At 43.6% G+C, this 57,671-nt stretch carries 52 protein-coding genes (2 of these 52 only partly in view); 29 read left to right on the top strand and 23 right to left on the bottom strand.

All coding sequences use genetic code 11. The annotated features are described in order from the left end of the window. The 10 genes from HYN43_RS28570 to HYN43_RS28525 form a co-directional block, all read left to right on the top strand. On the top strand, window positions 1–668 hold the 3' portion of the coding sequence (locus HYN43_RS28570) for a helix-turn-helix domain-containing protein (protein WP_119407232.1). Its footprint begins 184 nt before the window's first position; 668 of the gene's 852 nt are visible here — the last part of the coding sequence; the start codon falls outside the window, past its left edge; its stop codon occupies window positions 666–668. Between the two features lie 77 nt (window positions 669–745). After that, window positions 746–1,459, top strand: coding sequence for a siderophore-interacting protein (locus tag HYN43_RS28565; protein ID WP_119407231.1), 714 nt, complete (start codon window positions 746–748; stop codon window positions 1,457–1,459). A gap of 656 nt (window positions 1,460–2,115) precedes the next feature. Next, complete coding sequence (locus tag HYN43_RS28560) at window positions 2,116–2,328, top strand: hypervirulence associated TUDOR domain-containing protein (RefSeq protein ID WP_119407230.1); 213 nt, start codon at window positions 2,116–2,118, stop codon at window positions 2,326–2,328. 260 nt (window positions 2,329–2,588) lie between these two features. Further along, complete coding sequence (locus HYN43_RS28555) at window positions 2,589–3,353, top strand: ABC transporter ATP-binding protein (RefSeq protein WP_119407229.1); 765 nt, start codon at window positions 2,589–2,591, stop codon at window positions 3,351–3,353. Window positions 3,354–3,445: 92 nt separating this feature from the next. Next, on the top strand, window positions 3,446–4,570 hold the full coding sequence (locus HYN43_RS28550) for an ABC transporter permease (protein WP_119407228.1): 1,125 nt from the start codon (window positions 3,446–3,448) through the stop codon (window positions 4,568–4,570). 130 nt (window positions 4,571–4,700) lie between these two features. Further along, a complete protein-coding gene (locus tag HYN43_RS28545; protein ID WP_119407227.1) occupies window positions 4,701–5,423 on the top strand; it encodes a DUF2490 domain-containing protein in 723 nt (240 codons plus the stop codon). Window positions 5,424–5,824: 401 nt separating this feature from the next. After that, the gene (gene eno / locus HYN43_RS28540) at window positions 5,825–7,120 is read left to right on the top strand and encodes a phosphopyruvate hydratase (RefSeq protein ID WP_119407226.1); all 1,296 of its coding nucleotides are present in this window, start codon (window positions 5,825–5,827) and stop codon (window positions 7,118–7,120) included. A 268-nt stretch (window positions 7,121–7,388) separates the two neighbouring features. After that, window positions 7,389–7,928, top strand: a complete 540-nt coding sequence (lspA, locus tag HYN43_RS28535; protein ID WP_245447063.1) for a signal peptidase II — start codon at window positions 7,389–7,391, stop codon at window positions 7,926–7,928. A 262-nt stretch (window positions 7,929–8,190) separates the two neighbouring features. Continuing rightward, complete coding sequence (locus tag HYN43_RS28530; RefSeq protein ID WP_119407225.1) at window positions 8,191–9,558, top strand: DEAD/DEAH box helicase; 1,368 nt, start codon at window positions 8,191–8,193, stop codon at window positions 9,556–9,558. Window positions 9,559–9,761: 203 nt separating this feature from the next. After that, on the top strand, window positions 9,762–10,064 hold the full coding sequence (locus tag HYN43_RS28525) for an FtsB family cell division protein (protein WP_119409170.1): 303 nt from the start codon (window positions 9,762–9,764) through the stop codon (window positions 10,062–10,064). A 199-nt stretch (window positions 10,065–10,263) separates the two neighbouring features. Here HYN43_RS28525 and HYN43_RS28520 read toward each other — a convergent pair whose 3' ends face one another. The 5 genes from HYN43_RS28520 to HYN43_RS28500 all read right to left on the bottom strand — a co-directional run bounded on the left by HYN43_RS28520 (window position 10,264) and on the right by HYN43_RS28500 (window position 15,987). After that, window positions 10,264–11,454, bottom strand: a complete 1,191-nt coding sequence (locus HYN43_RS28520) for an IS256 family transposase (RefSeq protein ID WP_245447287.1) — start codon at window positions 11,452–11,454, stop codon at window positions 10,264–10,266. Between the two features lie 111 nt (window positions 11,455–11,565). Further along, a complete protein-coding gene (locus tag HYN43_RS28515) occupies window positions 11,566–11,988 on the bottom strand; it encodes an endonuclease domain-containing protein (RefSeq protein WP_119407224.1) in 423 nt (140 codons plus the stop codon). A 204-nt stretch (window positions 11,989–12,192) separates the two neighbouring features. Further along, window positions 12,193–14,274, bottom strand: coding sequence for a hypothetical protein (locus HYN43_RS28510; protein WP_119407223.1), 2,082 nt, complete (start codon window positions 14,272–14,274; stop codon window positions 12,193–12,195). Window positions 14,275–14,538: 264 nt separating this feature from the next. Then, window positions 14,539–15,282 (bottom strand): 3-oxoacyl-[acyl-carrier-protein] reductase, encoded by a 744-nt coding sequence (gene fabG / locus HYN43_RS28505; RefSeq protein WP_119409169.1) that lies wholly within the window; start codon window positions 15,280–15,282, stop codon window positions 14,539–14,541. Window positions 15,283–15,459: 177 nt separating this feature from the next. Then, complete coding sequence (locus tag HYN43_RS28500) at window positions 15,460–15,987, bottom strand: hypothetical protein (protein WP_119407222.1); 528 nt, start codon at window positions 15,985–15,987, stop codon at window positions 15,460–15,462. Between the two features lie 258 nt (window positions 15,988–16,245). Between HYN43_RS28500 and HYN43_RS28495 the strand changes: the two genes are divergently transcribed. Both HYN43_RS28495 and HYN43_RS28490 read left to right on the top strand, forming a co-directional pair. Further along, on the top strand, window positions 16,246–17,427 hold the full coding sequence (locus HYN43_RS28495) for an asparagine synthetase B (RefSeq protein ID WP_205589997.1): 1,182 nt from the start codon (window positions 16,246–16,248) through the stop codon (window positions 17,425–17,427). 309 nt (window positions 17,428–17,736) lie between these two features. Beyond that, a complete protein-coding gene (locus tag HYN43_RS28490) occupies window positions 17,737–20,265 on the top strand; it encodes a TonB-dependent receptor (RefSeq protein ID WP_119407221.1) in 2,529 nt (842 codons plus the stop codon). A gap of 267 nt (window positions 20,266–20,532) precedes the next feature. On the opposite strand, the gene HYN43_RS28485 is transcribed toward HYN43_RS28490, so the two are convergent. Further along, the gene (locus HYN43_RS28485) at window positions 20,533–22,344 is read right to left on the bottom strand and encodes a MutS-related protein (RefSeq protein WP_119407220.1); all 1,812 of its coding nucleotides are present in this window, start codon (window positions 22,342–22,344) and stop codon (window positions 20,533–20,535) included. A gap of 64 nt (window positions 22,345–22,408) precedes the next feature. Between HYN43_RS28485 and rlmH the strand changes: the two genes are divergently transcribed. The 5 genes from rlmH (at window position 22,409) to HYN43_RS28460 (ending at window position 25,617) form a co-directional block, all read left to right on the top strand. After that, window positions 22,409–22,882 (top strand): 23S rRNA (pseudouridine(1915)-N(3))-methyltransferase RlmH, encoded by a 474-nt coding sequence (gene rlmH / locus HYN43_RS28480; protein ID WP_119407219.1) that lies wholly within the window; start codon window positions 22,409–22,411, stop codon window positions 22,880–22,882. A gap of 177 nt (window positions 22,883–23,059) precedes the next feature. Further along, the gene (locus HYN43_RS28475; protein ID WP_119407218.1) at window positions 23,060–23,998 is read left to right on the top strand and encodes a cation diffusion facilitator family transporter; all 939 of its coding nucleotides are present in this window, start codon (window positions 23,060–23,062) and stop codon (window positions 23,996–23,998) included. A gap of 58 nt (window positions 23,999–24,056) precedes the next feature. Beyond that, window positions 24,057–24,347: a hypothetical protein gene (locus tag HYN43_RS28470; protein ID WP_119407217.1), complete on the top strand. Its 291-nt coding sequence runs from the start codon at window positions 24,057–24,059 to the stop codon at window positions 24,345–24,347. A 62-nt stretch (window positions 24,348–24,409) separates the two neighbouring features. Then, window positions 24,410–24,817, top strand: coding sequence for a Dabb family protein (locus HYN43_RS28465; protein ID WP_119407216.1), 408 nt, complete (start codon window positions 24,410–24,412; stop codon window positions 24,815–24,817). Window positions 24,818–24,903: 86 nt separating this feature from the next. Then, window positions 24,904–25,617 (top strand): hypothetical protein, encoded by a 714-nt coding sequence (locus tag HYN43_RS28460; RefSeq protein WP_119407215.1) that lies wholly within the window; start codon window positions 24,904–24,906, stop codon window positions 25,615–25,617. Window positions 25,618–25,795: 178 nt separating this feature from the next. Here the strand turns inward: HYN43_RS28460 and HYN43_RS28455 are convergent, their stop codons facing one another. From HYN43_RS28455 to HYN43_RS28440, 4 genes are all read right to left on the bottom strand, one after another. Beyond that, entirely contained in the window at window positions 25,796–26,302 is a 507-nt protein-coding gene (locus tag HYN43_RS28455; protein ID WP_119407214.1) for a DUF5606 family protein, read from the bottom strand. Window positions 26,303–26,381: 79 nt separating this feature from the next. Then, the gene (locus tag HYN43_RS28450; RefSeq protein WP_119407213.1) at window positions 26,382–26,819 is read right to left on the bottom strand and encodes a peptidylprolyl isomerase; all 438 of its coding nucleotides are present in this window, start codon (window positions 26,817–26,819) and stop codon (window positions 26,382–26,384) included. Between the two features lie 168 nt (window positions 26,820–26,987). Then, window positions 26,988–29,351, bottom strand: a complete 2,364-nt coding sequence (locus tag HYN43_RS28445; RefSeq protein WP_162996667.1) for a TonB-dependent receptor — start codon at window positions 29,349–29,351, stop codon at window positions 26,988–26,990. 150 nt (window positions 29,352–29,501) lie between these two features. Beyond that, window positions 29,502–30,413: a serine hydrolase gene (locus tag HYN43_RS28440; protein WP_119409167.1), complete on the bottom strand. Its 912-nt coding sequence runs from the start codon at window positions 30,411–30,413 to the stop codon at window positions 29,502–29,504. 106 nt (window positions 30,414–30,519) lie between these two features. On the opposite strand from HYN43_RS28440, the gene HYN43_RS28435 reads away from it, so the two are divergent. The 7 genes from HYN43_RS28435 to HYN43_RS28410 are packed head-to-tail and all read left to right on the top strand — an operon-like array spanning window position 30,520 to window position 35,689. After that, on the top strand, window positions 30,520–30,975 hold the full coding sequence (locus HYN43_RS28435; protein ID WP_119407211.1) for a hypothetical protein: 456 nt from the start codon (window positions 30,520–30,522) through the stop codon (window positions 30,973–30,975). A 33-nt stretch (window positions 30,976–31,008) separates the two neighbouring features. Next, entirely contained in the window at window positions 31,009–31,158 is a 150-nt protein-coding gene (locus HYN43_RS30555; RefSeq protein WP_162996666.1) for a hypothetical protein, read from the top strand. Between the two features lie 18 nt (window positions 31,159–31,176). Continuing rightward, the gene (locus HYN43_RS28430; protein ID WP_119407210.1) at window positions 31,177–31,416 is read left to right on the top strand and encodes a DUF433 domain-containing protein; all 240 of its coding nucleotides are present in this window, start codon (window positions 31,177–31,179) and stop codon (window positions 31,414–31,416) included. Continuing rightward, window positions 31,400–31,723: a DUF5615 family PIN-like protein gene (locus HYN43_RS28425; RefSeq protein ID WP_119407209.1), complete on the top strand. Its 324-nt coding sequence runs from the start codon at window positions 31,400–31,402 to the stop codon at window positions 31,721–31,723. Before HYN43_RS28430 ends, HYN43_RS28425 begins: the two co-directional genes overlap by 17 nt. Window positions 31,724–31,747: 24 nt before the next feature. Then, the gene (gene lpxK, locus HYN43_RS28420; protein ID WP_119407208.1) at window positions 31,748–32,791 is read left to right on the top strand and encodes a tetraacyldisaccharide 4'-kinase; all 1,044 of its coding nucleotides are present in this window, start codon (window positions 31,748–31,750) and stop codon (window positions 32,789–32,791) included. Next, window positions 32,775–33,590: a purine-nucleoside phosphorylase gene (locus HYN43_RS28415; protein ID WP_119407207.1), complete on the top strand. Its 816-nt coding sequence runs from the start codon at window positions 32,775–32,777 to the stop codon at window positions 33,588–33,590. The genes lpxK and HYN43_RS28415 overlap by 17 nt, the downstream gene beginning before the upstream one ends. After that, the gene (locus HYN43_RS28410; protein WP_245447062.1) at window positions 33,590–35,689 is read left to right on the top strand and encodes a putative porin; all 2,100 of its coding nucleotides are present in this window, start codon (window positions 33,590–33,592) and stop codon (window positions 35,687–35,689) included. The genes HYN43_RS28415 and HYN43_RS28410 overlap by 1 nt, the downstream gene beginning before the upstream one ends. Before the next feature lie 374 nt (window positions 35,690–36,063). Here the strand turns inward: HYN43_RS28410 and HYN43_RS28405 are convergent, their stop codons facing one another. The 4 genes from HYN43_RS28405 to HYN43_RS28390 form a co-directional block, all read right to left on the bottom strand. Continuing rightward, entirely contained in the window at window positions 36,064–36,882 is an 819-nt protein-coding gene (locus tag HYN43_RS28405; protein ID WP_119407206.1) for a DUF4249 domain-containing protein, read from the bottom strand. Then, window positions 36,873–39,692, bottom strand: coding sequence for a TonB-dependent receptor (locus tag HYN43_RS28400; protein WP_119407205.1), 2,820 nt, complete (start codon window positions 39,690–39,692; stop codon window positions 36,873–36,875). Before HYN43_RS28400 ends, HYN43_RS28405 begins: the two co-directional genes overlap by 10 nt. A 280-nt stretch (window positions 39,693–39,972) precedes the next feature. Then, complete coding sequence (locus HYN43_RS28395; protein WP_245447060.1) at window positions 39,973–40,677, bottom strand: LytR/AlgR family response regulator transcription factor; 705 nt, start codon at window positions 40,675–40,677, stop codon at window positions 39,973–39,975. Next, the gene (locus HYN43_RS28390; RefSeq protein ID WP_119407203.1) at window positions 40,674–41,705 is read right to left on the bottom strand and encodes a sensor histidine kinase; all 1,032 of its coding nucleotides are present in this window, start codon (window positions 41,703–41,705) and stop codon (window positions 40,674–40,676) included. Before HYN43_RS28390 ends, HYN43_RS28395 begins: the two co-directional genes overlap by 4 nt. A gap of 229 nt (window positions 41,706–41,934) precedes the next feature. On the opposite strand from HYN43_RS28390, the gene HYN43_RS28385 reads away from it, so the two are divergent. Beyond that, window positions 41,935–42,303, top strand: a complete 369-nt coding sequence (locus HYN43_RS28385) for a glyoxalase superfamily protein (protein ID WP_205589840.1) — start codon at window positions 41,935–41,937, stop codon at window positions 42,301–42,303. 213 nt (window positions 42,304–42,516) lie between these two features. Here the strand turns inward: HYN43_RS28385 and sucD are convergent, their stop codons facing one another. The 4 genes from sucD to HYN43_RS28365 all read right to left on the bottom strand — a co-directional run bounded on the left by sucD (window position 42,517) and on the right by HYN43_RS28365 (window position 47,177). Beyond that, entirely contained in the window at window positions 42,517–43,395 is an 879-nt protein-coding gene (sucD, locus tag HYN43_RS28380; protein ID WP_119407202.1) for a succinate--CoA ligase subunit alpha, read from the bottom strand. A gap of 378 nt (window positions 43,396–43,773) precedes the next feature. Continuing rightward, on the bottom strand, window positions 43,774–45,000 hold the full coding sequence (gene dctA, locus HYN43_RS28375; RefSeq protein WP_119407201.1) for a C4-dicarboxylate transporter DctA: 1,227 nt from the start codon (window positions 44,998–45,000) through the stop codon (window positions 43,774–43,776). A gap of 151 nt (window positions 45,001–45,151) precedes the next feature. Beyond that, window positions 45,152–45,931, bottom strand: a complete 780-nt coding sequence (locus HYN43_RS28370; RefSeq protein ID WP_119407200.1) for a hypothetical protein — start codon at window positions 45,929–45,931, stop codon at window positions 45,152–45,154. A gap of 445 nt (window positions 45,932–46,376) precedes the next feature. After that, window positions 46,377–47,177 carry a hypothetical protein gene (locus tag HYN43_RS28365; RefSeq protein WP_119407199.1) on the bottom strand — a complete coding sequence of 267 codons (801 nt, stop codon included), beginning with the start codon at window positions 47,175–47,177 and terminating at the stop codon, window positions 46,377–46,379. A gap of 260 nt (window positions 47,178–47,437) precedes the next feature. Between HYN43_RS28365 and leuS the strand changes: the two genes are divergently transcribed. Both leuS and HYN43_RS28355 read left to right on the top strand, forming a co-directional pair. Continuing rightward, entirely contained in the window at window positions 47,438–50,242 is a 2,805-nt protein-coding gene (gene leuS / locus HYN43_RS28360; protein WP_119407198.1) for a leucine--tRNA ligase, read from the top strand. A gap of 294 nt (window positions 50,243–50,536) precedes the next feature. Continuing rightward, a complete protein-coding gene (locus HYN43_RS28355) occupies window positions 50,537–51,937 on the top strand; it encodes an IS4 family transposase (RefSeq protein ID WP_119407197.1) in 1,401 nt (466 codons plus the stop codon). A gap of 120 nt (window positions 51,938–52,057) precedes the next feature. On the opposite strand, the gene HYN43_RS28350 is transcribed toward HYN43_RS28355, so the two are convergent. The 3 genes from HYN43_RS28350 to HYN43_RS28340 are packed head-to-tail and all read right to left on the bottom strand — an operon-like array spanning window position 52,058 to window position 53,865. Next, entirely contained in the window at window positions 52,058–52,405 is a 348-nt protein-coding gene (locus tag HYN43_RS28350; protein WP_119407196.1) for a VOC family protein, read from the bottom strand. 11 nt (window positions 52,406–52,416) lie between these two features. Then, complete coding sequence (locus HYN43_RS28345; RefSeq protein ID WP_119407195.1) at window positions 52,417–52,797, bottom strand: DUF1801 domain-containing protein; 381 nt, start codon at window positions 52,795–52,797, stop codon at window positions 52,417–52,419. A 12-nt stretch (window positions 52,798–52,809) separates the two neighbouring features. Next, window positions 52,810–53,865 (bottom strand): restriction endonuclease, encoded by a 1,056-nt coding sequence (locus HYN43_RS28340; RefSeq protein WP_119407194.1) that lies wholly within the window; start codon window positions 53,863–53,865, stop codon window positions 52,810–52,812. A gap of 141 nt (window positions 53,866–54,006) precedes the next feature. Here HYN43_RS28340 and pruA point away from each other — a divergent pair, with 141 nt between their 5' ends. Then, a complete protein-coding gene (pruA, locus tag HYN43_RS28335; RefSeq protein WP_119407193.1) occupies window positions 54,007–55,644 on the top strand; it encodes an L-glutamate gamma-semialdehyde dehydrogenase in 1,638 nt (545 codons plus the stop codon). A 115-nt stretch (window positions 55,645–55,759) separates the two neighbouring features. Here pruA and can read toward each other — a convergent pair whose 3' ends face one another. Both can and HYN43_RS28325 read right to left on the bottom strand, forming a co-directional pair. After that, the gene (gene can / locus HYN43_RS28330; RefSeq protein WP_119407192.1) at window positions 55,760–56,416 is read right to left on the bottom strand and encodes a carbonate dehydratase; all 657 of its coding nucleotides are present in this window, start codon (window positions 56,414–56,416) and stop codon (window positions 55,760–55,762) included. A gap of 18 nt (window positions 56,417–56,434) precedes the next feature. Continuing rightward, entirely contained in the window at window positions 56,435–57,184 is a 750-nt protein-coding gene (locus HYN43_RS28325) for a YoaK family protein (RefSeq protein WP_119407191.1), read from the bottom strand. Window positions 57,185–57,452: 268 nt separating this feature from the next. Between HYN43_RS28325 and HYN43_RS28320 the strand changes: the two genes are divergently transcribed. After that, window positions 57,453–57,671 carry the 5' portion of a hypothetical protein gene (locus HYN43_RS28320; protein ID WP_119407190.1) on the top strand. Its footprint extends 690 nt past the window's final position, so only the first 219 of its 909 coding nucleotides appear in the window; its start codon is at window positions 57,453–57,455; its stop codon lies beyond the right edge, outside the window.

Raw genomic sequence — 57,671 nt, 5'->3', positions numbered from 1 at the left:
AATTCTGTGAAAACTCATTATATTATATTTTGCCGGGGCAGGTACACCATCGCATCCGTAATGAGGTTGCCGGCGGATGGTTTGCGGCTATTGATACCCAGCATATCCCACCGGGTTATCGTGCCATATTCGAGAACCAGCTTTTGCTTCAACAACCCTATCAGCTAAGTAATTACGAAATGAAACAATACCGGCAGGTACTTTCCCTGTTGCATGAAAAACATGCCGAAGATGCCCAGAGTCCTTTTTATATTCCCATACTGCAATCGCTGATACAATCGTTTACCGGCATGGTGGCTGCCAACTTCAGTAAAACCCGCAATCCCGAAAAACAATTGTCGCGCCCGGGGCAAATTTCGCTGATGTTTAAAAAGCTATTGCTCGAGCAGATCCGCATAACCAAAAGTCCCTCGGCTTATGCTGCCTTGCTTAATGTATCCGAATCGTACCTGAACGAGGTTTTGAAAAAAACAACCGGCTTCCCGGTAAGTTACTGGATAACCCAGGAAGTGATGCTGGAGGCCAAGCGCCTGTTATTTTACAGTGATTTAAATGTAAAGGAAATAGCACATACCCTGGGCTATGATGATCATACTTACTTTTCGCGCCTGTTTAAAAAATCCGCCGCAATCACCCCACTCGAGTTTAGGGATAAAAGCCGCAAATAGTACAATCATTACCGCAAACAATCTATTTTAATACTATCAAATACGCTGTTGCTTTGTGTTATCAAATTTAACACAACATGGAAACATCCACTCTTCATAAATTAAAAAGAAAGGCGGGCAACCTGTTCGAAAACCAGCTTTTGCAAAGCGGCCGGGTGCTGGAAGTAAGGCATTGGCAACCCTCAACCATGATTGAGGTAGACCTGCACCTGCCCCAGGCCGATATGCAAACCTGGCACGAGATACCTTATATAAAGGTAAAGGTAGATAACCTCACTTACCGCGATTACACCCCCGCCGGCTGGGATGCCGAAACCAGTACCTGTACACTTTATATAGATGCAGCACACAAAGGCCCCGGCAGCAACTGGGCCCGGCAGTTAAAAAACGGTGACACCATCCGCTATCTCAAAATCCGTTCAACAAAGCATGCGCCGGCAAGTACGCCGGCCATCATAGGCCTTGGCGATGAAAGCAGCATGGGGCACCTGCTTGCCCTGCAGCAAATGGTTTTGCCGCTCACCCGGTTTTCGGGCGCTATAATTATGGCCAATGATGATCACCGCGATTTGTTTGGCCAATATTTTAAATCGCCCATTAAACCTATCCAACGCCGGGATGCGTTTGGGCATCACAGCCTGATCTGTTGGGTAATGGAGCAACATTATAACCTGGAGCAATCGGTATTTTACCTGGCTGGTAACCATACCATGGTAATTGAGCTCAGAAAACTGCTGAGGCAGCAGGGCTATACATCGGGGCAGATCCGCACGCAGGGTTTTTGGTCGTAAAAACCGATTCTACAACTTGCAACCTGCTGTGCAGCGCCATTCACCGACATTTTGTGCCGTTTCGCCTAAAATATCTGTTTAACAATTGGGTAACAGCACATCTTTGCGGCAAATAACATTATCATGAAAACATTTTACAACCCGCTAATAGCAATCATCATCACCCTACAGGAGCATAGTACAGCGGTTATCCAGTCGCTGGTTAACCTTGTTAGTTAATATTTGCCCGCCTGCGAAAAACAGAAAAACCGCTTTAACCTAACGTTAAAGCGGTTTTTTTTGCTTTTAAACTTTCGTCATTACAATAAACTTCTTCTGCAAAGTTTCACCGACGCTAACCCTTTTTAACGGTATTTCTCCGATGTTTTAGCCCCGTTTACCGGAAGTTGGGCCTGCTTTACCTAATAACGCTAACGGCAGGGTGCCATTTGTATGCAATTTTGGATCACTAAACAACAACAATTAAATGCCATGAAAACTCTACTTGCAGTACAAATAATCCATTTGATAGTAAAAGCCGCCGAGCATGCGGTTGCTATAGCCCATTCAATTGGTCATCTTATCAAATAACTCCGGCACCCCGATGGAGTGGTTAGTTCATCTTTGTTAAATCAATAAACCACAACATGCGTTATCCTTAAAAAGGGGGAGACAGAATGAAAAAGGGAGATGAAGTAACCTGGAAATGGGGAAAATCAGAAGCTGAAGGCACGGTTGTTAAAAAACACACCGAACCGGTAAGCAAAACTATAAAAGGCGCAAAGGTAAAACGAAACGCCGGCAAACAGGAGCCAGCTTACGAAATTGAACAGAAAAACGGCAACAAAGTGCTGAAATCTGAAAGCGAAGTAAGCCCCCTAACCCCCTAAAGGGGGAATGTTTGTAAAGTATTAGAGCCTGGATGTTATACATGCGGGCTTTTTCTTTATTTTTTTGTCATGTTGAGCGATAGCGAAACATCTTCTTCGCCTTGTAAACCGCTAAGCAGAGCGGCCATACCTGGCGTAGAAGATCCTTCACTTCGTTCAGGATGACAAAACAGCTGCTACCAACGCACATTCACCGTAAAAATTATGCAACTCACCGAAAAACTCATGGTTATTTCATTAATGAAATGCATTTTTACCCTATGGCAAAACAACCCATTATCACTGTAAATAACCTGGTAAAAAACTACGGCGATTTTGCAGCCGTAAAAGGCATCAGTTTTGAAGTTTATGAGGGTGAGATCTTCGGCCTGCTTGGCCCTAACGGCGCAGGCAAAACCACAACGCTCGAAATTATCGAGACACTCAGAGACAAAACATCGGGCAGTATTATTGTTGATGGTTTTGATATTGAAACCGATGCAGATAATATCAAAAAACGCATCGGCGTACAGTTACAGGCTGCGGGTTATTATCCAAACCTCAACCTTTCGGAACTGATCGTACTTTTTTCGGGCTTATATGGCATTGATAAAACGCCTATGGAAATGCTTGAAAAAGTAGCCCTTACCGATAAGGCCAAGGCGAAGTACAAAGATCTTTCGGGCGGCCAAAAACAGCGTTTCTCTATCGCCACCACACTCATCAACAACCCAAGAATTATCTTTTTAGATGAGCCAACTACCGGCCTCGACCCACAAGCCCGCCGCAATCTCTGGGACCTGATCCGCCAGATTCGCGACCAGGGAACAACCGTAGTAATCACCACCCACTACATGGACGAAGCCGAAGTACTGTGCGACCGCGTAGCCTTTGTTGATGGCGGCCATATTATAGGTATAGATACCCCCGATCATTTTATTGACGAACTGGTAGCCTCAGGCTTCGAGCGCAAGAAACAGGTAAAGCTCGCCAACCTTGAGGATGTGTTTATCAACCTTACCGGCAAGGAATGGAGGGAAGGATAATTGCAGTTGGCAGTTTTTAGTTGGCAGTTAGCAGCAAAAAACGCCATTGAATTAATCTCCAGGTACCAATGAACTAATGAACCACTGAACTAATGAACCAAAAATACAGCAATACAAAAGCAACCCTGGCTATTGCCAAAGCCAGTTTCCGGTCGATATTACGGAGCCCTTCGGCGGTGGTGTTTACGCTGGCATTCCCGTTAATATTTATTATCGTTTTTGCCAATATTGGCGGGGGCGGCATGTCGATAGATGTGGGTTTGGCCAAAGGCAGCGACACTTCGGCCAATAACCCTGTTTATATGGCTTTGAAAAAAAATAAGATCATGCACCTCATTACCGATCAAACGGCCGATGAGATGAACAAAAACCTGGCAAAGGGTAATATTGATGCTATCCTTGATCTTAAACCTTTTGCCCCTCCTGCTGCCATGACGGTACATGTTCAGTACAGCTCGGCTTCGGGCGATAAAGGCAGTGTACTAAAATCGGCGCTGAATAATATTTTTTACAGGATCCAATCGGAAGAGTTGAACCGAATAAAGTCTTATACTACTGTTCAGGTTCCAAACCTTATCGATCTGAAAGAAGAAACTATAACCGGCCGGCCTTATAAATACATCGATTTTATATTGCCCGGGCAGCTTGGTTTTTCGCTTTTAAGCAGTGGCGTTTTTGGTACGGCATTCGTATTTCTAAGCCTGCGTTTAACGTTGGTTATCAAACGCTTTTTTGCCACACCGGTTAAACGTTACAGTATTGTTTTGGGCGAGGCCATTGCAAGGCTGGCTTTCTCCCTTTTAGGCTCGTTGTTTATTATTTTAGTTGGGCATTATATGTTCGGCTTTACGTTAATACACGGTGCTACAACGGTATTGAACATGCTGGTACTCTCGGCCATAGGTCTTATTATATTCATGGGGTTTGGCTTTACCGTATCGGGCATTGCTAAAAACGAAAGTTCGGTGCCGCCGCTATCAAATATCATTACCCTGCCACAGTTTTTATTGTCGGGAACCTTCTTTTCTATTACTGCTTTTCCCACCTGGTTGCAATACATCAGCAAGGTATTACCCCTTACCCATTTAAATGATGCAATGCGTAAGGTAGCTTTTGAAGGAGCCGGTTTAGGCGATGTAACGCATCAATTGCTTATCCTGCTTGCCTGGTTTGTAGGTATTTACGCGGTAGCCGTTAAAACTTTTAAATGGGAATAGCCCGGTGATTAGAGGTTAGAGACCAGAGATTAGTTTCACCCAATCATTTTATCCGGTTTAAATTATTGTACATAACTTTAAATTAATGTTAAATAAATGCATTTTTGCAGTTTGTTAACATTAATTTAAGATGTTCCGATTTTTCCGTTTCTTTTTTCTGTTACTAATTATTTCATCGACGGCCAAAGCCCAGGACTCAAAAGTAGGCACCTGGGGCATTGCTACCCTCGTTTTACCGGGCGACAGCCTACACAAATGGGGTGGTTATACCGAGTTTCAAACCCGAACCAATAATGTTTTCAGCCAGTTTCAATACTTTGAGATAAAAGGAGGTGTAAGCTATGATATTGATAAAAACTTTACTGCACTTTTAGGCACCGGCCGCTATACCACTTATGATTATATGGATGTTGGCAAGGGCCCAACCATTACCGAAACCCGTTTTTGGGAACAGATCACAAGCAACCAGTTCCTTTACCGTTTAAAACTGGAGCACCGTTACCGTGTAGAGCAGCGCTGGGTTAATGGCGATTATCGCAACCGCTTCCGTTACAGACTTAACGTGTTCATCCCCTTTAACAATACCAAAATTGTGGCCAAAACCTGGTTTCTTTCTGTTTTTGATGAGGTTTTCCTGAATAACAAAGTGCCCAACTTTGAGCGCAACCGTGTTTCGGCAGCTTTGGGTTACCAGTTTGATAAATCGCTGATTTTGCAGGCGGGCTGGATAAATCAATACAATTATTCCACTACGGCTAAAAGCGATAAAAATAATATCATGTTGATTTTGATGTACCGGATACATCGTAAAAACGCGGTGCAGCGTGAGCATGTGCCTACTACGAGTGATTGATGACCGTTGATTGGGGAGATGATTACGTTGATTTCGCTGATTGTCTGAACCGGGATTTGGGGAGATTTTTAGGATTTACTGGATTTTACCCCACCGGTTGTCGTGTCTCCACGACAACCAATCTATTTAATTTGCATGAATGTTGTCGTGGAGACACGACAACCGGGGTGAGGAAATAGCAGAAAAATCCAACTAATCAAAATAATCCCCCCAAATCCCGGTTCAGACATTCTTGTTCATAAAAAAATAGCCTATTCTATATTAAATTCATGTTAAATAACATACTTCAACGCTAATAATCGTTACAAATACAAAATTTCAATTGCGTTTTCCTGTTTTGAACGTTAACTTAGCCGCCGTTATTAATAGTATTCATTCAAACCACACTCTGACAATTCATTATGAGCATAATAATTGATGTGCATGCCCGCCAGATTTTAGATTCGCGCGGTAACCCTACTATTGAAGTAGAAGTTTTAACCGAGAATGGCGCATTTGGTCGCGCTGCTGTACCTTCTGGTGCATCAACCGGCGTTCACGAGGCTGTTGAGCTTCGCGACAACGACAAATCAAAATACATGGGCAAAGGCGTTTTAAAGGCCGTTGAAAATGTAAACGAAATTTTAGCTCCTGAATTAAAAGGTATCGACGTGTTTGAACAAAACGCTATCGACGCTTTAATGATCGAGATTGACGGTACCGAAAACAAAGGTAAAATTGGTGCCAACGCTATATTAGGTGTTTCATTAGCTGTAGCTAAAGCTGCTGCGCAGGAAAGCCGCCAGCCTTTATACCGCTACATTGGCGGTGTAAACGCCAACACGTTGCCTATCCCGATGATGAACATCGTTAACGGTGGTTCACACTCTGATGCTCCTATCGCTTTCCAGGAATTTATGATCATGCCGGTTGGCGCTCCTTCATTCTCTGAAGCTTTACGTTGGGGTACTGAAGTATTCCACAACCTGAAAAAAATTCTTCACGACCGTGGTTTATCAACCGCAGTAGGCGACGAAGGCGGTTTCGCTCCTACTTTTGAAGGTACTGAAGATGGTGTTGAAACCATTTTAAAAGCTATCGAAAAAGCAGGTTACAAAGCGGGTGAAGATATTTTCATCGCGTTTGACTGTGCTGCATCTGAGTTTTACAAAGACGGTAAATACGATTACACTAAATTTGAAGGCGAAAAAGGTGCTATCCGCACCAGCGCTGAGCAGGCTGATTACCTTGCCGAATTAGTAGCTAAATACCCTGTTATCTCTATCGAAGACGGTATGGCCGAAGACGATTGGGAAGGCTGGAAAATCCTGACCGATAAAATTGGTAAAAAAGTACAGTTGGTGGGTGATGATTTATTTGTAACCAACACCAAACGTTTACAAAGAGGTGTTAGCGAAGGTATTGCTAACTCAATCCTGGTAAAAGTTAACCAGATTGGTTCATTAACCGAAACCATCAACGCGGTTACTTTAGCACAAACCAACGGCTTTACCTCGGTAATGAGCCACCGTTCGGGCGAAACTGAAGATTCGACCATTGCCGATCTTGCTGTAGCATTAAACTGCGGCCAGATCAAAACCGGTTCGGCTTCACGTTCAGACAGGATCGCTAAATACAACCAGTTATTACGTATCGAAGAAGAATTAGGCGCTAACGCTAAATTTATCGGTAAAGATTTCAAATACTTTAAAAAGTAATCTCTTTTTGATGATATTGAAGGCCATCTGCTTGCAGGTGGCCTTTTTTGTTATGTCATCCTGAGCATAGCGAAGAATCTTCTTCGCCATGCAGGACGGCTGTACAGGGCGAAGAAGATGCTTCGTTCCTCAGCATGACAAACGTTTTTAAGGTATTGAGCACCTTATTTTCATTCGTCTATCAATAGGTATTTTTATACCTTTGCCTCCCGGCAACCGGATAATTAAACCTCGGCAGCCACGTTATAAATTTGTTACTGTAGTACTGATGAACAAAAAAGGGATTTTGAGGATACTGGCCATTGTGCTGATATTTATTGCAAGCGTAGGGTTAGATAGGGTTACCAAACTTTATATCCGCGATCATGTTCATATCAGTGATAACATTTTTGTGATCAAAAACTTTTTCACCATACTGCACGCCGAAAACACCGGCGCCTTTTTAAGCCTCGGCGATTCGTTGCAAAACCCGTGGCGTTTTATTTTGCTTTCGTTACTTCCTTTAATTGCGTTAGCTTTTGGTATAGGCTATGTAATGCTGAAACCATCAATCGGAAAATTAACAACCATAGGCATAGTACTGGTAATAGCCGGCGGCGCAGGTAACCTGTACGACAGGATGATGTACGGCAGCGTAACCGATTTTATGCACATGAACTTCCATATTTTTCAAACCGGTGTATTCAATGTGGCCGATGTATCTATCATGATTGGCATGGGGCTGATCTTGTTGGAGTCGTGGAAAAAAGATAAAGCGGCTAAAAAGAAACAGCAGGAGGAAGCCGATGCGGAGACAACACCAGCATAACTCTATATAATAACAATACCGTCATTGCGAGGAACGAAGCAATCGCGAACTCTACAGGGCAGACCTGCCTACGTGCGATTGCTTCGTTCCTCGCAATGACGATCTTTTATAATTTCTCTCACCAACCCCCTTAAAATCTTCTTAACAATAAAAAGCGTATCTTTGCGGGCAATTACCCGTTTGCTTACGGCTTTGAGTTCTCTAAACTTTTCAGATCCGCTTATGCCTTCGCGTGAGCACATTATATATTACACACGATCAAATGTCATTCGAAAATTTAAATTTAATTGAGCCTATCCTCAAGGCTTTAAAAACTGAGGGCTATACTACACCTACCCCAATCCAGGCGCAAGCCATACCTATTATATTACAGCGCCGGGATTTGCTTGGCTGTGCCCAAACCGGTACCGGCAAAACCGCGGCATTCGCTATCCCTACCCTGCAACTTCTACACCAGGACAGGATAGCCCACAAAGAGCAAAAAACCATTAAAGCGTTGGTTTTAACCCCAACGCGCGAACTGGCCCTACAAATTGGCGAAAGCTTTACTAATTACGGCAAACACACCGGCCTTAAAAATCTGGTAATTTTTGGTGGCGTATCGCAAAATCCACAAGTTGATGCATTGCGCCGGGGCGTTGATATCCTGGTTGCAACGCCGGGCCGTTTGCTTGATTTAATGAACCAGCGTTATGTTCACCTGGATCATGTTAAATTCCTGATATTGGATGAGGCAGACCGCATGCTGGATATGGGCTTTGTTAACGATGTTAAAAAGATCATTGCCAAAGTACCGGCAAAAAGACAAACGTTGTTCTTTTCGGCCACCATGCCAAAAGAAATCCAGGGCCTGGCCGATAGCATCCTGAACAACCCTGAAAAAGTGGAAGTTACCCCGGTATCATCTACTGCCGAAACCATACAGCAAGCTATCTATTATGTGGATAAAGGCGATAAAAAAAACCTGCTTATCCATATCCTGAAAGATAAAACCATCAAAACCGTACTGGTATTTACCCGCACCAAACACGGTGCCGATAAAGTGGTGAAAGATTTGAACCGCGTAGGCATCACTGCCGAAGCCATTCACGGCAATAAATCGCAAAACGCAAGGCAACGTGCGTTAACCAACTTTAAAAACCGTACTACCCGCGTGTTGATAGCAACAGATATTGCCGCCCGCGGTATTGATATTGATGAGTTAACCCACGTTATTAACTACGAGCTACCTAACGTACCCGAAACTTATGTACACCGCATAGGCCGTACAGGCCGTGCCGGGGCAAATGGTATAGCATTTTCGTTTTGCGATGCCGAAGAACTGGAGTTTTTGAAAGATATCCATAAGCTGATAGCCAAGCAGATCCCGGTAGAGGAAGGTCACCCTTACCCGCTTAGTCCGGCGGCTATGGCTGCCAAAATAAACGAGGCACCTAAAAAAGGTGGTTCGGGCGGTGGTCAGCGTGGTGGTGGTCGTGGTGGTAACAATCGCAAGTCTGGCGGCGGCGGTGGCAATAGCCGCTCTGCTGGCAATGGCCGCTCTGGTGGCAACAAAAAATCAGGCGGGAGCCGTTCAGAGGCTGGTCGCCCGGGTGGTGCAAGCGGGATGAGTGGATCGAGAAGGGGATAATTTAGGTTGATTAGGTGAATGGTTTATTGGGTGAGTGGTTGATTAGGTGAGTGGTTTTAATTCACCTCGAACCCAACCACTCACCTAATCAACCCAATCACTACTCACCAGCAATAAATTTCCCTGTTAATAAGTTAATAACCATATTTGCGCCAGTAGAAAAAATCAAATAGCTTTAAATGAAATTTACGCAGCCAATATCAATGAAACGCCTTATTGACCTTTTCAAGAATAAATTCTTCCTGGTTACGCTGGCTTTTGTGGTATGGATGATATTTTTCGACAGGAACGACCTTTTCTCGCAATACCAATATCACCAACAGGTTAAAAAGCTCCGCGTTGAGCGCGATTTCTATAAAGCCCAAACCGACCAGGTAAACAAGGAGCTCAACGAATTAACCACCAACCCCCAGCAACTGGAAAAGTTCGCCCGCGAAAAATACCTCATGAAAAAAGCGAATGAGGATGTGTATGTGGTGGTGCCGGATTCGACGGAGAAGAAGTAAAAGCATCTTTTCTCCGAAGCGGCCGCTAAAAAAGCGGGGTCATGTGCGATTCCCTCCCAAGGGAGGGTGTAGGGAGGGGTTTATACGCCTTGCTACTCTAACAAACTCATATAAAAACCCTTAGGCAGTTTAATCGAGCGGGTCTGTAAAATAAACTGTGTCAGCCCCTGCCGGCCCATGGGCCGGCAGGGGCTGATTGCTACATCAAATCTAATATCATTCTCCCAGGAAACCAAATGGCCAGCTTCTGGGCCGTTGTCGCCCAATTAGAAAGTGGCATCGTCCATTTTTGTTTAATGTTGTTATGAGCCAGATAGATCAGTTTTAACAGAGCCATATCGGATGTGAAACCACCCTTGGTTTTGGTTACTTTTCTGATTTGCCGGTGAAACCCTTCGATGGTATTGGTGGTATAGATCAGTTTACGAATAGTGGTATCATACTGAAAATACGTGGTCAGCTTCGACCAGTTATTACGCCATGATTCCAATACCTTTTCATATTTCTTACCCCACTTTTCTTCTAATTGCTCTAAACGAAGTTCTGCCAGTTCGAGGGTTTCTGCCTGGTACACCGGCTTAAGATCTTTCATAAATACTTTTTGATCTTTAGAAGCCACGTACTTCAGGCTGTTGCGTATCTGGTGGACGATACAGGTCTGGATTTCTGTTTGAGGGAATACTGTATTTATGGCCTGTGGGAATCCATTGAGGTTATCAATGCAAGCAATCAGGATGTCTTTTACACCTCTGTTTTGAAGGTCGGTCAATACACTTAACCAAAAATTAGCGCCTTCGCTTTGAGATACATACATTCCTAACAACTCCTTGTGACCGTGACGGTCAATACCAAGAATGTTATAAACAGCATGCGCTACCATGCGGTGTTCCTCTTTAACCTTGTAATGCATCGCATCCAGCCAAACAATGGTGTAAAGTTCATCCAGCGGCCTTGATTGCCATTCTTTTACTTCAGGAATGATCTTATCTGTTATAGCAGATAAGGTACTGTGACTGATATCTGTATCATACATGTCTTTGATATGCTTTGATATATCGCGGAAACTCATGCCCAGTCCATACATGCCGATGATCTTGGATTCAAGACTTTCTGCTAATATCGTTTCCCGTTTGCGGATCAGTTCGGGTTCAAAACTGGAATTGCGATCACGAGGGGTACTAATAGATATGGTGCCATCAGAGGTTCGGATATTCTTACTGGTCTTACCGTTCCTGCGATTGCCTGAACTGCGTTCTGCTTCATCTAAATGGCTTTCCAATTCCGCCTCAAGGGCGGCATCAAGGAAACTTTTTAGCAACGGTGCAAAGGCTCCATCCTTGCCATAAAGCGATTTGCCCGAGCGGAGTTGCTCAAGGGCTTTCTTTTTCATTTGCTCGTATTCGAGCGATTCTTCTTCTCTCTTCATCTTAAACTGTGTTTTAAGTTAACATTTAACGCTTGACACAGTTTATTTTACACTCTCAGGGGTTTATACACCCTACTACTCCAACAAGTTCATATCAAACCCTTTAGGCAGCTTAATAGAATTATCCTCTTTAATAATTTCTGTCATCTTCCCTTCAATAGCCCTTAGTACATTATCAAGATCATCTTTCAATTCAGCTTCTGTAAACCGTAAAAACCGAACACCAAAACTTTCCAACTTTGCCTGTCGCGCATTATCTTTAATTAGAATATCTTCATGATCGTGATATCGGCCATCAACCTCAATTGCCAGCATTAACTCTTTGCAGTAAAAATCAACGATGTAATCATCTATACATCGCTGGCGGTCAAAGTCGAAGCCTAAAAGCTTGTCTTCTTTTAATTCATTCCACAGGAGTATCTCTCCGAATGTCATGTCCTTTCGAAGTTTCCTTGCGAGGGGTTTTAGTTTCGGGTTGTATGGGATGATTTTTGTCATTCTGTTTAATCGCTTTGAGAAACCCCTCCCTACACCCTCCCGAGGGAGGGAATCGCGCGTAGCCCCTGCTTTTTCAAGTTTTGCTCATTTCAATCCGAGCTATATGGGATGATTTTTACCATTGTTGTTTAATCGTTTTTAGAAACCCCTCCCTACACCCTCCCGGGGGAGTGAATCGCACAAGGCCCTTGCTTTTTCTTTCCTCTATATCTCCCCCTCCCTCTTCCTCAAAAACCACTCAACAGATAGCAACACTAAAATCAACCCAAACAACCATTTCACATCCACCAAGTCGCTGTAGTGTTTATCTTCATAAACAACCGTTTTAACATTCTCATTTTTACGGATCAGATCGGCCAGTTTGCTTACATCTGATGGTTTGATCATTTGCCCACCGCTTTGCTTAGCAAGCGTGTTTAATAACACATGGTTAGCCGCGCTTTGTCGCGTTTCGAGGTTTAATGCTTTTATGGTGAATTGGCCGCTTGCTTTAAAATCCTGCTTACCGTTTTGGGTAGACGCGCTGTAAGTGTACTCTCCAACAGGTAACGCACCCGCGTCAAGCTGATAACTTTGCCCGGTACGGGTAAACAGGTAGCTGTAATTTTTACCTGCCGTGTTTTTCAGCTCTATCTTCACATCGGGCGTATTAACCAGTTCGAGGGCATCGTTATATAACTCGGCATTCAATATCACGTTCTCTCCCTCGTCAAACACATTACGGGCAGGGTAAACACGGAAGCGCTGGCGGTTGGCGTTGGCGGTTAGATATTGTACTGTTTGGCTCAATAGCTCATTGGTAGCGTTTTGGTTTTCATAATTTTGATACTCCGATAACTGCCAGCGCCAGATGCCTTCGCCGGTTAATACCGCCGTGCGGCGACCGACTTCATCGCCAAAGGCTAATAATGGATAAGTAGTAGCCACCGCCCCAATTTTTTGTCGTAATAAAACCGAAGTACCGGTTGATGTACCGTAACTGCCAAACGGAGCCAATAAGGGGGGCAGCGCGCTGATCTTTCTTCTTGCCGAATCAGACAAATTAAATGCTGTGAAATCGTTAGCAGGCAAGGCCAGCACTTCCTGTGTTTCGGCACGCCCGGCGCTGATTTTTACGGTGCTTTGTTCGCTATTTACAGCCTGTAAATTACTTTGCGAACCGATGATGTACCAAACCGGCGTTTTACTTTTAGCAATAAAACTTTTTATTGGCGGATAATCAGCCGCGCTGATCTGGTAAAAAACAACCAGACTATAATCTGCCGGTTTAATATCTGCTGCATTGTTTATCGAAGCAGCTTTAACCTCATAGTTTTTATTGGTTTCTATAGCTTGCTTAATAACCGTTATATCCGGGTGCGGACCGTTATACAGCAGCAATACTTTCTGGCGGGCATCCAACACTTCCACATAAATAGTTTCGGTATTGTTTTGGATGGATAGCTCGTTTTTAATTGGCGCTATGCTGATGGTATATTTTCGCAAACCTTTTTTTGAGGCGTTTAATTTTATGGGGATGATTTTTTTAAAATCAGTTGCCGTTACCGGGATGCTTTGCTGATATACTTGTTTGCCATCCTCCGTAACCGAGAGGCTCATGTTTTCGCCCTTACTTTGATACGCTGTGGCAAGCACTTCTATAATAAAATCATTTCCTAAAAAGGCGGTTTTATTGTAGTTGATATTGCCGATAAGCAGATCGCGTTTGGCCGTAGTATCGCCGAGGGCAATGGTATAAATACTGGTTTTGATATTTTTAGCGTCGTATTGCGGATCGTTACCCTGGTTGTATAAACCATCAGTAGCCAGTACCAAAGCGCCAATATTTTGATTGGTAAACCGGTTATTCAATTGGCGAAGCGCGCCCGCAATATCTGTTTGTTTACCGCCAAAGCTTTTAGATAAACCGGGATGCAGATCTTTATCAAAGTTAAATTCCTGCACATCATACTTATCCCCAAGTTGTTCTTTCAGTTTAGCCAGATCATCAATAAAAGTTGAAGTGTTAAAATCTGCCGGTTTAAAAGTATTGATGGATGATGAGTTATCCTGGGCGATGAGCACCAAAGGTTTTTGAGGTTCATATTTAACCGATTTAACCAGCGGTGAAACCAACAGCAGCGCTATGAAGAAAACAGCTATTGTACGAAGGGTTGCTAATCCGTAACGTAAATTCCTGCCGATCTCAGCCGGTTGGCGGTACATGAGCCAGGCATAGGCTAAACCTAACAACAGGCAAACCGGTGTCCACCAGCCCGAAACAGAACCCCATGTAAGTGAAAACATTTGTAGCTATAGTATAATTGGGGCGCAGACAATCTGTCCCGATAACATTAACTGCAAAATGCGAAATTATTGTGAAAAGAGGGGAATAAGTTTTGGTTTATTGGTTGAGGGGGAGAGAGAAAAATGCTATTTTAACAAAAACGTCATTGCGAGGAACGAAGCAATCCCAAACTTTACAGGGCGGATTTGCATAGCCGCTCTGCCTGTCGGGGATTGCTTCGTTCCTCGCAATGACGTCTTTTTTATTTTTATTGATCCTATCTATTACAACATACCACCATCAACCGGGATAACCTGCCCGGTAATGTAAGCAGCCATATCTGAAGCAAGGAATACACACGCATTGGCTACGTCTTCAACCTCGCCGGCACGTTTAAGCGGGATGCCTGCTGCCCAGCCTTCAACAACTTTTGGATCGAGCACATCGGTCATTTCGGTACGGATAAAGCCCGGGGCAACTACGTTGGTACGGATGTTACGTGAACCTAACTCTTTAGCTACCGATTTTGAGAAACCGATGATACCCGCTTTTGAAGCGGCGTAGTTAGCCTGACCGGCATTGCCCTGCACACCAACCACCGAGCTCATGTTAATGAACACACCTTTGCGGTTTTTCATCATTATTTTTGATGCCGCTTTGGTAACGTTGAATATCGATTTCAGGTTTACGTCGAGCACTTCGTCCCAGTTTTCTTCGGTCATACGCATTAACAGACCGTCTTTGGTAATACCGGCGTTGTTCACTACGATATCGATGGTGCCAAAATCGGCAACGATATCGGTGATCAGTTTATCGGCCTCGTCAAATTTCGAAGCATCCGAGCGGTAGCCTTTTATTTTAGTACCAAAGCTTTGCAGCTCCTGCTCAAGGGCCTGGCCTTTTTCTACCGATGATAAATAGGTAAAAGCTACGTTAGCGCCATGCTCGGCAAATTTTTCGGCAATTTTTCGGCCTATTCCTTTTGACGCACCGGTAACCAGCGCGGTTTTTCCTTCTAATAATTTCATAATTAACGTATATGATTTCAGGGCGGTGAAGTTAGTGGTTTTTTGGTAAAATTGGTTCATGGTTGATAGATCATAGTTCATGGATCATAGGTCATAGCAAAAAAAAACAAGCTAAAAGCGTCATGCCCCCTTCCCTACAATGAACTATGATCCATGAACCATGAACTATAAAAAAACTCACTTCAAATACTCCTCTGGTATCGGGTTATCCTTCCGTTCGCCATCATAAAACCAACCCAAAATCCAGAAACGGGTACCATCATAAAACAGTTCGATACTGTTAATGCCCCGTTCGGTTACCGGTCCGTCGTGCGTATTGCGTGATTCGTAGGTACTCCATACGTGGTAAATGCTGCCGAACTTTTCAACCCGGCGGGCAATCTCCCGCTCGTCGAAACCATTTTGAGATAATGACGGATCGGCCAGTTTGTGGTATTGCTTCAATGTCATGTAGCTGAACTTTTGCTTACCCTGCTTATCAATATATCCGGAGCCAACGTGCGCATCGGGGATGTGCAACAGGCTGTCGCGCTCGTAGCTTACTTTTTCGCCTTTTTTTACGGTAACCACATCATAGTAAGCCTTCATGATGCCGTCGAGCGTGCTTACATTGTCGCCATACTTGGTAATTACCTGTGCTTTTGCCGGGAAGATCATTACAATGGTAATAATGGCGATCAGTAAGAGCAGGATATTCTTTTTCATAACGATAAGATTTTAATTGAAATAACAAAAAATACCGGAGATATTATAGGGCGAAATAACTAATCTTTACTGGTCGGGACATCTATCAAAATACATTAAAAGTTTATTCGTTACATTTGGTAAACCGGCATTAACAAATAACCAGGCACCGTGAATAACCCATCAAGCAATAAACACCTGTTAGTTTTAAAATACCTTTTGCCTTTCGCCTTTCTCCTTTTACCTTTCTTTACAAGGGCGGCTTCGATATTGATCCCGATGGATGACGAACAAAAGGATCATCTTAAATCGTACGGTATTGCATTTTGGGTTTTGAAAAACGGCGAAGAGGTTGACTGGCTTCTGAACTACCGCGGCGGCAGTTTTATGCTGAAGTACGGGCAAAAAATTGAGGAAGAATGCAAAATCCGCGGGGTAAGTTACGAGGTTATTGCCGATGCCAAAGCCAATGAGATCATTACCGAGGTAAGCGATCCATCAGTAAATATGGACCTGGTAAAATTGGAGAAAGCCCCAAAAATGGCCGTATACTCCCCCAAAAACAAACTGCCCTGGGATGATGCGGTAACCCTGGTTTTAAAATATGCCGAGATCCCTTACGATTTGGTTTATGACGAAGAAGTGATTCACGGCGAACTGCCCAAATATGATTGGCTGCACCTGCACCACGAAGATTTTACCGGCCAGTACAGCAAGTTTTACGGCGTTTACCGCTACGCGCAATGGTATACCGACGATGTGAAAGTACAGGAAGCCATGGCCCGCAAGCTTGGCTTTAGCAAAGTATCAAAAATGAAGCTGGCCGTAGCCCAAAACATCCGCGATTTTTGCGCGGGCGGCGGCTTTTTATTTGCGATGTGCTCGGGTACCGATACTTTTGATATTGCTTTGGCAGCAGCTAATACCGATATCTGCGAACGGATGTTTGACGGCGACGCTGCCGACCAGGACGCACAATCAAAACTGGATTTTACGCAAACCTTTGCCTTCCAGAATTTTTCGCTGGATATGAATCCAACTTCGCACGCCTTTAGCAATATTGATGTAACCACCACCCGGCAGGTTGATCGTACCAGGGACTTTTTTACGCTGTTCGATTTTTCGGCCAAATGGGATGTGGTGCCAAGTATGCTTACCCAAAACCATGATAAGGTAATTAAAGGCTTTATGGGCCTTACCACGGCCTACAACAAAAGTATGCTTAAACCAGGCGTTACCATTATGGGCGAGATGAAAACCGGTAACGAAGCACGCTACATTCACGGCGAATACGGCAAAGGCCAGTGGACATTTTACGGCGGTCATGACCCGGAAGATTATCAGCATGCCGTGAATGACCCGCCTACCGATCTCAAGCTTCATCCTAACTCACCCGGTTACAGGTTAATTTTAAACAATGTGCTTTTCCCGGCGGCTAAAAAGAAGAAACAGAAAACCTGATTTTTTATTGTCTGAATCAGAATTTACAGAATTTTAGAATTAGCGGAATACTTGTCCGGTTGATTTCGGATGTCGGATTTTCGATTTTGTCTGAATCAGAATTTACAGAATGATACAATACTTTTATCTCGAATCTTCCTTTCTGAAAATTCTCAAATTCTGTAAATTCTGATTCAGATATTGTAAAATTCATGGTTTGCTTCACCTAAGTGTAACTTATACATGACAATTGCACATTTTGTAAAAAAATAAAGTTTCAACGTGTAACATTTAAGGTATTTTCGCCTCCAATTACCAAAATAACACTAAATGAAACGTTTTTACATACTTATTGCATTGTTCTGCTTCGCGTTATCGGCTCAGGCCCAGTTTGGTGTGGGCGGCGGCGGACCGAGCACAACAGGCAGAATATCAGGTACTATTGTCGATTCGCTTACCAAAAAACCAATGGATTATGCCTCGGTTGGTTTATACCGCAGCGGCGGCAAATCGCCGATTACCGGCGTGGTGACCGACGAGAAAGGTAACTTTAAATTGGATAATATTAAGCCGGGCAAATATAAACTGGCTATTTCATTTATCGGTTACCCAACCAAATATATCGACCCCGTTGAAACTACGGCGTCAAAACCGGATGCCAAATTAGGACAGGTTCTTCTGGCACCAAGCTCGCATGCACTTAAAGAGGTGCAGGTAGTAGGCCAGGCTGCCTTGATCGAAAATAAAATTGACAAAATTGTTTACAATGCCGAAAAAGATTTGACTGCAGCCGGCGGTAACGCTACCGACGTATTGCAAAAAGTACCATTGGTTGCTGTAGATTTAAATGGTAACGTATCTATCCGCGGCGACCAAAACGTGCGTGTATTGATAAATGGCAAACCATCGGGCGCAACATCGGCCAGCTTATCGGATGTATTGAAAACCATCCCTGCCGATCAGATCAAAAGCATCGAGGTGGTTACTTCGCCATCGGCTAAATACGATGCTGAAGGTTCGGCGGGTATTTTGAACATCATAACTAAACAAAAAAATGTTTCGGGCTTTAGCGGCTCTATCAGCGGTGGTGTGGGTACACGTCAAAATAACGGCAACGGTAACATCAACTATAACCACAACAGGTTAAGCTTATCGGCAAACGTAGGTGGTAACTCTACCTGGCCGCAAACCTCGCTTACCTCAAGCGATCAGGATTTCTTTTTTAACGATCCTGCGCAGCACCGTTCGCAAACTTCAACCGGTACAAGCCGCGTAAAGCGTCACGGCATTATCGGTTCGGTATCGGCCGGGTACGATTTTAATGCGTTTAACAACCTGCGTACCAGCGTACGTTTAAACCAGGGCGGTTTTGATCCTAACAGCAATACCGATTATACCCGTACCTATTTTTACGATCCTACACAAAACAACACTTACCATAACAATAACATTGGCCATAACACATTTGGCGGTTTTGACTGGAATATTGATTACACGCATAAGTTTAAAAAAGAGGGCCATGAGTTAAGCTTTTCAACCCAGTGGAGCCACAGTAAGATTGTAACCGACTACACTTCGTTATTTACCGGCTTGCAAGACCCTACAGAATTCCCTAACCTGAAAAACAATATCGACGGTATTAACAACGAATACACCTTTCAAACAGATTATACCCTGCCCATAAACAAAGTATTTAAACTGGAAGCGGGCGGTAAAAACATCATAAGGAGGATCAGAAGCGTTTCGGATTATTTTAACCCGAGCGGTGCCGATTTTGTTTATGACCCGGTAAACTCCAATAAATACAGCTATGACCAAACAGTTTGGGCAGGTTACTCGGTATTAACGATTACCTTACCTAAAGGTTACTCGGTACTTGCCGGTGCCAGGTTAGAGAATACCGATATCCACGGCGAACCGCATAACGATGTGCAAAGCATCCAGCCGTTTGATCAAAACTACAATACCTTTATACCAAGCTTAACCCTGCAAAAAGCGCTTACGCCTACGCAAACCCTTAAGCTGGCCTATAGCAAACGTATTACCCGCCCAAGCCTGCAGTTTTTAAATCCGTTTGTAAATAAAAGTAACCCTACCGCGCAATCAGTAGGTAACCCGTTGCTGGCGCCAGAGGTTTCGCAAACTGTTGAGTTGGGTTACAATACCTTCATTAAATCATCGGTTATTAACCTGTCGGCTTATTACAAGCATACAACAGGTTTAATTGAAGGTTTGTTAACTAACCTGCCGGGCGGCCAGGAAGGTACCATTACTACCTACCAAAACATCGGTGTTAATAATTCATATGGTGCAAGTTTCTTCGGTGCGGTTACACCAATTAAAATATTGACTATCCGTGGTAGCATTAACGCTTATACTTATAAGCCAACTGCAAGTAACCAGTTAACCAATCAGCAAACACAAACGTCAACGTACTTCCAGTACAACGCGTTTTTAAGTGCGCAGCTTACCTTGCCAAGCAATTTTATTGCCGAAACGTTTGCTGTTCAAAACTCGGCTCGTCGTACTATTCAGGGTTCAAACCCATCGTTCAGTATATTTGGTGTGGGTGTTAAAAAACAGTTTATGCAAAAGAAACTGGCTTTGGGTATCAATGCCATCGAGCCGTTTAGCACTTACAAAAACTTTAATACCGATATTAAAACGCCAACCTTTACACAAAGCAGCAAGTTTGCGTTTCCATTCCGCTCGTTCGGTATTACGTTTAGCTACAGCTTTGGTAAGCTAAGTTTCAGCAACCCGCAACAATCTAAAAAAGGCATCAATAACGATGACATGAAACAAGGCGATCAGGGCGGTGGCCAGGGTGGTGGTCCTGGTACCGGCGGTGGCCGATAGTTTTTTAGGATCAGGATTTTTAGCGTAAAGAATCAGGAGAGGATAAAAGAGAAAGCCGGGAGCGTGATGCTTCCGGCTTTTTTTCTGAACCGAGATTTGGGGGGACGCACAGGATATCGTCGGAATCAGAATTTACAGAATTTGAAAATTAACAGAATTATTCGCGGTCCGTGAATTCTGAAAATCCTATAATTCTGTAAATTCTGATTCAGACAAAAAAAATCCCGAAAATCAAAAAAATCCCCCCAAATCCCGGTTCAGACAATCTTAAGCGTCATGGTTCACCTCAATCCCAATCTGCTTCAATAACAGCGAAGCATTAAATGTTTTACACTCCCCATGCTTAATCTTATAATCAAACAACATTTCGCCGTTCACTACCTGGATATCGAAGTAAAAATTGCGTACGTAATCAGGGTATTTGGTTTCAAGCTGCGCTATCTGCAAATCATGCGTGGCCACCATACCTACGGCTTTTTTGCTGATTAACTGCTCGATCACCGCTTTTGAGCCGAGGTATTTATCAACCGAGTTGGTGCCACGCAGCATTTCATCAATCAGGAAAAATATTTTAGGGTGATTTTGAACCGCGGTAAGCAGCATCTGCAACCTATCGAGCTCCGCTTTAAAGGTTGATGTGCTTTCGTTCAGTGAATCCTTAATACGCATATAGCTGATAATGGTGATTACCGACACCTGCATGCTTTGCGCGCAAACCGGCGCACCGCTCAGGGCTAATACGGTGTTGATACCGATTGTACGTAAGAATGTGCTTTTGCCGGCCATGTTGGATCCGGTGATGATATCTACCTTAAAGGTATTCTCCAGGTCATAATCATTTTCTATGCGTTTGGCGGGATTGATGAGCGGGTGGGCAATAGCTTTAGCGCTCAAGGTATAACCTTCGCGATCGTCAATAACCGGGAAACACCAGTCGGGGTAATTAACCGCGAGGCTGCTTAAGCTCATCAAAGCTTCAAATTCAGCAATCACGTCAAAAGCGGTTTCAAGGCTTTCCTGGTTTTGGCGTTTCCAGTTTTCGATGGCGATGATCTGGCGGATATCCCACAAAAAAAACAGGTTGAGGGCAAAGCCAACAATAAGGTTAAGGTGATAGTTGAGCTTGTTGATCAGCTCGGCCAGTTCTTTTATTTTGGCTGATGTTTTATTGGTTTTGAGCTGCTGTGCCAATGCGTTGTTGTAGGCAGCCTGCCATTGTTGCTCTTCAATACATTGAAAGGCTTCGGCGTAATTGGTTAATGTACTGCCTATTTTTCCGGCGATCAGATCGGCTTTGCGAATGTAGGCAGCCTTTGAAAATACCATCCCCATATTGAAAAGCCCCACCGCAATTGCAGCCGGTTTCGCAGGGCCATAAAAACAGGCTGCTATCAACAAGGCAGTAAACAGGTAAGGGGCAATTTTGGCATAACTGCTTAGCCATTTTTCGCCCGGCATATTCAAAGGGATACGCAGGTATTTAAACAGGTTTTTAAGCTGATCGGTATCCTGTTTTACGGCGAATACCAGGCGTGTTTGCAGATCAAGTTTCCAGCTGTTTTTGGCGGCTATCTCTTTTACTGCTTCCTGGCGCTGCAGCGCTGTGTTTTTATCAGCCGGAGCATTGAGCCATGCCGCCAGTTTATCGCTGCCGGGTGTGGTGGCTGAACGGTTAATGAGCTGATAGAGGGAGGCTTTGCCGTAAATATCGAGATCGGAAGTGTAAAAATGTTTTTCATCCGCGTAGCGGGCTCCATCTAAGTAAATATTAGCGTGGGTTTGGATACTGGCGATCTCGTTTTCGTTTATGCGCTGCAGGTCATCATAGTATTGTTTTTGTTTTTCGAAACGGCTTTGACGGGCCACCAGCCAGGCAAAAGCAAGCACCAGCAAAACACAGGCTACAGCTATAATGCTGAAGTCATCAAAATGTATGGCGATGGCGATGCTCACCCCAACCATTAAAAAAACGCAGAGGCGAAACAGGGAATAGGTATTGGCCAGTTTTTTATATTTGGAGGCTTCGGCAGCTGCTGCGGCGGCTCGTTGGGTATAGTCGGTTATAATAGTTTGTTCCATTTGCAGATAAAAATCGACCTAAATAAACACATATATTTTAAATAAACGTTTATTTGTTTGAGATATGAAGATCACGTTCCTTACCGTTGGTAAAACCGAAGATGCCTACCTGAAAGAAGGCATAGATAAATATGTAAAGCGCCTGAAACATTATACCAAACTGGAGCTTGCCGAAATTCCCGAGCTAAAAAACACCAAAGCCTTAAGCCCCGAGCAGCAAAAAGCCAAAGAAGCCGAGCTGATCCTGAAAAAAATAACCCCGCTTGATTTTGTGATTTTGATGGATGAAAAGGGAAGCGAGTATACTTCAACGCAATTTGCTGCCTACATTAATAAAAAGGAAGTAACCACCTCGGCAAACCTTGTGTTTATTATTGGCGGGCCTTATGGTTTTGATAATTCGGTTTATCAAAGGGCTAATGATAAGATCTCCCTATCAAAAATGACATTCTCGCACCAGATGGTGAGGTTGTTTTTTGTGGAGCAGCTGTACAGGGCTTATACCATTATGAAAGGTGAGCCGTATCATCATGAATGACCGTTGATTTGTTTGTCTGAACTCGACTTTGGGGGAATTATTAGAATTTTTCGAATTTGCCAGGCATTCTGATAATTCTTTAATTCACCCAAATTCGAGTTCAGACAACATGAACAATCCATGAATCTGCACATTAGCACATCTGCATATCTGCACATCTTTCCCTACCTTTGCTAAATGTCAGCAGGTCACGATCATTCACATTCGCACGGGCATGGGCATCATCATCATGACCATGTGCCCAAGCTGGATCATTTAAATTCGGCTTTTATATGGGGCATTGTGCTTAACTCGGTATTTGTGGTTGTTGAGGCAGCTACGGGTTTCTTTACCCACTCCTTATCGTTGTTAACCGATGCGGGCCACAACCTGAGCGATGTTGCTTCGCTGGCGCTTGCCTTGCTGGCCTTTAAATTATCTAAAGTAAATGCCAACAGCCAATATACTTATGGCTACAAGCGTTCAACCATCATTGTATCGTTTTTTAACGCGGTGATACTGTTTGTGGCGGTGGGTTTTATTATTTACGAGGCCGTGATGCGTTTCATGAATCCCGAAGTGGTCTCGGGCGGAACCATGGCATGGGTGGCTTTTATCGGCATTGCCATTAATGGTTTTACCGCCTGGTTATTTGTAAAAGATAAAGATACCGACCTGAATGTGAAGGGCGCGTATCTGCACATGGCTGTTGATGCCATAGTTTCGCTGGGTGTGGTTTTATCGGGAGTTATCATCTATTTTACTAATCTGTACTGGATTGATAGTTTAGTTAGCCTGATTATCGGTTTTGTGATCCTTCGCGGCACCTGGAGCTTGTTAACAGCCAGCTTACGTTTAGAAATGGACGGCGTACCCGCCGAAATGGACATCGAAAAAATCCGTGCCGAGCTGACGAAATGCGATGGCGTGATTAACGCACACCATATCCACGTTTGGGCTTTAAGCACTACCGAAAACGCCCTTACCGCACATCTGCTTATCAAGCCCGAGGCTATGGCTAAGTTTGATGATATTAAACACGATTTGCGCCACCGCATGGAGCATTTGGAAATCACCCATTGTACTTTTGAGCCTGAGTTTAGCGAAGAGGAATGTAAGCAACCGGAGTGTTTATAACCTTATATTTTATTAAATAGCTTCATTTACCTATATTTATGGTAAGCAATTACCTTAAATGAGCAAAGCGAAAACCAAAACCTTAAACGTGCTTTTTATTATCGCCATTCTGGAGGTAATAGGAATGATAGCATGGCCCGTAATATTGGGCTGGGGGCAATTAATTGGTCCGGCGGGGAAGCTTTTGGCTGCGATATTTGCCCTTCCCTTTGTTTATTACATCATTTTTGCTGGATACCTGAAGGGTTATTACTCAAAGCGGAAGCCCGAAGACCAAAACATAGGTTTGATGGTGTTTTTGAATGTTTTGCCGCTGATTTTCCTGGTTTATATTTTGGATATCTTCTGATATGATAGTATTGAAGGTAAATCAAATTTTCTTGTTACCTTAATAGCCAATTATTTCCTGTTATGAAATCAACCCGAAGAAAATTTATAGCAACTTCTGCAGCTTTAGCGGCAGGCACCGTTTCTGCCTCGGCAATATCATTGAATGCCCAAAAAGAAGAATGGCCGATAGTTCACCACGTATTTTTCTGGCTTAAAAACCCCGGCTCGGTTGAAGACCGGGATAAACTGGTAGCCGGTGTTAAAAGCCTTGCCAAAATTGAAACTGTGCGTAAACTGCGTGTGGGCATTGTAGCCAGTACTGAAAAACGCGAGGTGGTTGATAACTCGTGGGCTGTATCTGAGTTGATGTTTTTTAGCGATCTGGCCGGGCAGGCTACTTATCAAAGTCACCCTATTCACCTTGAGTTTATTAAAAACTGCAGTCACCTTTGGGAAAAGGTTATTGTTTATGATGCGGTGGATGCCTAAGCATTAACAGAAGCTTAATCAAATACATCAAACCAAATCATTAATGTTTGAGTTAATTAATACAGTTAACCAAAACATTAAATGATATGAAAGTTAAACACCTGGCAATTTGCCTTGCCGTTTTGGGCTTCGCATTACATTTAAGCGCCGCTAAAACCAAAAATGGCAGCGCTCATCACAAATCAATAACAGCTGCTCGTGCTGTTGAAGGCTGGTATTTCAGGGCGGTGAGCGGTTATCCGGCAGCCATCTCTTTTGAACCTGTTGTACTGTTTAAAAATGGCGAATATTTTGATGTTGGCGATGAACCCGTTGAAACATTGAATGTAGGCGCTGCTAAAAGCAGTCGACCAAAAGCCTGGGGTACGTGGAAAAAAACAGGTGATACGTTTTATCTTACTAACAACTCCGGCAAAACGCACGATTATAAATTGGGGGCGGGTAACTGGTTCCCGGCTTATCCATATACCGGGGCTATTAAACTGAAAAAAGGTTATGAAAAAGTAAGCGGCGGCGATTACGGAAATGGCACCAACGCCCTGGTCATCAACAAGATCAATTTCATCGATGCTACCCACTTCACCGAAGGCTCAAACGGCGGGGTGATGACACCCGGAGCAACGGCCTGGAAAAAGACAGCCAACGGCGGCACCTATAAAATATACGGTAATACTATCGAGTTGAATTATGGTAGCAAAGTGATTAGGAAATCATTCGCGTTGGGAGCAACCGGTTCTCCTGCGCACGCTACAAATACCATGATTTTTATTGGGGGAGATGCTTATACGGATACGGAGTAAAGCGATTTTGAGAGCTATTTACCTGTCAGAGGTATAATAACACTACGGTCATGTTGAACTCGTTTCAACATCCCACTTGCTAAGCAATTGTGCTAACAATGCGTTTACCTGTCCTGTGGGTTGCCGAAAAAAGTTCGGCATGACGATAGAGAATATGCTAAACAAAAAAAGCCGAATATTATTCGGCTTTTTTTGTTGCTTTTTTAGCTTTTGGCTTTGGTGCGGCTGGCTCTGCTTCCGGCTCAACTGCTACTGCTTCTGCAACCGGTTCCTCTGCTACAGGTGCTGGTGCCTGTGTTGGATCGGCTTCATCAAAAAGTGGCAGCGGTTTCAGGATGTTAAACCAGGTTATTACTTTTTTAATATCTGATGAGTAAACTTTCTCTTCATCATGATCGGGCGCTACTTCGTAAAAGAAGGTGCGTAATGCTTTCCCATCAGCTTTAACATCGGGGATGTTAGCTGCCGATTTCATGCGCTCCAATACATCTGTTAACCTGATGTCGTCATCAACACCAAAAATGGTGATCTCGGCCAAAGCAGCTAATTTAGCTGTTGACAGGTTGGCGATCAGTTTTGTTTTTTGTGCGTCTAAACTTTCCAGTACGTAACCGGTTTTGTTTTGCGCCAATGCTCTCCATAAACCCGGCTTGCCCGATACGGATACTATTCCCTGTAAATTCATGTTTTATGTTGATTGGGTTGATTGGGTGAATGGTTAAGTGGTTAAAACCATTCAACCACTCACATAATCAACCATTCACTTAATCTTCTATAACTTCGATACCCAATATCTTATCGCCCTGACGGATAGCGTCAACAACGTCAACATTTTCAATCACTTTACCAAATACGGTGTGGTTACGATCAAGGTGGGCAGTGTTTGCACGGTTATGGCAAATAAAGAATTGTGAACCACCTGTGTTACGGCCAGCATGTGCCATAGAAAGCACACCACGATCATGGTATTGGTTGTTGCCTGTAAGCTCGCAATCAATTTTGTAACCCGGACCACCGGCACCGGTACCGGTTGGATCGCCACCCTGGATCATGAAATTAGGGATAACGCGGTGAAAGATCACATTATCATAAAAGTTTGATTTTGCTAATTTTTTAAAATTAGCAACGGTATTTGGGGCATCCTGATCGTAAAACTCAACGGTCATGTCGCCTTTTTCGGTTTTGATAATTGCTTTGCTCATTTTATTTGTTTTTTATGAAAACAGTTGGCAAAGGTAATAAATACGAATGAAAGCGGTAAAGGGCTGATTGTAAAAAAAATCGAGGTGATCGCCAACACCGTTTTAACCACAAAGGCTGTATAAACCGAAGATTTATACAGCCTTTGAAAAGTGTGATAATATTTCTGATTAGAAAGAAGTATTCAGCGACACCCCATAAGTACGCGGGTTACCTAAATGCGTTGCGCCAAAATCATAGGCATAATCAATATATTTTTTGTTGGCGATATTGCTTTCCCAGAAAAATAAACCGAACCTTTTGGTACTAACGCCTACACGGGCGTTGAACTTGCTGTAATGCCTTTGTTCAATCTGGTTAGCCAGATCAAAATACTGATCGCCAAGGTAACGCCATTCGCCGCGGGCAATCAGCTTGGTTTTTAGCGGGCCGCCCAGATTATAGCCGTATTGCAGGGCCAGCATACTGGTAATGTTAGGCGTATAAATTTGTTTGTTGCCTTTTAAATTCACCTCTTCGCCGTTGCTGCCTACAACTAAGGTTGTGTAGCGGGCGTGGGTGTAGCCAAAATTACAATCAATTTCAAGGCCTTTTACCGGCGTGGCATTAATTTCGGCCTCAACACCTTTGCTACTTAGTTTACCCGCGTTTTTGGTGATTGTGATGGCATCAGGCAATATCAAGGTTGGCACCTGAGCATCAGTTACACGGGTATAAAACGCGGTTAAGTTCACGCGCAGGCGATTATCCAGGAAATCATTCTTCGAACCGATCTCATAATTGTTGCTGTACTCCGGTTTAAACGAATATAATGGCGGCGTTGATACTGGATCAGAACCTAACTCCGTAATGCCCCCGGCACGAAAGCCCCGGCTGTAAGAAGCAAAAAGGTTATTGTGTGCCGATAGATGATAGGCTAAACTCAGCTTTGGTGTAAAGGCTTTGTAATGCGCTGTTGACGATGTATCCGAGCGGGTAACGATAGCATCGGCCCCATCGGGCTGAAATTCGCCCAGGATGCTTTCTTTTTTATGCTCGTAATCGTAACGTAAACCGGCGGTGATATCAAACTGTTCGGTAACAGCATAGGTAGCCTGGCCGTAAACGGCTATGCCGTAGTTCCTGTCGGTATTGGTGTTGATGCTGGTAAAGTTGGTCATAGGCGAGCCAACAGCAGCTGCGTCTGCACCGAAGTAGGTACCCTGGCGGTTAGGGGCGTAGTGGTAAAAGCCATAAGTACCGGCAGCCCATTTCAGTTTTGAAGTTGATGAGGCAGGCGAGGTAAACCTAAACTCCTGGATGGTGGTTTTTACTTTATTCCATTTGTCGCCGTAGTTGTTTACGATAGATACCGCATCGATAGGCGAAAAGTCGCCATCAATAGGTGTGCTATAGTAACGGTTATTAACCTGGTAAGAGGTTTGCGAAGTAAAGTTAAAATCGCTGCCGCTGTAATTAGCCGTTAATGACGATTGGAAGGTATTATCGATCATCCGGGTAGTAGCGTTCTGGTTAACCTGGAAAGGGTGTTCCAATGCTTCATCGGGTGAACCTGCCAGCGTGAAAGCGCCGTTATTGCGGTTATTGTAATTTTTTACGTTGAGGGTGAAAGCCAGTTTTGAAGTAGCTAAAAACTTAAGGTAATAGTTACCTAAAAAGAAGTGCTGCTTATCAAAATGGGTATTGTTAAACGTGTTGGTATAAAAACCATTAAAACCCGAATAAATCCCGGCAACACCTAAATACAATTTATCTTTTACCAGAGGCGCTTTGATTCCTAAGGTATAACGCTGCTGGTTAAAATTGCCGATATCGATACCTGCAAAACCGCTTACTGCGTTTGATGGCTGTTTGGTGATCACATTAATAACGCCGCCGGTAGCATTACGGCCATACAATGTTCCCTGCGGACCACGTAAAACCTCTATCCTATCCACATCTAAAAGCGCCGGGATGTAGGTATCCAAACCGTACTGGTTAACCCCATCAATATAAGTTGCCACGGCAGGATCGTACGAGGTAGTAACTATACCACGCATACCGGTAACTGTACGGCCATCGCCCGGAGCACCGGAGTTTAAGTTAGGTACAATGGCAGTAAGATCCTTCAAATCCCAAAGGCGGTAATTCTGAATTTGCCTGGCCGATAGGGTGGAGATGCTGAATGGTACCCGCTGTGCCTGCTCTTCAACTTTTTGGGCAGATACCGTAACCTCATCTAACTGGTTACCGGCATCATTAAGCTGGAAAGTTATGGGGCGTGCCGTGCCTATCATATTTACCGGGATATTTTTGGCAGCATAACCCACCGCGCTGATATGCAGGGTGTATTTACCGGTGCTGATATGGCGCAATGTAAAATTACCGTTTTTATCGGCGCTGGTGCTGTAATTGGTATTAAGCAGGTAAACCGTTGCCCCGGCTATGGGTTGGCCATGAATGTCGGTAACGGTGCCCGGTAAATCGCCCGTAGTTTGGCTTTGGGCTTTGAGGGCGGTGATCAGTAAAAGTAAAAAAGTAAATAATTTACGCATAAAATAGGTGTGGTTTAATGTGTACAATTAACACATCGTAATCGATTGCCCAATAATAGCAAATGCCTTACAATTAACACCTATCCCGCATAAATATTACTTAAAATTTTATCGTTTGATGATGAATGAAGTTAAAGAAGGTTAATCCTGTTATTCATTCAGCATAAATTTATCCACCCCGTCTGCCGGTTGCCATTTATCGCCCGGCTCAAAATAATGCCATAACAATGCCGATACTTTTTTAATGAGCAGCCCGGCTTCGTTATTGGGCGTCCAACTGGTATCAGTATTATGATTGGTAATTACTGAAAACACATAATCGCCATGCGGCGCGTTCACCAAAACCGTTTCGGAGCGCGATTCATCAACAGCACCCTGCTTGGATATCGTATGCACATACGGCGGAATTTGTGATAACGCATGCTCGTCCCAATAAATACGACCCATGTTGCGGTACATGCGTTCGCTGGCGGCGGCGCTCACGGCCTTACCCTCACGGATCATGGTAAACAAACGGCACATCTCGCGCGGGGTGCTCACGCCCCAGCCATAAATTTTACGGACAGCTTCCCTACCTGCAACCCGCGAGTTTACCCGCATTACCTTAAAACCGTTTTGATCGAGCCAGTTGTTAATGTACTGGCCGCCAACCAGTTTTTGCAACCACAGGCTGGCGGTATTATCGCTCATGGTAATCATCAGCATGGCCACTTTACTTAGCTGCACGGTATCTTTATCTTTAAATGAGCCCAACAGGTCTTCGCCTGCATACAGTAATGAATCGCGGTAAACCAGTTTTTGGTTGTATTGCAGTTCACCTTTTTCAATTTTATCCATTACGCCGCATTGGATGCTTACTTTAATCATGCTGGCGGTCGGAAAAAGGGTATCCGCATTGATCTCCACGGTTTTGCCGGTTTTGAGGTTTTGTACGTAGATGCCGACCTGCCCATGGAAGCCCTTAACAACATCCTGTAATTTGACTGCGAGCTTGTTATCGGTTTGTGAAAAAGCTGCGGCCGACAGCAATAGCAACAGGAAAGTGAGTGTTTGTTTTATCATGGCGGATGATCTTAAAAAAATGAAAATAATCATTTTATCATAAAAGACAATTCATTCGCGACGAGCTTAAACCAATGAGTTTATATTCGCACCATATCTGTTATACATGAACCAGTTTGTTGATATCACCAACCGCCGGGTACTATACCGCATGCTGCTGATGCTCGATCCATTAGCCCAGCCGCTTTGGGGAAAAATGAAACCCCAGCAAATGATCGAACATCTTATCGACCAGGTGCAGTACACCAACGGCACCAAAATACCAAGCTGGGATGGCCCGCACGAAAATACAGAAGGCCGCAAGCAAAGGGGCATTTATACCGATTCTGAAATTCCGCATAACATAGTTTTAGAACAACTACCCGATGCCTTAACCTATCCCGACCTGGAAACAGCCATTAACCAGCTCATGAAAGAGCTGGACGCGTTCGACAGGTATTTTACTACCAATGATGTTAAAGTTATTCACGGTGGTTTCGGCCCCTTAAATTATTATGAGTGGATCATTTGGCATGGTAAGCATTTTACGCATCATTTAAAGCAGTTTGGGGTGGTTATGTGATGATGTTGCGTTAAATATTTTGTAAATTTGAGTATGGCAGATGAAAAAAAAGACGTTCACAACGCCGCAAGTACAAAAGCCGATGATTTAGCAGAACTAAAGGCATTTCTACTCGCAGCACCTGTTTTTTCAGCTGATCAAATTGCTGCCATAAAACAAGCCCGTAGGGAGATTAATAAATAGCGAACTAAAAAAAACATCATGGACATCCAAAAAGTAATAAATATAGATCCGGATATCTTAGGAGGAAAGCCGGTTTTTGTAGGCACGCGTGTGCCGGTCGATACTCTTTTTGATCACCTCGAAGCGGGGGTATCACTTGATGAATTTCTTGATGATTTTCCATCGGTAAAAAAAGAACAAGCTATCGGCTTATTGGATATCGCCAGCAAACTTATGTCTTCAAAAGATATTACCAAACTTTATGAAGCTGTTGCTTGATGAAAATCTGCCTAAAAAGTTAAAAACTGATTTTCCTGAACATGAGATTTATACCGTTACCGACAAAGGTTGGAACGGTGTAAAGAATGGCGAACTGTTAAAACTCCTTCTAAAAGAAAACTTCGATGCGCTGTTAACTTTTGATAAAAATCTACAGCATCAACAAAATTTTAACAAATACACTATCGCTGTATTTGTGTTAATTGCTCCAATTAATACCCACGCCGTATTGGTTAAACTTGTACCACAAATAAAAGATCATCTGAAAAAAGGCATCCCCGCTGGCCCAACTATCATTAGCTTATAACACCTATCTTTACAGGCTAATAATATGAAATACCTCCGCCGGCTTTTACTCCCTTTTTCCCTGCTGTACGGTCTTGTTGTGCTTATCCGCAACCGGTTTTACGATAAGGGAATATTTAAAAGCACCGGCTTCGATATGCCAATCATCGTAGTAGGCAACCTTGATGTAGGCGGTGCGGGCAAAAGCCCCATGACCGAGTATCTCATCCGGTTATTAAAATCATCCCACAAAATAGCCACCCTAAGCCGAGGCTACGGCCGATCAACCAAAGGTTTTTTAATGGCATCGACACAAAGCAAAGCGTCAGATATCGGCGACGAGCCGGCTCAGTTCAAACACAAATTTCCGAATGTTGATGTGGCTGTTTGTGAAAAGCGGGTTAATGGCGTTGAACAACTAAAGGATAATCATGAAGTTATTATTTTAGATGATGCCTACCAGCACCGCGCGCTTAAACCCGGACTAAGCATTTTACTTTTTGATTACAGCCGGGTTAACGAACCGCATTGGCTGCTGCCGGCCGGTAACCTGCGCGAACCTTTTGCCGGGCGTAAAAGGGCCGATGCAATCATCATCAGCAAATGTCCCTCAGCACTTACCGATCTGGAGCAGGGGCGGGTTATTAAACGCATCAGGCCGTACCCGCATCAATCGTTATTTTTTACATCGATAACTTACCTGCCGCTGCAAAACATGGCGGGTCAAATCATCAATGAAACAATTGATGATGCAACAACGGTATTCCTGCTAACCGGCATTGCCAATCCGGCACCTTTATTGGCGCACCTGAAAAAGCAAACAAGGCACATCATCCATCACAATTATCCGGATCATCACCGCTTTAGCTTAAAAAATATCAGTAAACTTGCCGATGAATTTGCGGCCTGCCCTGCACAAAAAAAAGTGATCATCACAACAGAAAAGGATGCACAGCGTTTAGGGGAACAGGACCTGCTTGCCGAAGTGAAAAAACTACCCGTTTGGGTGCTGCCAATAGGCATCAGTTTTTTAAACAAGGGGCAACAACAATTTGACGGACTAATACAAAACTATGTTAGACAATATTGAAGGCACCGCCCGGTACATCAAAAACCGTATCGGCGATTTTGAACCCGAAGTGGGTATAATTCTTGGTACCGGCCTGGGTGGCCTGGTAAAGGAAATTGAGGTAGAAAAACAGCTGATGTATTCAAACATACCTGATTTTCCTATCTCTACCTTAGAGTTCCATTCGGGTAAACTTATTTTTGGTACACTGGCCGGTAAAAAGGTGGTGGCCATGCAGGGCCGTTTGCATTATTACGAGGGCTACAATATGCAGCAGATCACCTTCCCGGTTAGGGTGATGAAATACCTGGGCATTAAAACCCTGTACGTATCAAACGCCAGCGGATCATTAAACCCGGAGTTTAAAAAAGGCGATCTGATGATCATCGAAGATCATATTAACCTACAGCCGCAAAACCCGCTGGTGGGGCGCAATTATGAAGAGCTTGGTCCGCGGTTTCCGGATATGAGCGAGCCTTACCGTCATGATATGATTGAAAAAGGTTTATCTATCGCACAAAAAAATAATATTACCTGCCACAAAGGCGTTTACGTTGCGGTAACCGGCCCTAATTTAGAAACCCGTGCCGAATACAAATACCTGCGCATTATTGGCGGCGATGCGGTAGGCATGAGCACCGTGCCCGAAGTGATTGTGGCCAACCACATGGGCATCCCGGTATTTGCCATTTCGGTATTAACCGACGAGGGCTTTCCTGAAGTATTGAAGCCGATAACGCTTGAAGAGATTATTGCCATAGCGCAGGAAGCCGAACCAAAAATGACCCAGATACTTAAAGAACTGATAGCCGGTAATTAATGCTTCAAAAGCTCAGATACTTTTTTTTATTGCTGATGTGCCTTTCGGTACAATCGGTTTTTGCGCAGTATAATAACCGCCAAAACCCGCGCAACCTGCCCACGCGCGATACCGCCCGCCGCCAGGAAAAGCAACTAACCGACGACCAGCTGCTGGATAGCCTTCGCCGTAAAGAGGAAAACAAAAAAGATTCGGTGGTATTCAGCTCCAAATTTGTACGCATAACCAACGAACGCCTGCTTAACGACAGCACGCAAATGTTTCCGCTGGATACCGGTATCACCCATTTTGAAATCTACAGCCCGCTTATTGATCCCCGCAGCCCCCGCATTCACCTGGGTAATGTTGGCTTGGCACAGCGGCCTTTATTGTTCGAACCTAATAAAACCATTGGGTTTGATCTCGGTTTACATTCGCTGGATATTTATGCCCTGAAACCTCAGGATATCAGTTACTTTAATACCAGGGTGCCTTATACCAAGCTTACCTTGTATAACGCATTCGGCGGCTCGTCGGTACAGTTGTTTAACGTTTTGCATACGCAAAATATCAAACCCAACTGGAACATCGGCTTCAATCTTAACTTTAACGGCTCGAAGGGGTTTTACAGTTTTAATAACGTACTGGGCCAAAATGTGAGCGATTTGAATGCCTCCATCTTTACCTGGTACGAATCAAAAAACAAGCGCTACAACCTGCTGGCCAACCTGCTGTTCAACAACCTGAAAGCGCCGGAAACCGGCGGCATTCTTAACGATACCGTTTTTACATCAAAAGTTGTAAGTAATTCATTCTCGAAAGACAGGGCGCAGGTGCGCCTGCCCTACAGCTACGAAAACTGGAATGAACAGGGCCTTTACATTAAACAGTTTTACTACCTGGGCCGGATTGACAGCCTAAGTAAAGGAAAAACTGATTCGAAAATTTTGCCCACCCAGCGCGTGGCCCACACCCTGCATATTCAAAACAGCAGATACCTATACAAGCAAAGCGGTGTGGATACCTATAATGTTTTTCCCGATTACTTTTACAGCAGCAACCGCTCGCGCGATTCAACAACGGTAACGCATATCCAGAACGAATTTTCGTACAGTTTTTATCTCCGCAGCAAATCTGTAAAGTTTGTTAAAAACGAACTGAAGTTAGATTTGGGCCTGGTGCATGATTTTTATACCTACAACCAGTATGTAAGCGATACCACCATGAACGAGTATGGTGTGAAGTATGTGCACCAGGATAGGGTACAGCACAATACATTTCAGGATATTACCCTGAAAGCTAAACTGGGCTACCGCTTTAGCGACAGGATTGCCCTTGATGCCGATTTCAGGCAGATTGCCCAGGGGCGCGATTTTGGCAACTATTTTTATGATGCCAAACTAACCCTTGCCGGCGGAAATAAAACAGGCAAAATTGTTTTGGAGGCTTACTCACAAAACAGCTCGCCGCCATTGGTTTACAACAACTGGATCTCGAACCACTACGTTTTTCATAACAATTTCAGCAACCAGAAAACCACCAGCGCATCATTCAATTATATTAACGATGCCTTGCAGATTGATTTAAAGGCCGAGTACTTTTTGGTTAATAACTACCTGTACTTTGCGGCCCAGCCCGGCGGTACCGATGCGCGTCCGGCGCAGCTAAATAACTCCATCAACCTGCTTAAAATAAGTTTGGGTAAAAACTTCACTTACCACAGTCTGCATTTTGATAACTATGTGGTATATCAAAAAACAGATTATCAAAACACCCTGCGCACGCCCGAAGTTTATGCCTACAGCAGCTTGTACCTTAACCGTTTGCTGTTTAATGTACTGCACTCAAGCTTTGGTGTAAACGGAAGATATAATACCGAATATGTGGCACCATCGTTCGCGCCCGGATTAGGCCAGTTTTATAACGGTGCTAATGTTACATTTTCATCATACCCTATATTTGGCCTTTTCTTTAAGGCCACGCTGCAGCGCACCAACCTGTTTGTATCGTACGATTATGTTAACCAGGGTGCCTGGAGTAAAGGTTATTACACCGTTAATCGCTACCCACAGCAGGACGCCGTGTTAAAATTTGGCGTAGCCTGGACGTTTTATAATTGATACAATGAGAGTTGTCTGAATCAGAATTTACAGAATTTTAGAATGTACAGAATGTAATCGTAAGAAAGGTGTTTGGGAAAAGATACATTTCGCTAAATCTAAAATTCTGCAAATTCTGATTTAGACAAAATCCGAAATCTAAAATCCACTCTCGAAATCAAAGGGACAGGTATTCTGCTAATTCTCAAATTCTGTAAATTCTGATTCAGACAAAATCCGAAATCAAAAATCCGCTCTCGAAATCAAAGGGACAGGTATCCTGCTAATTCTCAAATTCTGATTCAGACAAAATCCGAAATCTGAAATCCGCTCTCGAAATCAAAGGGACAGTCATTCTGTTAATTTTCAAATTCTGCAAATTCTGATTCAGGCAATTACTGCGTAGTTACCCTCAAATTCAAGGTATCAGCCTGCATGGCCGTAAAAATGCCCAAACCGTTAACTACATTGGTGGGTGTGTTTACCAAATTTTGTGAGCTGCCGCGGGTATTACTGCTGAGTATGTTAATATACTCGTCATTAACCCTCAGCAATATCACCTGGTAATGCCCGTAATATTTAAACGTGTTTTGGGTGATGTTATAGATCGCTGTCCTTTCGGTATTGATCTCAAAACTGGGTTTTCTGTTACTGCGTACAGCAATAATTTCGAAAGGATTACTATCCAGGTTTTTAAAAAGCAGGATATGCTGCAGCGAATCAGGATTGCTCCAGGTAACGGTTTGCAGCACCTTATCGTTATAAGCCGGGTCGATGATATTAGGTTCGTGAAATACGCTGTCGGTTAATTTAAAGCCCGCCGGCTTGCCCGGCATCAGGGTTGATGCGCTTACTGTGGCGTTATTATAATTAAACTGCATAGTGTAAGTTTTACCGGCAGTTATAAAGGCAGCATCACTGTAGGTATAGGTACCGCCTGCACCTTCGGTGAGTTTAACCGTTTGGCTTCCATTACTAACATTAATACTAAGCCCTGTTAAGGCTACACCGTAAGTTGCCGTATCCGTCAAATCCTTTTGTTGATAAACTTTCAGCGATAGCGGCTGCCCGGCAACCAGGTACGCTTCAACCACCGGTTTATTCACCGCGTTTATATCTGCACTGTTTTTTTTGCAGGCTGCGGTCATCAGCATAAAACCTGCCGCAAGCGCGCCTAATATATATCGTGTATGTGTATGTGTTTTTATTTCCATCTTAAACTTAAAGTTAGGTTAGGCGTAAAGCCGAGGTAGTTAACATTGGTGGTGATCACCTGGTTATTTTGCAGCTGGTACTCGCGATACCAGGAGTTAACGTGGTTATAAACATTAAACAGCGAGAAACCTATCGAGCCTACTTTTTTCCCGTCTATTTTTAACAGATCGTACGAGGCCGAAAGATCAAGCCTGTGATAGGCCGGTAAACGCTCGGCATTTTTATCGCTGAGGTTGATGTAGGTAATGGCGTTGCCATCCACAGTTTTAACCGTATAGGTTGATAAAGGCGCGGTGTACGGGTGCCCTGTACTGAACAGGAAGGTGGCCGCGAAGTTCCACCGCTGGTAATGGTACATGTTGATGGATTTAAACTCGTGGCGTACATCCTGGTCGGCATCGTAATAGTTATCACCGTAGGCCGAAAATTTGTTTTGCGCGTTGGCAAGCGTATAGCTGACCCAGCCCGTATAACGACCTAATTTTTTTTGCACCAACAACTCTATCCCTTTTGTTCGGCCCGTACCCTCGTAAAATTTCTCTTCAACGGTTTGCGTCTGGTTTTGATTAAAGCTCATGAAGCCGCCGCCGCCTGCACCTGCCGGGCGTGTTTGCTGCACGGTATATTGAGTAAGTCCATCAAGTGTTTTATAATAACCTTCCACGCTAAACAAAAAACCATCATTTTCATAACTGGCACCTAATATAAAATGCCGGGCCTGGCTTACCGGGATATTGCTGTTGTTTGATAATACCCAGAAGTTGCGGTTGCCTCCCAACACATCCTGCCGTATCACCTGGTTCTCGAATTGGTAAAACTGCCCGGTTGCACCTTTAAATGTGATCTTATCTGTAAGGTTGTAACTGGCTGAAAGTCGCGGCTCGAAGTAGGGTTTTGATGTAGGGCCAAAGTATGACGCGCGCAATCCGGGCTGAATATGAAATTTGTTATTCGGGTCGATGGCCAGTTCGGTATAAACACCTGCCAGCATAGCGTTGTTATGTTGATTGATGAGTTTGCCGGTATCGTTTTGGGTATACTCATAATCTATTTTTTTGTAGTTGGCAAAGCCACCGAAAAGCAGTTTGTACTTATTGCTGGCAGTCCACTCCCATTCAGATTTGTAGCCCACATCCTTCAGGTTATTGGTTTCGAGGGTACCGTTACTCAGGGTATGGGCTATACCATTGGTGTCGATTTGCGAAAAGCCCGACGAGCTGCGGTTCCTATCATTAAAGTAGGATGAGTAAGTGATATAATTGTTTGAGTACAGCTTTTTATTCCACTGCCTGAACCATTTGATGCTGCTGCCAAGGTTGCCGTATTTGGTATAATCAACAATGCTGATACCGCTGCTGCCTGATGACAGGAAGGAAGGCAAACCTAAATCACGACTGTTATCCGTTTTATCGGTACCGGTGTATAAACTCCATGATACTTTATCCTTTTGGCTGATATTGTAGGTGTATTTAGCATCAAAATCATAAAAATACGAGCTTGGGGTAATCTGGTTAGCAAAACCGCCACCACCAAAACCACCACCCCGGCCGCCAAAGCCGCCGCCCGGTGCGCCACTCTGCGTGGTTGAAGTTTGATTAAACTGGTTAAAGATCTTATTATAAAACGGTCCCTGGTATGAACGCCTTACGGCCAGCAACAAGGTCGATTTATCGGATAGTGGCGTTTCGAGGTAACCGCTCGCACTCAGCAAGCTCAAATCGGTACCGATATTGGTTTCGTTTTTGTTGCCTTCTTTACCGTTGATCTCGGTAACGCTCGAGAGCCTGCCGCCATATTTGGAGGTAAAACCGCCCTTATACATCTGCACATCTTTAACGGCGCTGGCATTAAAAGCACTGAAAAAGCCATACAGGTGATCAACCTGGTAAATGGTAAAGCCATCCAGCACCACCAAATTCTGATCGGGCGTACCCCCGCGCACATAAGCTCCTGATGACGATTCGTTGGTACCCGCTACGCCCGGCATTAACTGAAAAGCCCTTAAGATATCCTTATCGCCCATGGTTGGCAGCTTATCCAGGTTGGCAGGCGAAAGCTGTAGTACGCCAACCTGCCTGCTATCGGTATTCATTACACCGCTTTTTTTGCCGGTGATGGTAACCTCGTTCAAACTGTTAAGCGAGGGGAACAAACCGCAAATTAAAGGCGAGTTCAGTTTCTCGCTGCTCAGCCTGAAATAATCGGTTTGAAAACCCGTGTAGGATACCTCAACCACCGATGTATCTGATGGAACGCGGAACAAAGTAAAATAACCATCAGAGTTGGTCATGGTACTCAAATCCGTCCCCCTGATCTTTACCGAGGCCGAGGGCAAGGATTCGCCCGTTTGCTGATCGATCACCCTACCATTCACATTCACCAAAAAATGTTTGGGTTTGGCTTTAGGCGCTTCAATCTCTTTGGCCTTTATCCCGGTATTGGCCGCCTGCAATGCCAGCTTGTTCATTTTTTGCAGGCGGGCCAGATCATCGGTGTTTTGCAGTATATAAATTGTCCCGGTAGATTCTATCCAGTAATGCAGACTGTTCTCGTCGCACACTTTGGCAATAACGTCTTTAAGCGGCTCTTCAAAAAAGTGCTCAACCACATCCATCTCGTGCAAAGGAGCCCGTTCAAAAACAATGCGTACCTGGTAGTTGAGGGCCAGGGTATCCAACAGTTCATCCAGCGGGCAGGAGAAAAAGTGATTAACAACAATTTTCTTTAATTTTTTTTGTGTTTGCTGTGCCTGCACGGCTCCGGCACAAAAAACAAGGGTAGTAATTAACAGTAAGGAAAGTTTCTTCATTCGGGGCACTATTTCTTCAGCACCGAAATTGCAGCCTATTTTAACGCTCCTGAAATAAAATCGACGAGCTTAGGGTTTGTGTAGATAAATGGTGGGATTGTGTAGTGGGTGGGATTGATGGTTTATTCATCGGCAGCCGCTTGGCTCGGGCCGAGTGGCTATTATTCCCAGGCCTCTGGCCTGCTACTCCATGCACGGTACAGCTTCGGCGGCCGGAGGCCGTGTAATAGTTGCCACTCGGCAGGAGCCGAGCGGCGGCGTTACTTATTTGGGTCTATCCTCACACCTTCCCAATCATCCTGTTAATCACATCCCTATATCCATCGCTCAAGGGAATCTCCGTATTAACCAGCTTAATCCGTGCCCTGCGCATTTGTGATACATGATCAAGGTTAACCAAGTATGATTTATGTACCCTAAAAAACTGATCGGCGGGTAATTGCAATTCAATAGCTTTAAGGCTGATGCGTGACAGTACCGGCTTTTGCTGATTAATGAGGTGCACTTTGATATAGTCCTTTAAGCCTTCGATGTACTCAACCTGGTCGAAGTTGATTTTCACCAAATTATAGTCGGCATGCAAAAAGAAGTAGTTTTTGGTGGTTTGCTGCGGTACATAGCTGCGGCGTAACTCGTATAAATCCAAAGCTTTATGGCAGGCTTTTAAAAACCTGTCTAAAGGCACCGGCTTTACCAGGTAATCAACCACATCAAGCTCAAAACCTTCAACCGCAAATTTTTCATAAGCGGTAACAAATATCACCATGGGCTTTTGCGTAAGGCTGCGGATAAATTGCAAACCGTTAATCCCCGGCATATAAATATCACTGAATATCAGGTCTATCTGCTCGTTTTGCATCGCCAGTATTGCTTCGCCTGCATTACGGCAACGGGCAACTATTTGTATGGTATTCACATGTTTCAGGTTATCTTCCAGCAGGTCGAGCGCCAGGGGCTCATCATCAAGTATCAAACATCTCATCATTTCAGTTCCAGTTGCAGCATCACTATATAGGCCTGCTCGTTTTTGTTGATATATAAATTGTGTTTACCGGGATATAACAACTCCAGTCGCCGTTTCACATTAGCCAAACCAATGCCCGATGCAGGGTCTTTATCCGTCTCAACCGGGTTGTAAACGTTTTGCACACTGAAGCGCAGGTTTTTATCATCGGCAAATAAAGTTACGGCTATGCCTGGGGCTTCAATATCGCCTGTGCCATGCTTAAAAGCATTTTCAACAAAGGGAATCAGCAGCATAGGCTCGATCGATTTTTCGGGGGCTTTGATCTCCGAGCTGAAGCTGATCTTTACCTGATCGCGGAAGCGGAGTTGCTGTAGTTCGATATAGCTGCGCAGGTAATCTTCTTTTTGATATAAGGTCACCTTTTCCTCATCCGTTACATAAAGCATATAACGCAGCAGCTTGGAAAGCTGGATCAGCGTAGGTTCTACAGCCTTCGGGTTTAAGCGCGAAAGTGCCACCGCGCTGTTAATCACATTAAAAATAAAATGCGGACTGATCTGCGAGCGTAAAAAAGCCAGCTCAGAAATAAGCGAGGCGTTATCAATGTCCTTTTTTTTGTTGATGATCTTAAATTGATCGGCCAGGTAATGGTAGGCAAAACTGCCGGCAGTTATGGATAACAGCGGAAATATCACCAAAAAATGTCCCGGGGGCCGGTGTGGGGGCATGCCCGGAAATCGCGGCTCCGGAAAAAACGGGCGGGTGTAAAACAGGATGAGATTAAATACCACGAACGAACCCAGCAGCAGCAAAAAATAAAGGCCAATGTTCTTTTTCAACACCCTGGGAATCAAAACAAATGCATTCAGATAAAACTCGGCTGCCAAAACAAGGTTAAACCTTACAATGTGCCCGGTTGAGAAAAATGCCTGCGGAAAACCGCGCATATCCGGTCTTGAAATAATGGGGATAAATATGATCAAAGCCCAAAACAACAGATGGATACATATTTCGATAATCAATGCCGGCTTTATGCGTACAAACATATCATGCTAAGGTAATCCCATTTTAAACCCGCATTTAATGTAATAGACGAGCGGGCCAAATGTGCCGACGAAAATAAAATATCTGCAGTAAGAAAACCTTGTTTATACCTCCCCGAAAAGCATATTTAACATCTATTAACATTTTGCAACTGAGGTGTTTAAAAACCAGCCATCAGCATAAAACACCCAAAGGTATTTTGCGTTAAATTTGTTTAACAATCAGCTACCTATGTCGATAGTAAAACCCATCCTCCGCATTTTTGATTACGATAAGGCCGTCGAATTTTATATCAACTGGCTCGGCTTTAAAACCGATTGGGAACACAAACCCGAGAGCGTGCCGGTTTATATTCAGATTTCGCTGAAAGATGTAATCCTGTATTTATCCGAGCACCACGGCGATGCCAGTCCCGGAAGCCACATAGCCATTGACGATTTTACTGAGTTACGCGATTACCATGCCCACCTCATCGCCAAAAATTATAAATATAACCGGCCCGGTTTGGAAGTACCTGAGTGGAATGATAAAACCATCATGATGACGGTGCATGACCCTTTTGGGAACAGGCTGACGTTTAGTGAGGAGTTGAAGGGATAAATCTTCGCTTGATCTTTCCACAACGTCATTGCGAGAAACGAAGCAATCGCACGGAAGCCGGGGGGCTATACAAATCCGCCCTGTATTGTTCGCGATTGCTTCGTTCCTCGCAATGACGGGTGTTTAAGAATCGCTTATAACAAAAAAATCCCGATCAGCTACCTGACCGGGATTTTCAATATTATAAAAGCTTTCCGCTTTAGGCTTTCAGCCTTAAGCTAACTTAGCCAATTCTTCAGCCATAGCAGCGCCAATCTCAGCAGGCGATTCTACCACACGGATACCGCACTCGGCCATAATTTTCATTTTTGCAGCAGCAGTATCGTCGGCACCGCCAACAATAGCACCTGCGTGACCCATACGGCGACCCGGAGGCGCTGTTTGACCGGCGATAAAGCCTACAACCGGTTTTGTGCCGTTTTCTTTGATCCAACGGGCAGCATCAGCTTCCATGTTACCGCCAATTTCGCCAATCATGATAATACCATGAGTATCCGGATCGTTCATTAATAATTCAACAGCCTCTTTGGTTGGGGTACCGATAATTGGGTCGCCACCAATGCCGATAGCTGTGGTGATGCCTAAACCGGCTTTAACCACCTGGTCAACCGCTTCGTAAGTTAAAGTGCCCGATTTTGAAACCACACCTACATTACCTTTTTTAAAGATAAAGCCCGGCATAATACCAATTTTGCTTTCATCGGCAGTGATGATACCCGGGCAGTTAGGACCAATCAGGCGTGCATCCTTATCCGATAAATATTCTTTAACCGCAATCATATCCTTTGTAGGGATACCTTCGGTAATACAAACAATAACCTTAATGCCGGCTTCGGCAGCTTCCATAATGGCATCTGCACCAAAAGCAGGAGGTACAAATATGATCGATACATCGGCACCGGTAGCAACAACGGCATCTTTAACCGTGTTAAAAACCGGCCTGTCTAAATGGCTCTGACCGCCTTTACCTGGTGTAACACCACCAACTAACTGGGTACCATAAGCAATCATTTGCTCGGCATGGTATGAGCCCTCTTTACCGGTGAAACCTTGTACAATAACTTTTGAATCTTTATTTACGAGTACACTCATTGGTTTTTTCGTTTTAGTACGGCAAAGCTAAAGTTTTTGCCCGAATGTCAAACCCTATTGTAATCTAAATTTATATGTTAACATAAAAGTGACTGTGGGGGAAGGGGAGGACTGTCTGAACTGTAATTTGGGGGGATTTTTGTCTGAACTCGAATTTGGGGGAATTATTGGAATTTTTAGAATTTGCTTAGCATTCTGTCCATTGCTTAATTCCATAAATTCGGGTTCAGACAAAATTTTTTGAATTTGCTCAGCAGTTCAAAAAATCAGCGAAATCAACGTAATCATTCTAATCAACGGTCAAAAATCGGTGAAATCAAAAATCAATCGGTGTAATCCCAGAAACAAAATCCGAAATCGAACATCCGAATTCCGAAATCATTGGGGTTTCCTAAACTCCCCCTCACTCTTCGCAATCACAATAGTAGCCACACCGTTCCCAATCACATTGGTAATCGCCCTTGCTTCCGACATAAACCTATCCACCCCAATCAATATCGCCAAACCCTCCACCGGGATAATTTTAATTGCCGTAAGTGTACTGGTAAGCACAATAAAGCCGCTGCCTGTAACACCCGCCGCACCTTTGGACGTGATCATCAAAATGCCGATAATGGTTAGCTCCTGCCCCAGCGAAAGCGGGATATTAAACACCTGCGCCAAAAATATCACGCACATGGAAAGATAGATGGTAGTACCATCCAGGTTAAACGAATACCCGGTAGGGATCACCAAGCCTACAACCGATTTTGAGCAGCCAAACTTTTCCAGCTTCTCCATCATGGCCGGCAACGCCGATTCAGACGAGGAGGTGCCCAGTACAATCAAAATCTCCTGGCGGATATATTTAAGGTATTCCCACAAACTGAATTTAAACAGCCTGCAAATTATATTCAGCACCACAAAAATAAAAAGCGCCATGGTAAGGTAAACCGAACCCATCAGCAAGGCCAATGGCTTAAGCGTTTGAATACCGTATTTACTTACGGTAAAAGCCATCCCTGCAAAGGCCCCTATCGGCGCTACCTTCATTACTATCTTCATAATGTTGAAGAATACTTTTGATAGCTTATCAAACAGTTGAATTACCGATTGCCCGGCCTCCCCCATCTTACTCAATCCAAAACCAAACAGGATAGCAAAAAACAGGATCTGTAAAATATCGCCCTCGGCAAAAGCTTTAAACATGTTTGAGGGGACTATGTGGGCCAAAAAATCGCCCCAATGCATTTCGGCAGCGGCTTTTTCGTACACAGCCAGTTTACCGGTGTCCATTTTGACGGCGTGGTTTTCAAAGCCCGCGCCGGGTTTAATAATATTGGCCACCGTGACGCCGATGATGAGCGCGAAGGTGGTTACAATTTCAAAATACAGCAAAGCCTTGCCGCCTACACGGCCCACTTTTTTCATATCGCTCATGCCGGCAACGCCCAGCACAATGGTTAAAAATATGATCGGCGCTATCAGCATGGTGATCAGGCTGATGAATGTTTTGCTGATGAGATCGGCAGTGGGCGCGAAGCCTTTTAGGTACAGACCTGCCAATACCCCAAGGGCTATGGCTATAAGTACCTGGATAGTTAGGTTTGAGAGTAGGCGTTTCATATAAATTGGTCGCCCCCTCAGCCCCCAGAAGGGGGAGTTGCAGAAGCGCATTTGCCCACAATATAATAAGTTAATCCATCTGCCACAAAAAAATAGCCCCGCACCAGAAAATCCGGCACAGGGCGTCACCTATTTAATTGAAAGCTTTTATTTATACAGGCGTAGATTCGCCGGTAAGCATATTGATCAGGAATGTTTTATTCAGGAAGAAAAGCTTGGCCTTGTGGTTACCCAAAAAAGTAATGGTACCGCTGTAATCCCAGCCGCCACCGTTGGTTTTCCCTTGCGAGCGGAAAGTTGCGGTACCGCTGGTAATATCAAAGTTATCATCGCCGTGCACATACAGGTTGCTGAACACATAGGTATTGTGCACCCTGCTAAAGGTTTTGTACTTAGGATATTCGTTATCGATATAAGCTTTCATCGGCCCATCCAGCGAGAAGTTGGAATTATTGAAATTAAGGCCGCGCACTTTGTACTTCTGCACAACGTTGTACACATACGAGTAACCCGGACCGCTGCCCACGGTATTTAACGAATCTACCGAATCGTAACCGATGGTTTTGTTATCGTTACATACAAAGTAGTATTTAACGCCACCTGTTTTGGTTGCTTTCAGGGTATCGCCCTGGTTAAAGGTAAGGTTTAGGCTTGTATCTATATAAAAGCCGCAACGGTAGTCGCTGCTTTGCACTTTAATTTTTGAGGTGGCATTGGTTGATGGAGTAACACCATCTTTAATGCTGGCACCGCCAAATGCGCCGGCTAATGATTGCGCCAGGTTGCTGGCTATGGCCGAGCTTGCTACGTTATCGCTTGCTTTTTTATCGTCTGATGAGGGTTTTACTGTATTTTGAGTTTTGGTACAGGCCGAATACATCATAGCTATACCTGCCAGTAAAGGTAATACGCTGCGTAAGGTTAGTTTCATAAATTGGTGTATTTAAAGTTTAGATTGCTTTCTGATTAAAAGTCAACAAGCATACCATATTGAAACCCCTAAACTGCAGTACAGTGATAATCACTATAATTACGATAACCTTTAAAGCAACCTTAAACCCCTGGTTAATTTTTTAATTTTAACATAAGTATGCCAGGCGTGCAATCAAGGCGTATTTTACCCGTATTGAGGAAATTATCGTAGAAAATATTGCCTTACCGGATGGGTATTTTCGAAAATAAAATCGTACCATATTTTATTTAATAATAATTGAAACAACATTATTACAATCAGTTTCTTCGTAATCCGGCAAATAAAAAGCTTTATTTTTTTTCATCTCACTGCAAAATCACTTAAATAACTATACTACGCCGCATAAAAAAGCCCCGTACCAAATTTTGGTACGGGGCTTTTTAATAATATTTTAGCTTTAATATTAGTTTACCTCGCCGGTTATCAGGTCGGCCGTGTAAACCGAGCCTTCAATGGTAATTTGAGCTTTATGGCCACCTAAAAATTTGATGGTACCTTTATAGTTCCATACATTTTTACCAATGCTTCCTTTACTTGCAAAAGTTGCCGAACCGCCTGTGATAAAATCGGGATCTTTTTTCGGGTCGATGATGATTGATTTAAAAGTGTAATTAAACGTGCCCTCAATATTTGGCATTGCAGTTGTTGGTTTGTTATACTCAACTTTGGCGTAGTAGTTTACCGGGCCATCAAATGAATACTGCGCGTCAACAACACCAGGATTAAGGCTTTTGAGTGTAAGGTTCTCGCCCATTTTAATAACAAATTTCGAGTCGCCGGTTACTGCCGAAACCACAGCGCTATCGCGGGTGGTAAGGCCCGATGGGATGCCGCCTGTACAAAGCAATTCATAATTTAGTTTAGCCCAGATATCAATTTTTGAAGTATCGCTTATGTCAAGGTTAAAGCTGATGGTAGTATCCAGTTTGGCACCACATTGCGGGGTTGAATTAACTGACTGGATTTTGATTTTACCTTTTTTGTTCATGGTAAAATCTGAAGGGATACTCAAACCGTTTTTAAAATCGAATCCGCCGTTTTCAGGGTTAAAAATGCCGGCAAGACTTTGAGCTATCTGTACGCTGGCCTCTTTTTTACTAACGGTGCTTTTATTGTTTTGAGATACGTCAAGTTTGTGGCACGATGTGTAAACTGCCGTGATTGCTGCAAACAGCAGTGCAATAATTTTGTAATTGTGTTTCATGTTTAGGATTTTACTTCCGTACAAAGTTAACTTATTATCAGATAATTAAAGAAAATTTCAAAATATTTAATGGTTGAGAACCAATTATTCTCCTTTAGCGGGGTTGTACGGAAACGGTGAAATAAAGGTTAGCCCTTCGGCTAAGGTTCACACTTTTAAACGGTTAAAAAAAACGTTATATACCATAACTAATCCACTAATAACTACTAAACTAATAGGGAAATGACTATTTTCGCAATTTCATACGCGTAAAACATAAAATGGACTACCAATTTAAAGAGATAGAGCAAAAATGGCAGCAGTTTTGGGCCCAAAACCAAACCTTTAAAGCCGAAGATAAATCAGCAAAACCCAAGTATTATGTGCTGGATATGTTCCCTTACCCATCGGGAGCAGGTTTGCACGTAGGGCACCCGCTGGGCTATATCGCTTCTGATATTTTTGCACGTTACAAGCGCTTAAAAGGCTTTAATGTGCTGCACCCTATGGGCTACGACAGCTTTGGCTTACCGGCCGAGCAGTACGCCATACAAACCGGGCAGCACCCGGCCATCACTACCGAAGATAATATTGCCACCTACCGTCGCCAGTTAGACCAGATCGGTTTCTCGTTTGATTGGAGCCGCGAGGTGCGCACCAGCTCGCCTGATTATTATAAATGGACGCAGTGGATTTTTATGCAGCTGTTTAACAGCTGGTATAACAAAGATGCCGATAAGGCCGAATCGATAGATAAACTGGTTGCTCATTTCGAGGCAAACGGATCGGCAGGTATCAATGCTGTAAGCGACGAAGAAATTTTAAGTTTTACCGCTGATGAATGGAAAGCGTTCAGCAACCAGGATCAGCAAGCTGAATTGTTGAAATACCGCCTTACCTACCTGCGCGAAAGCACCGTAAACTGGTGCCCTGCCTTAGGTACTGTATTGGCTAATGACGAGGTAAAAGACGGCTTCAGCGAGCGCGGCGGCTTCCCGGTTGAGCAAAAGAAAATGACCCAATGGAGCATGCGCATCACCGCCTATGCCGAAAGGTTATTGCAAGGCCTTGATACTATTGACTGGCCCGAACCCTTGAAAGAAATGCAAAGGAACTGGATTGGTAAAAGCACCGGTGCATCGGTTAAATTCCCGATAGATAAATCGGGACATAACGCTGCTTTGGATACCAACTTTATCGAAGTATTTACTACACGTGTTGATACCATCTTCGGTGTTACATTTTTGGTAATTGCTCCTGAGCATGAACTGGTTGCTTCGTTAACTACTCCTGAGCAAAAAGCAGAGATCGAAGCCTACATCACCCAAACCAAAAAGAAATCGGAACTGGACAGGATGGCCGATGCCAAAACTGTTTCGGGCGCGTTTACCGGTAGTTATGTATTGAACCCGCTTAACGGCCAGCAGATCCCGATCTGGATAGCTGATTATGTTTTGGCTGGATACGGAACAGGGGCGGTAATGGCCGTACCGTCCGGCGATCAGCGCGATTACCTGTTCGCGAAGCATTTCAATTTGCCGATAGTGCCTATCATCGATATTCAGAATATCGAAACCGAGGCCGATCCAACCAAAGAAGGTAAATACATCAATTCCGATTTCATTAATGGCTTAACTTATAAAGAAGCTACCGCTGCTGTAGTTGCTGAATTAGAAAAAATTAACGCAGGCAAAGCGAAAGTTAACTTCAGGATGCGCGATGCCATTTTTGGCCGTCAGCGTTACTGGGGCGAGCCGGTGCCGGTTTACTTTAAAGATGGCTTACCATATTTAATTGACGAAAGCCACCTGCCCTTGCTATTGCCCGAAATTGACAAATACCTCCCAACCGAAACCGGCGAACCACCATTGGGCCGTGCCGAAGATTGGAAATATGAAGGCGGTTTAGCTTACGAGCTAAGCACCATGCCGGGCTGGGCTGGCTCAAGCTGGTACTGGTACCGTTATATGGATGCCCAGAATGATAAAGAATTTGCATCGCGCGAGGCTATTGAATACTGGAAAGATGTTGACTTATACATCGGCGGTAGTGAACATGCTACCGGTCACCTGTTGTATAGCCGTTTCTGGAACAAGTTTTTGAAAGATCTGGACTTGGTTGTTGAGGAAGAGCCTTTCAAAAAACTGATTAACCAAGGGATGATCCAGGGTCGCAGTAATTTTGTTTATCGTTTAATTGACGAGGAAGGCAAAGGCACTAACACCTATGTATCTCACGGTTTAATAAAAGAATATAAAACCACGCCGATACACGTTGACGTTAACATTGTTGAAAACGAAGTACTGAACATAGCTAAGTTTAAACAATGGCGACCAGAATTTGCTGATGCCGAATTCATTTTAGAAAATGGCAAATACATCTGCGGCGTTGAGGTTGAAAAAATGTCGAAACGTTATTATAATGTGGTAAACCCTGATGATATCGCAACCCGCTACGGTGCCGATACCTTGCGCATGTACGAGATGTTCTTAGGTCCGCTGGAGCAGAGCAAGCCCTGGAATACCAATGGTATTGAAGGCGTGTTCAAGTTTTTGCGTAAATTCTGGAGGTTGTTCCATAACGATGCCTGGGAATTTGGAGTAAGCGATGCCGCGCCATCAAAAGCCGAGTTAAAATCATTACACAAGATCATCAAGAAAGTGGAAGAAGACATTGAGCGTTTCTCGTTCAACACTTCGGTTTCCAGCTTCATGATTGCGGTAAATGAACTAACCGACCTGAAATGCAACAACCGCGCGGTATTGCAGGACCTGGTAATTATCCTGTCGCCTTACGCGCCGCATATTTGCGAGGAGCTATGGGCATTATTGGGTAATGCCGAAGGTACTTTATCCTATGCGCCGTTCCCTAAATTTAACGCGGAATATCTGGTGGAAGATGAGTTTGCTTACCCCATCTCTATCAACGGTAAAATGAAAATGAACCTGAACATCCCGCTCAGCCTGGATGTAAAAGGTACCGAAGAGTTTGTATTGGCCAATGCCGATGTACAAAAATACCTGGACGGCAAAGCGCCTAAAAAGATGATTGTGGTGAAAGGCCGCATTGTTAATATGGTGGTTTAGCCCCCTCCGCCCCCTGAAGGGGGTACTTAAATAGTTTAAGTTAAGGGTTTTGCTTTCGCAAAACCCTTAACCATTTATATCGCTACCGCAAGCGTCCTCGCCATAGCCGTTAACTTAAGGAAATTTTGAGAAGTTTTTTTAAGATGTTGTATAGGCGGGGCTTCGCCGATGGGCAAAACCACTTAGATTTTCCCATATTTGTATAGTTTTATTTTTAATAAAAAAGGCGGTTGTTTTCCAGACGTATACCGCCTTTTTCTATTTAAATATAGGCATTTTTTAAAAACAAATTGAATTTTTTGTAGGGGAAAAGTTCCATTTATTTTCAATCAGGAGGCATTTATCACAAGTTGCTCATCTGCATTAAAAAACAATATAACCGGCTTCCTTGATCCTTTACAACTTGATACCATAGCCCGCAGAACTGGATTTTTGCAAAGGACCTCTAAACTTAAGCCAAAAGAGTTTATCGATACGCTGATGTTCAGCGAGTTCGATCATAGCAGGCTAAGCCTTCAGGATTGCTGTAACGATCTGGCTCACCAACATCAAAAATCGCTGAGTAAAGTAGCCTTACACAAACGGTTTAATGAACATAGCTTCAGTTTTTTAAAATCAGTATTGGCAGAACAGATCACCCAAAAGCTGGATATAAAAAGCGGAAAGGACTGGAAGCCTTTTACCCGGGTAATGATTACAGATTCATGCAAATTTGCCTTACCTCAACAATATAAAGATGATTATCCTGGGTTTGGCGGAGCCAGAAGCAAGGCCTTGATGAATATGCAGTATGCCTTTGATCTTAAGCAAGGTAACTGGGAAACCCTTGAATTGACCAAAGTATCTGAAAATGATAAAGCTTATTCAAAAAGAAGCTTACAGGATATTAAGGCGGGAGATTTGCATATCCGTGACCTTGGCTATGTTACCCACGGATATTTGCTGAAGATATCTACAGAAAAAGCCTTTTTCCTTAACAGGCTGCATCCGGGCTGGAAACCGATCTCGCGCAGTACGGGAAAAGCGATCAATTGGCATACACTTTATCAGGAAATGCAACTTAGCAAGCGTAATCGTTTTGAAACCATGGTCACTATAGGAAAGGGAGAGGAAGCCTTTGATTGCCGCCTGATCGCTATGCCTGTACCCGAAAAAGTATGGTCTGAAAGGATCCGGAAGGCTCAAATACGGGCCAAAAGCGTTGGTTATGAACTTACTGATGACTATAAGTACCGCTGCCGGTTTAGCATATTTATTACCAATACAACAATTGAGTTACTCAATGCTACAGAAGTTATTCAACTGTACCGTTTACGTTGGCAAATTGAATTGGTATTTAAGACATGGAAATCGTTGCTCGACATGCACAAAGTTAAAGCTGTAAAAAAAGAACGACTGCAATGCCAGTTGATGGCTAAATTCATTTGGATACTCCTTAACTGGAAGATATTCCGATGTTTGGCGAACTTTATTAGGCAAAATTCACCGGATAATGCCTGCTCCGTATGGAAGTTTTTTAAGCAGGCAAGGCAATGCTCTCACTTGTTAAGAATGGTTGTTAGCGGAAAACTGCATTTTACCATTTGGTGTGATTTATTTTCAGCCAGCGTTGTGAAGAATCTTCTTATTGAACCTAAAAAAGGAAAAAAAGCCAGTCTACATATACTGAATGAAGTGTTCTTTTCCTTAGGTTAACGGCTATGGCGTCCTCGCTTGTGGGCATCATGCTAAGTTATGTAAGCGGCTCATCTAACTGCAGACCTGAACGCGGGCCACAAGCGAGGACGCTTGCGGCAGCAAAAGGCAATTTGAGATTTATTTTCTATATAATTCTACCCTCCGGCCATCCGGATCAACCACCACCGCCATAAAACCAAAATCAGTTTGTGCCGGTTCGGAAACGAAAGTTGTATTCGCTTGTTTTAATAGCGCCATAGCACTATCAAAATCATCCAACTCAAAACCTAATCGCAAATTACTATCGGCCATAGTTTGATTTTTCGCAAGCGGATAAATCTCCATTACCACTCCGTCGATAGTAACCGAATAATGATAAGGCGAATTACCATGCTTATGGTAGTCAAAACTAAAACCAAGCAGCTGGTAAAACTCAACCAGCTTAAGCATATCAGCGGTGCGTACAACCAGTAGTTTAAGCCTCATTAAATTCTCTCCTATTTTCTCTTCGGCACTTTAATTAATCCCGAGCGATACAGATCAAGCGCCTCATTCAAAATAAAACGAATAGTATCAACCGGCAAATCCGCTTCCGGATGAATGAGCATGATTTTGATGCGTGAGCGGTCTTCGTAAGTTAATTTGGGATGGTGAAGGTGCTTACCTTCAACCATACCTAAAAATGGCACCTGCGTTTTTTTATGGATCCACAGGTAGCAAAACATTTTGCCTTTGTAGCAAAAGAAAGGCATGCTGTATTTCCACTCGGCAGTTACATCGGGATCTTGCGCCAGGAGGATATCGCGCAGGGCTAACAGGCAGCCACGGTTGGGTTCATCTTTGGTGAGGTAGAATTGATCGATTGGGGTGAGGTGCATGATTACACTACATTACAACGTAAACCCTTTTAGATATTTAACCATATCCCTTACCGCCTCCTCTTGTGTAGTCATCTGTATAAAAGTATCAGGTTGCCTTAAACGCAAAAACTCAATCATAAACCAATAATTGTTTAAATGGATTGGCTCTATTTCATTCATGAGATCACAAGGACAAGAATGATTCGTTTTAAATACCTTTTGATAGATTTGGTTGTAATAATCAGCATTTACCTCCCATTCATTCTCATCCTCAAATTGCTCAACTGTTATTTCTGTTTGTATGCATGAGTCTATAAATATTGCTATTTGTTTATTCATGGAATAGGCAATCATTATTTCAGTTAATGTTCCAAATTGTTCAGCATTTTCAAGATATGCTATTAATAAATTGGATTGAGAAATCATTCTGAAATCTTCCTGTACCGTTTCAGATAAATAAATGCCTGAATGATCGCATCCCGCATATTCAGGATGAAAAAAGCCGATTTTCTTATTTAATGATGCTGTGTCACGTTCTAATTCTACTCGCCATTTAGTGATCGTTCCACGAACTGCCTCAGACGGCATTTTTCCTGCGGTATAAACTTGTAATTCTGATGTACTGCGAATAGAATAAACAAACTTATTTCGTTCTTCATTTTCGAAGTATCGTCTATATAAACTCGGTTGTCGTCGCAATTGATTTTCCAACCAATCAATATCAAAAATCAATATCTTGAATGGATATTGATTTTCGACGCCTTTAAGCCAATCATGTACATTTGGCTTAAGCGTATTCGTTAAAAAGATCGCATAATAATCGGGATTATGCATCCTTACTTTATTTAACTCCGATCCAATATTTTCTATCGTGATATTACTGGAAATGTACCTTTTACATTGAATTACCCAAGTCTGAATTTCTTTGGATCCATATAACAATATTGATACCTTATTTGCAATTATGTCTCTACCCCGATCTCCTGAACCGCCCATCCTTCGTATGTTATAGAAACCTTCAATTTCTATAATTTCAGAACAAAGCTGTTCAAATCTTTCTGGAGATATTTTATTCCAATCGGTCATTTTAATTCAATAATATTATTCTTTGGTAATCTACAAATTATAATAATTATCCAATAACACGAGTGATGCTTTTCAAGTATATTTCCCCTTCCCCCATCCCCCACAAAATCCCTATCTTTGCCTCCACATAAATTACCCACTATGCTAAAAGGATTTTTTAATGTTCCGGCTCCGGTTAATGAGCCCGTATTGAATTACGGTCCGCGGAGTTTGGAGCGTGTTGCGTTGAAGGCAGCTTTGGAGGCTGGTCGCGCGCAGCAGATTGATATACCTATGTACATTGGCGGCAAGGAAGTGCGCACTAACACTAAACTGGAAATCCGTCCGCCGCATGATCATAAACACTTGCTGGCTACCTTCAGCGAGGGCGACGCGAGCCATGTTACCGCCGCTATTGATGCTGCTCTTGCAGCCAAAGCGGATTGGGAAAACCTGGCCTGGGAGCAACGTGCAGCCATTTTCCTGAAAGCTGCAGATTTAGTTGCCGGTCCATACCGTGCCGAAATTAACGCGGCTACCATGCTTGGTCAATCAAAAAATGCCTACCAGGCTGAGATAGATTCTGCTTGCGAGTTTATTGACTTCCTGCGTTTCAACGTAGAATACATGACCGAAATCTACAAACAACAGCCACCAGTATCTGGCAAAGGGGTTTGGAACCGTGTGGAGCAACGCCCACTGGAAGGTTTCGTGTTCGCGTTAACTCCGTTCAACTTTACGGCTATTGCGGGTAACCTGCCTGCATCTGCTGCCATGATGGGTAATGTAGTGGTTTGGAAACCTGCCTATCCGCAGATCTATGCCGCCAACGTAATCATGAAGATATTTAAAGAAGCCGGTGTACCAGATGGCGTTATCAACTTAATTTATGTTGATGGCCCTGTTGCTGGCGAGGTGATCTTCAACCACCCCGATTTTGCAGGCATCCACTTTACAGGCTCAACCAAAGTATTCCAGAACATCTGGCAAACTATTGGTACCAATATCCACAAATACAAAACCTACCCACGCATTGTAGGCGAAACCGGCGGAAAAGACTTTGTGCTTGCCCACCCAAGCGCCAATGCCGACGTAGTGAGCACCGCCCTTGTTCGCGGCGCGTTTGAATACCAGGGACAAAAATGTTCGGCGGCTTCACGCGCCTACATCCCGGCTTCGCTATGGCCTGCCGTTAAAGAAAACATGCAGCGCGATATCACTTCGTTTAAAATTGGCCCGGTAGAGGATTTTGAAAATTTTGTAAACGCCGTAATCACCGAAGTATCGTTTGATAAACTCGCCAAATACATCGATGCTGCCAAAGCAGATGAAGGTGTTGAAGTTGTTGCCGGTGGTAACTACGATAAATCGCAAGGCTGGTTCATTGAGCCTACCGTATTAAAAGTTGAAGATCCATACTACGTAACCATGTGCGAAGAGCTTTTTGGCCCGGTACTTACTGTTTACGTTTATGAGGATGACAAATTTGACGAGATCCTTGAGGTAGTAGATAAAACTTCTATCTATGCGCTTACAGGCTCAATTATCTCGCAGGATAGGTATGCTATTGAGAAAGCTACCACCCGTTTACGCAACGCGGCAGGTAACTTCTACATCAACGATAAACCTACAGGCGCGGTAGTTGGTCAGCAGCCATTTGGCGGCGCCAGAGGATCGGGCACTAATGACAAAGCCGGATCGATGATCAACCTGTTGCGTTGGGTATCTCCACGTACCATTAAAGAAACTTTTGATCCGCCGAAGGATTACAGGTATCCGTTTTTGGCGAAGGAGGTTTAATTTAGATCATAGATAATGGTTCATAGTTCATAGCAAAATGCAATGTACCATGAACCATTTTTATTTTAACGCGGTTGATGCTATGATCTATGAACCATCAACCATGAACTCTCTTCTATTTAAACTTAAACACCGCATCCATATTTTCATTGCTGGAGGTGCTTACTTTCATATCATTAATAACACCTGTACTCAGGCTGTAAACCCAACCATGTACAGAAAGCGGCTGGCCGTTTTTCCAGGCGTTTTGCACGATGGATGTTTTGCAGAGGTTGTTCACGTTCTCAATCACGTTTAGTTCCACCAGGCGGTTGCTGCGGTCGGTTTCGTTTTCAATGGCGTCGAGCTCGTCTGCGTGTAAACGGTAAACGTCTTTAATGTGGCGCAGCCAGTTATCAATCAGGCCGAACTGGTTGTTACCCATGGCGGCGTTTACACCACCGCAACCGTAGTGACCTGTTACTATTACGTGTTTTACTTTCAATACGTTCACCGCGTAATCCAGTACAGATAACATGTTCATATCCGAGTGGATCACCATGTTGGCTATGTTACGGTGTACAAAAATCTCGCCCGGGGCGGTATTGGTAATCTGGTTGGCGGGTACGCGGCTATCGGCGCAACCAATCCAAAGCACAGGCGGTTTTTGACCGTTGGCAAGTTTATCAAAGTATTCCGGATCTTCGGCTAAGGCACCGGCGATGAACTTTTTGTTTCCTTCCAGCAGGCCTTCGTAGGTGATGTGGCTGGTGTCGTGAATTTCAGAACTCATAGTTTAATGATTGATGTTTTAAGATGCGGTTTGGCGTTTGCCCGCTGCAAACATACGGCTTAGTTTATGCAAAGCAAGGGGCGAAACATCATAATACATAATGGTGAGCAAAATTAACGGGATGAAGTAAAATATGGTAAACTCGTACAGGTTAAAAAAGTAACCGCCAACCAGTCCTCCAAATAAATAAAAACCCAACACGGTGCACCTGATCAGGATTTTATTCTCCACGGGTTTAACATCTTTAGTAGTAGGATGAAAACGCTCGGCCACCTCGCTACCCAAATCAGTAAACAAACCTGTTAAATGGCTTGATTTGATCAGTCCGCCGGAGATATTGGACACCAAACTATTTTGCAAACCCATCGAAAATAAAATGGCGCAAATTACTATCTCGCGCTCGGTATCAGTTTCCTTGTAAAAATTATGCCCGTAAACGGCAACTGCCAGCAGTATAATAGCCTCAATTACCATAGGGGTTGAATTTGCCCGCCACCTGCTTTTATCACTAAACGAGCGGATAATAAAACTCGATACAAATGCCCCGGCAAAAAACATCAGCAACCACACCACAAAAATGATCATCTGGTGATAGTTCTGCTCCACAATGTGCTTGGCCAGGTTTGCCACATGCCCGGTAACGTTGGATGTAAAAACCAAAAAGGCCAGCATCCCTGCCACATTGGTAACACCGGCTACAAAGGCGGTTGATGAGGCCAGCATCAGGTTTTCTTTTAGGGTACGTTGGTCTTTTACTGCTTTAAGCATAGCTATTTTATTACCCCGGGGGCTTAGTTAAATTTACAAAAAACTTAACCGTATGGAGCCGTGCTTGTTTGAGGCTACAGATGTTATTTTAAACAGAGGAGGAGTAAAAACTCTAAAAACGCATTATGAAGTTTCAGACTCCATGCAGCCAGCATCTTGAATAAAGTTTATTTATTGTTTACAATGTTGATTTTATTGATATTTATAAGCTAAACTTTTCACATGTTAAAGACAATCAAATCTATTTGCAGTAAGAAAGGAGAATGTCATGAGACGGCGTAGAAATCAAATCTCCTACAATCCATTCAAATGGATTAATAACAATCAATCCACCGCTCAAACTTATACCAATATAATTGCAACATTCGTTACTCTTATAGCTCTCATAATAACTGTACATTATTCAAATAAAGGTATAGAGGAAAGTGAAAAGTCAAATAACAGTGCAAAGGAGCAATTAATATTGGCTCAACAACAATATGAATTA

The sequence above is a fragment of the Mucilaginibacter celer genome, from assembly GCF_003576455.2.
GTDB lineage: Bacteria > Bacteroidota > Bacteroidia > Sphingobacteriales > Sphingobacteriaceae > Mucilaginibacter > Mucilaginibacter celer.
The sequence above is the reverse complement of the archived record's forward strand: the minus strand, read 5'-3'. Positions and strand labels throughout refer to the sequence as shown.

What these genes read in the sequence shown, in the direction of transcription:
- HYN43_RS28565 (WP_119407231.1), top strand. Translation starts at nt 746, where the DNA reads ATGGAAACATCCACTCTTCATAAATTAAAAAGAAAGGCGGGCAACCTG.
- HYN43_RS28560 (WP_119407230.1), top strand. Translation starts at nt 2,116, where the DNA reads ATGAAAAAGGGAGATGAAGTAACCTGGAAATGGGGAAAATCAGAAGCT.
- HYN43_RS28555 (WP_119407229.1), top strand. Translation starts at nt 2,589, where the DNA reads ATGGCAAAACAACCCATTATCACTGTAAATAACCTGGTAAAAAACTAC.
- HYN43_RS28550 (WP_119407228.1), top strand. Translation starts at nt 3,446, where the DNA reads ATGAACCAAAAATACAGCAATACAAAAGCAACCCTGGCTATTGCCAAA.
- HYN43_RS28545 (WP_119407227.1), top strand. Translation starts at nt 4,701, where the DNA reads ATGTTCCGATTTTTCCGTTTCTTTTTTCTGTTACTAATTATTTCATCG.
- eno (WP_119407226.1), top strand. Translation starts at nt 5,825, where the DNA reads ATGAGCATAATAATTGATGTGCATGCCCGCCAGATTTTAGATTCGCGC.
- lspA (WP_245447063.1), top strand. Translation starts at nt 7,389, where the DNA reads ATGAACAAAAAAGGGATTTTGAGGATACTGGCCATTGTGCTGATATTT.
- HYN43_RS28530 (WP_119407225.1), top strand. Translation starts at nt 8,191, where the DNA reads ATGTCATTCGAAAATTTAAATTTAATTGAGCCTATCCTCAAGGCTTTA.
- HYN43_RS28525 (WP_119409170.1), top strand. Translation starts at nt 9,762, where the DNA reads ATGAAACGCCTTATTGACCTTTTCAAGAATAAATTCTTCCTGGTTACG.
- HYN43_RS28520 (WP_245447287.1), bottom strand. Translation starts at nt 11,454, where the DNA reads ATGAAAAAGAAAGCCCTTGAGCAACTCCGCTCGGGCAAATCGCTTTAT.
- HYN43_RS28515 (WP_119407224.1), bottom strand. Translation starts at nt 11,988, where the DNA reads ATGACAAAAATCATCCCATACAACCCGAAACTAAAACCCCTCGCAAGG.
- HYN43_RS28510 (WP_119407223.1), bottom strand. Translation starts at nt 14,274, where the DNA reads ATGTTTTCACTTACATGGGGTTCTGTTTCGGGCTGGTGGACACCGGTT.
- fabG (WP_119409169.1), bottom strand. Translation starts at nt 15,282, where the DNA reads ATGAAATTATTAGAAGGAAAAACCGCGCTGGTTACCGGTGCGTCAAAA.
- HYN43_RS28500 (WP_119407222.1), bottom strand. Translation starts at nt 15,987, where the DNA reads ATGAAAAAGAATATCCTGCTCTTACTGATCGCCATTATTACCATTGTA.
- HYN43_RS28495 (WP_205589997.1), top strand. Translation starts at nt 16,246, where the DNA reads ATGGATGACGAACAAAAGGATCATCTTAAATCGTACGGTATTGCATTT.
- HYN43_RS28490 (WP_119407221.1), top strand. Translation starts at nt 17,737, where the DNA reads ATGAAACGTTTTTACATACTTATTGCATTGTTCTGCTTCGCGTTATCG.
- HYN43_RS28485 (WP_119407220.1), bottom strand. Translation starts at nt 22,344, where the DNA reads ATGGAACAAACTATTATAACCGACTATACCCAACGAGCCGCCGCAGCA.
- rlmH (WP_119407219.1), top strand. Translation starts at nt 22,409, where the DNA reads ATGAAGATCACGTTCCTTACCGTTGGTAAAACCGAAGATGCCTACCTG.
- HYN43_RS28475 (WP_119407218.1), top strand. Translation starts at nt 23,060, where the DNA reads ATGTCAGCAGGTCACGATCATTCACATTCGCACGGGCATGGGCATCAT.
- HYN43_RS28470 (WP_119407217.1), top strand. Translation starts at nt 24,057, where the DNA reads ATGAGCAAAGCGAAAACCAAAACCTTAAACGTGCTTTTTATTATCGCC.
- HYN43_RS28465 (WP_119407216.1), top strand. Translation starts at nt 24,410, where the DNA reads ATGAAATCAACCCGAAGAAAATTTATAGCAACTTCTGCAGCTTTAGCG.
- HYN43_RS28460 (WP_119407215.1), top strand. Translation starts at nt 24,904, where the DNA reads ATGAAAGTTAAACACCTGGCAATTTGCCTTGCCGTTTTGGGCTTCGCA.
- HYN43_RS28455 (WP_119407214.1), bottom strand. Translation starts at nt 26,302, where the DNA reads ATGAATTTACAGGGAATAGTATCCGTATCGGGCAAGCCGGGTTTATGG.
- HYN43_RS28450 (WP_119407213.1), bottom strand. Translation starts at nt 26,819, where the DNA reads ATGAGCAAAGCAATTATCAAAACCGAAAAAGGCGACATGACCGTTGAG.
- HYN43_RS28445 (WP_162996667.1), bottom strand. Translation starts at nt 29,351, where the DNA reads ATGCGTAAATTATTTACTTTTTTACTTTTACTGATCACCGCCCTCAAA.
- HYN43_RS28440 (WP_119409167.1), bottom strand. Translation starts at nt 30,413, where the DNA reads ATGATAAAACAAACACTCACTTTCCTGTTGCTATTGCTGTCGGCCGCA.
- HYN43_RS28435 (WP_119407211.1), top strand. Translation starts at nt 30,520, where the DNA reads ATGAACCAGTTTGTTGATATCACCAACCGCCGGGTACTATACCGCATG.
- HYN43_RS30555 (WP_162996666.1), top strand. Translation starts at nt 31,009, where the DNA reads ATGGCAGATGAAAAAAAAGACGTTCACAACGCCGCAAGTACAAAAGCC.
- HYN43_RS28430 (WP_119407210.1), top strand. Translation starts at nt 31,177, where the DNA reads ATGGACATCCAAAAAGTAATAAATATAGATCCGGATATCTTAGGAGGA.
- HYN43_RS28425 (WP_119407209.1), top strand. Translation starts at nt 31,400, where the DNA reads ATGAAGCTGTTGCTTGATGAAAATCTGCCTAAAAAGTTAAAAACTGAT.
- lpxK (WP_119407208.1), top strand. Translation starts at nt 31,748, where the DNA reads ATGAAATACCTCCGCCGGCTTTTACTCCCTTTTTCCCTGCTGTACGGT.
- HYN43_RS28415 (WP_119407207.1), top strand. Translation starts at nt 32,775, where the DNA reads ATGTTAGACAATATTGAAGGCACCGCCCGGTACATCAAAAACCGTATC.
- HYN43_RS28410 (WP_245447062.1), top strand. Translation starts at nt 33,590, where the DNA reads ATGCTTCAAAAGCTCAGATACTTTTTTTTATTGCTGATGTGCCTTTCG.
- HYN43_RS28405 (WP_119407206.1), bottom strand. Translation starts at nt 36,882, where the DNA reads ATGGAAATAAAAACACATACACATACACGATATATATTAGGCGCGCTT.
- HYN43_RS28400 (WP_119407205.1), bottom strand. Translation starts at nt 39,692, where the DNA reads ATGAAGAAACTTTCCTTACTGTTAATTACTACCCTTGTTTTTTGTGCC.
- HYN43_RS28395 (WP_245447060.1), bottom strand. Translation starts at nt 40,677, where the DNA reads ATGATGAGATGTTTGATACTTGATGATGAGCCCCTGGCGCTCGACCTG.
- HYN43_RS28390 (WP_119407203.1), bottom strand. Translation starts at nt 41,705, where the DNA reads ATGTTTGTACGCATAAAGCCGGCATTGATTATCGAAATATGTATCCAT.
- HYN43_RS28385 (WP_205589840.1), top strand. Translation starts at nt 41,935, where the DNA reads ATGTCGATAGTAAAACCCATCCTCCGCATTTTTGATTACGATAAGGCC.
- sucD (WP_119407202.1), bottom strand. Translation starts at nt 43,395, where the DNA reads ATGAGTGTACTCGTAAATAAAGATTCAAAAGTTATTGTACAAGGTTTC.
- dctA (WP_119407201.1), bottom strand. Translation starts at nt 45,000, where the DNA reads ATGAAACGCCTACTCTCAAACCTAACTATCCAGGTACTTATAGCCATA.
- HYN43_RS28370 (WP_119407200.1), bottom strand. Translation starts at nt 45,931, where the DNA reads ATGAAACTAACCTTACGCAGCGTATTACCTTTACTGGCAGGTATAGCT.
- HYN43_RS28365 (WP_119407199.1), bottom strand. Translation starts at nt 47,177, where the DNA reads ATGAAACACAATTACAAAATTATTGCACTGCTGTTTGCAGCAATCACG.
- leuS (WP_119407198.1), top strand. Translation starts at nt 47,438, where the DNA reads ATGGACTACCAATTTAAAGAGATAGAGCAAAAATGGCAGCAGTTTTGG.
- HYN43_RS28350 (WP_119407196.1), bottom strand. Translation starts at nt 52,405, where the DNA reads ATGAGGCTTAAACTACTGGTTGTACGCACCGCTGATATGCTTAAGCTG.
- HYN43_RS28345 (WP_119407195.1), bottom strand. Translation starts at nt 52,797, where the DNA reads ATGCACCTCACCCCAATCGATCAATTCTACCTCACCAAAGATGAACCC.
- HYN43_RS28340 (WP_119407194.1), bottom strand. Translation starts at nt 53,865, where the DNA reads ATGACCGATTGGAATAAAATATCTCCAGAAAGATTTGAACAGCTTTGT.
- pruA (WP_119407193.1), top strand. Translation starts at nt 54,007, where the DNA reads ATGCTAAAAGGATTTTTTAATGTTCCGGCTCCGGTTAATGAGCCCGTA.
- can (WP_119407192.1), bottom strand. Translation starts at nt 56,416, where the DNA reads ATGAGTTCTGAAATTCACGACACCAGCCACATCACCTACGAAGGCCTG.
- HYN43_RS28325 (WP_119407191.1), bottom strand. Translation starts at nt 57,184, where the DNA reads ATGCTTAAAGCAGTAAAAGACCAACGTACCCTAAAAGAAAACCTGATG.